This is a genomic window from Thalassiella azotivora, from assembly GCF_054781695.1.
On the sequence record NZ_BAAGTX010000017.1, the window covers coordinates 56,686 to 104,218 of the forward strand.

A 47,533-nucleotide genomic window follows, 5' to 3' on the forward strand; every position below is an offset into this window, starting at 1 on the left:
CGGTGCTGCGGGCGTCGGCGAGCACCTGCGCCGCCTCGGCGTCGGCGGCCGCACGCCGGTCCTGCGCGTACCGGTCGGCCTCCTCGCGCACCCGCGCGGCCGCCTGCTCCGCCAGGCCGCGGTGGCTGTCGGCCTCCGTCTGCGCGCTCGCCCGCAGCTCGTCGGCCTCCTCGGTCGCCAGGGCGAGGATCTGCCCGATCCGGGCCCCCAGCAGCTCGAAGGTCGGCTCCTGCGGGGGTGCCGCCTGGGCCGGCTCGGCGGGTTCGGCCGGGCCGGCCTCCTCGTGCGCCCGGCGCACCTGCTCCTCGGTGTCCTGACGCGCCTGCTCGAGAGCCTCCTCCAGGGCGGCCACGCGGCGACGGAGCTGGTCGGTCTGCTCCTGCCCGGTCCGGGCCGCCTCGCTCAGCTCGCGGATGCGGCGGTCCACCTGCGCCGGCTCGTAGCCGCGCAGGACGGTCCGGAACGTGCTCGTGTCACTCATGGCTCAGTGCTCACCTCGGGGGAAGGAGCCGTCAGGCTCGGTACGGGGTTCGGTGGTCGGGGTCCGCGCCCCGGCGGGGACCGTGGCGCGCGGGTCGGCGTGCTGGTCGGCGTGCTGGTCGGCGTGCGGGGCGTCGTGGTCGTGCCGGGGGTCGTGGTCGTGAGGGCCATCGTCCCGCAGGTCCGACTCGTGCGGTCCGCCCGGGTCGCTCCGGCCGGTGCCCGGCCCCCCGGGACGCCCACCGGGGACGGCGAGCGCCTCGATGACGCCCGACAGCTGACCGAGCTCGGCGGCGATCTCGTCGCGGCGGCGGGCCAGCACGGCGACCCGCTCCTGGGCCTCCGCGAGCTGGGCGCGGGCCTGGGTGCGCATCCGGTCGGACTCCTCGCGCGCGGAGTTCAGCAGCGCCGCCGCCTCCTGCCGTGAGGTCCGCAGGAGGTCCTGGGCCTCGCGCTGGGCCGCGCCGAGGTCCTCCGCGGCGCGCTCGCGCAGCGTCCTCGCGGCGCTCTCGGCCTCGGTGGTGCGCCGGCTCGCGCGGTTCTGGACCGCCTCGGCGCGTGCCTCGGCGTCCTGGAGCACCTCCGCCGCCTGCTGGCGGGCGCGCTCGCGCTCGTCGTCCGCCTGGGCCCGGGCCCGCTCGAGCGCCGCGCGGGCCACCGCGTGCAGCTCGGCGACCTCCGCCTCGGCGGCGCTGCGCTGGTCGCGCAGCCGGCGGGTCGCGGTGCCCAGGGCGGCGCCGAGCCGGCCCCGGCGTGCCCGGACCACCGCGGCCGCCTGCTGGTGACCGCGCAGCCGGGTCCGCTCGGCCTCCGCCTCGGCGGTGGCGAGCAGGGCGTCCACGGTCTGGCGGGTCCACTCCGTCTGCTGCGCCGCGGCGGCCAGCTCCGCCTCGGCCGCGTCGCGGGCCTCGTCGAGCAGCCGCTCGGCCTCGGCGGCAGCCTCGTCACGCAGCTGCTGGGCCTGGGACCGTGCGGACGCCAGCTCGGCGGCGGCCGTGCTGCGGTCGCGCTGCGCGTCGTCGGTCGCGGCCAGGCGCTCGGCCTGCGCGGCCTCCCGCGCCCGGGTGGTGACCGTCTCGGCCGCCTCGGCCGCCTCGCGGGTGAGGCGCTGGGCCTCCTCCCGGGCCTGCTCGAGCTCGGTCCGGGCGGTGCGGTGGGCGGCCTCGAGGAGCTGCTCGACCTCAGCGCGGGTCGTGCGGCGCAGCGCGTCGGACTGCTCGCGCGCCGCCCGCGCGTCCTCCTCGGCCGCGGCGCGCAGCTCGGCCGCCTCGGACTCGGCCTGCGCGGTGAGCTGCTGGGCGGTGCGACCCGCGGACTGCACCACGAGGGTCGCCTGCTCGCCGGCGTCCTGGACGAGCTCGCGGGCCTCCTCGCGGGCGGACTCGAGCTCGGCCTCGGCGGCACGCTGGGCGCGGGCGGCGACCCCGTGCAGGCGCTCGGCCTCGGCGCGCAGCCGCTCGGCCTCGGCGGTGACGGAGTCGGCGTGCTCCTGCGCACGGGCCAGGATCCCCATGGCCTGCTGCGCCTGGTCGAGCGCCCCGTCGCTGTCCGCGGCAGGACCCTGCGGGGGGCGGTCGGGCGCAGGGTCGGCTGCCGCCACCGGCAGGTCGTCCGCGTCCTCTGGGGACGTCCCCGGACCGGTGGCGACGGAGGTGGGGGCAAGACGCTGGGCGTCCATGTGCAGATCGTCGCAGATGTTCGGCGTGCTATCGACCGCGCACGCACAGTGACTGCAGATCGCCCGGGTGGACGGGGGACGTCAGCCAGGCAGCGACGGTGTCGGACCGGGCAGGAGCCGGTTCCCCGGGTCGTCGCCCGGCGGCCCCGTCGGCCCCGGCGTCGGCTCGTCCCGGCCGTCGCCCGAGGGCCCCGACGGGCCGGGCGTCGGCTGCTCCGGTGACGGGAACGGCAGGGTGCGGGTCGGGTACGGCCGGGGCCCGGGGCCTGCCCCGCCCTGGTCCTGCGCAGGCAGCAGCCACCACAGCAGCAGCAGCATCAGCAGGACCGCCAGCAGGACGGCGGCGAGGGACCACAGCACGGTGCGGTCCCGTCTCGTGGGCGGCCCCATCGTCGCCGTGTCCGCCGGGCGTGGACGCCACCGGCCGTCGGACCAGTAGGGCGCGAACCGCGGGCCGCGCGGGGCCCCGTCCACCGGGTCCGGCCCGGCCGGCAGCACGCTCGAGAGCAGCAGCGCGGCGGCCCGCGCCGAGGGAGCGGCCGCTGTCCGGTCGGACCCCGAGCCCGCCGCGTCGCCCGCCGGTGGCTCGGCCGGCCCTGTCGACGGGTCCGGCCCTGCCGGCTCGGCTGCCAGGGCCGCCCACGGTCGCTCGCCCGCCAGGTCGGCGGCGACGACGCGGGCCGCGTCGACGCGTCCGCCCTGCACGACCGTCGCGAACCGGCCGCGGCACGCGGGGTCGCCGGCCGGGCCGGCGGCGAGGCGGACGACGAGGTGGACGAGCCCGTCGGGACCGGCCGCCCTCAGGACCTCGCCGGCCTCGGTGCGTCGCTGCACGGACTCGACCCGGAACGGGCCCACCCGACCGCCGTCCGGCGTGGGGTCGCTCACCGCGTCATCAGACCACAGCGCCGGTGGCCGCCCTGCGCCCCGGTGGTCCGCCCGCCACCCGGGCGGGCCAGGGTCCGGCCGGGCCGCGGCGGGTGGTGGAATGGCCGACGACGGCAGCCGGACGACGCCGGCGGCCGACGGGTGCCCCGCGGTCGCCGGGGCGGAGGGGCGGGCGGATGAGCACGGTCGGGACCGAGGACCTGCACGACCTGCGTCGCGCCGCCGACGGCATCCGCCGCGTCGTCGTCGGCCAGGAGGAGATGGTCGAGCAGCTCCTCGTCGCCCTGCTCGCCCGCGGCCACTGCCTGCTCGAAGGCGTCCCCGGTGTCGCCAAGACCCTCGCCGTGCGGACCTTCGCGACGGTGGTGGGCGGGTCCTTCGCCCGGCTGCAGTTCACCCCCGACCTCGTGCCCTCCGACATCGTCGGCACGCGCATCTACCGGCCCGGCAGCGAGCGGTTCGACACCGAGCTCGGCCCGGTCTTCGTCAACGTGGTCCTCGCCGACGAGGTGAACCGGGCACCGGCCAAGGTGCAGGCGGCGATGCTCGAGCTGATGGCCGAGCGCCAGGTGTCGCTCGGTGGCCGGTCCTACCCGCTGCCGGACCCCTTCGTCGTCGTCGCCACGCAGAACCCGATCGAGTCCGAGGGCGTCTACCCGCTGCCCGAGGCGCAGCGCGACAGGTTCCTGCTCAAGATCACCGTGCCGCTGCCGCGGGCGCACGAGGAGGCGGAGATCCTGCGGCGGATGAGCGTGGACCCGCCGACCGCCACCAGCGTCCTCGACCCGGCGCGCGTGCTGCGCCTGCAGCGGGCGGCCGACCACCTGTACGTCCACCCGCTCGTCGCCGACTACGTCGTGCGGCTCGTCATGGCCACCCGCCAGCCGCGCGACTACGGCGTGGACGACCTCGACGGCGTCCTGGACGTCGGCGCGAGCCCCCGCGCCACCCTCGGCCTGCTCGCGGCCGCCCGCGCGCTGGCGCTGCTGCGCGGGCGCGACCACGTGCTGCCGCAGGACGTGCAGGCCCTGGCCGTCGACGTCATCGCCCACCGGCTCGTCCTGGGGTTCGACGCCGTCGCGGACGGCGTCCAGGCGGCCTCCGTGGTGCACCGGGTGCTCGCCGCCGTCCCACCCCCGGTCCCCGTCACCGGGCCGGGGTCGGGGCCCGCGGCCCAGGACCCCTGGCCCCCGCGGGCCCCCGACGCGCACGCGGGCCACCGGCCGGGACCGGCGCCCGCGCCGTACGGACCGTGACCGGGCCCCGGGGCGGCCGGGTCCCGCCCAGCCGGCTGCTCGCCGACCTGGCGCCCGAGGACGCCCTGCGGCGGCTCGAGCTGACCGTCGTCCGCCGCCTCGAGGGGTACCTACGCGGCGAGCACCTCGGGCTGCTGCCCGGTCCCGGCACCGAGCTGGCCGAGGCCCGCCAGTACCGCCCCGGCGAGGACGACGTGCGGCACATGGACTGGGCGGTGACGGCCCGCACCACGCACGCCCACGTGCGCGACGTCGTCGCCGACCGGGAGCTGGAGACCTGGGCGCTGGTCGACCTGTCGGCGTCCATGGACTTCGGGACGGCCGACCGCACCAAGCGGGAGCTCGCGGTGGCCGCGGTGGCGACCGTCGGCGTCCTCACGCAGCGGGTCGGCGACCGGTTCGGCGGCGTGGCCGCCTCACCCGCCGGGCTGCGCCGCTGGCCCGCCCGCTCGGGCCGCACCGCCCTGTACGGGCTGCTGCGCTCGCTGCTCGACGAGCCCGTGCACCCCGGCGGGCACGGCTCGCCGCAGCGGTCGGCGGCCGAGCTCGCGGACGCGGTGACCGCGCTCGCGCGGGCGCAGCAGCGCCGGGGGCTGCGCGTCGTCGTCTCCGACTTCATCGACCCGCAGGTGCGGCGCGGCGTCACCCAGACCCTCGCCGGCCGTCGTCCCGGCGCCGAGCCGCCCGCCTGGGAGCGGGCGATGCGCCGGCTGGGCGCGCGCCACCAGGTGCTGGCGGTGGAGGTGCGCGACCCGCGCGAGCACGAGCTGCCGGACGTCGGGGTGGTCGAGCTCGTCGATCCCGAGACCGGCGACGTGCTGGAGGTCGACACCTCCCGACCCGCGACCCGGCGGGCGTTCGCCGACGCCGCCCGGGCGCACGCCGACGAGGTGGCGGCGGCGCTGCGACGGGCCGGGTGCGCGCACCTGGTCCTGCGGACCGACTCGGACTGGGTCGCGGACACCGCCCGCTTCGTCCTGGGTCACCGGCGCACCGCGCACGCCCTGCACGCGCCGCGGCGGGGGGCCGCCGGGTGATCCCCCAGGACTTCGTCGCCCCCGAGCGCCTCTGGCTGCTGCTCGCGGTGCCGCTGCTCGCCGGGCTCTACGCCTGGTCGCAGCGCCGCCGCCGCGGGTACGCCGTCCGGTTCACCAACCTGGCGCTGCTCGGGCAGGTCGCCCCCCGCCGCCCCGGGTGGCGACGGCACGTCGTCGCGGTCGGGCTGCTCGTCACCGTGGCCGTCATGGTCGTCACGTTCGCCCGCCCGGCCGGTGAGGTCAGGGTGCCCCGTGAGCGGGCCACGATCGTCCTGGCCGTGGACGTCTCGCTGTCGATGGCGGCGGAGGACGTCGAGCCCACCCGGCTGGACGCCGCGCAGGCCGCCGCCACCGAGTTCGTCCGCTCGCTGCCACCGCGGCTCAACGTGGGCCTGGTGTCCTTCGCCGGCACGGCGTCCGTGCTGGTGCCGCCGACGACCGACCGGGCCCGGGTCGAGCAGGCGGTGGACCAGCTCCGGCTGGCCGAGTACACGGCGATCGGGGAGGGGGTGTTCACCGCGCTGGAGGCGGTGCAGCAGGTCCCGGTCGACCCCGCCGCCCCCGACGAGGAGGTCCCGGCCCGGATCGTCCTGCTCTCGGACGGCGAGACGACCGTCGGCCGCAGCAACGAGTCCGCCGCCGCCGCGGCCCGTGAGGCGGGGGTGCCGGTGTCCGCGATCGCGTTCGGCACGCCGGACGGCGTCGTCGAGCTCGAGGGCCAGCTCGAGCCGGTGCCGGTGGGGGAGGAGGACCTGCGCGCCATCGCCGACGCGACCGGCGGCCGGTTCTACCAGGCGGAGACGGCGGGGGAGCTGCGGGACGTGTACGCCGACATCGGCTCGTCCGTCGGCTACGAGACCGTGCTGGAGGAGGTCACCGGGCGCTGGGCGGGGCTCGGCCTGCTGAGCCTGCTGCTGACCGCCGCCGGCTCGCTGGTCTGGTTCGGCCGCCTGCCCTGACCGCCGGCCTGGGTGGGCTCTCAGTCCAGCGGGAGCGGCAGCGGGCGCTTGGCCGCCCGGCCGTCACCCGAGGAGCGGCCGCGCAGGCGCCGCTGCACCCACGGCGTCAGGTGGCCGCGCACCCACGCGACCTCCTCGCGCAGCGCCTCGCCGCGCACCCGTGCCGGCAGGGCCGGCAGCGGGTCGGACCACGTGCTGTCCGCCGCCGGCAGGCCGAGCGTCGTCGCGGCGAGCTCGGCGACCCGCCGGTGCCCCTCGTCGTTGAGGTGCATCCGGTCGGGCGCCCACATCCGCCAGTCCCGCAGCGCGCGGGTGCCCCACTGGTCCATGACGTACGCGCCGTGGCGGCGGGCGATCGACCAGATGTGCCCGTTGTAGGTGGCGACGCGGCCGCGGGTCATCCGGATCAGCGGGGCGTCCCGGGGGTCGACACCGGTGGCGAGCAGGACGTCGGCGCCGGCGGCACGCAGCCGCGCGACGCCGTCCTCGAGCCGCTCGGCGAGGGCGTCGACGTCCGAGCCCGGGCGCAGCACGTCGTTGCCGCCGCCGACCAGGCTGACGAGGTCCGGGCGGGCGTCGAGGGCGACGGGCAGCTGCTCGTCGAGGATCTGCCCGAGCAGCCGGCCGCGGATGGCGAGGTTGGCGTACTCCAGGCCGCGCCCGCCGGCGTCGCGGTGCAGGGCGTGCAGGCGCTCGGCGAGCCGGTCCGCCCAGCCCCGGTACACCTCGCCTGCACCGCTGGCCGCACGGTCGGCTGCACGGTCGGCTGCACCGTCGGCTGCACCGTCGCCGGGGTGGACGGAGGGGTCGCACATGCCCTCGGTGAAGGAGTCGCCGATCGCGACGTAACGGGTCCAGCGGGGTGCGTCGGTCACGTCCCCATCGTGGCGGACGGCCCGGTCACCGTCAGCGCGGGGTGTGGGCCGGTGCCGGGGTGCCTGCGTGCGGCGTCAGTCCCGGGCCCCGGCCGTCGAGCGCCGCAGCGCCCGCCGCTGCCAGCGGTCGAGCTCGCTGCGCAGCGGTCGGCCGATGAACGCGCCGAGGCTCACGCCGGCGGCCAGCCCCATCCCGATCCCCGCGGCACCCAGCAGGATCGTGAGGCCCGGCACCATGCCGCCCTCGCCCTGCTCGATCATCGTGAAGAGCCCCCGGTACACGCGCATCCCCGGCAGCAGCGGGACGATCGCCGCGGTCGTCAGGGCCAGGGCCGGCATCCGCCACCGCTCCGCGACCACCTGGGCCATCAGCCCGATCAGGGCCGCCGCGAACGCCGCGGAGGTGGCCGGGCCGGCGCCGAGGGCCGACGCCAGGCCGTTGGCGACCCAGCCCACGCCGCCCATCACGGCGCCGACGAGGGCCGCGCGGGGCTGGGCGTAGGCGGACAGCGCGAACGTCCAGGACACCAGGACGGCGGCCACGAGCGTCGCCACGGGGTTCGGGTTCAGCCCCGTCTCGGTCGAGATCGTCAGCGGAACCCCGAGCTGCCCGGCGACCGCCAGCACCGCCGCCACGCCCACGACGATGCCGAGCGTCAGCATGAGCACCTCGAGCCCGCGGGCACCCGCCGTCAGGTAGTACCCGTCGACGGCGTCCTGCGCCGCGCCGAGCACCGACAGGCCGGCGAGCAGCACGATGATCCCGGTGGCGACCACGAGCGACGGGGGCAGGTCGGCGACGTCCAGGTCCGTGTTCGCGATGAGCAGGAACATGCCGACCGCCACGCTCGCGGGGATCGCCGCGCCCACCGCCTGGGTGAAGAAGGCGGGCAGCCCGCTGCGGGTCAGCCGCCGCTGGGCCCGGTCCACCACGGCCGTCGTGACCGCCGTCAGCAGGAGCAGCCGGACGCCGCCACCGAACAGGGCGGCGATGGACGCCCCCATCGCCGCCAGGGAGGCCGTCACCAGCCACCGGCGGTACGGGTGCGGGGACCGCACCGCGTCGTCGAGGCGGGCGCGGGCCTCCTCGACCGCCAGGTCACCGGTCGAGGCGTCCCGGACCACGTCGTACAGGTGCTGCAGGCGCGTGTAGTCCTGGCTGCGCACCCGCACCACCCGCATCAGGGTCATCGGGTCGTCGTCGTCGCCGCGGTGCACGGACACCGTCACCGACGTGAAGGTGACGTCGACGTGCACCGACCGCAGCCCGTACGCGTCGACCAGCCGCAGCACCGTGGCCGTCACGTCGGACGCCGACGCCCCGGTCGACAGCAGCGCCTCGCCGAGGCGCAGCGCGAGGTCGACGACGGCGCGCGCGGTGGCGTCCGGGACGCCGTCCGCCCCGCCGTGCAGGGAGATCGGCTGGGTCGGAGGGGCCGAGGAGCGGACGACGCGTGCCGCTGCGCTGCGCAGCGCGCGGTGCGGGGGTCGGGGCCCGGCGGTCCCGGGCCTGGGGTCGGGGCGGTCGGGGGTCGTGCGGGCCACGTCCCCACTGTGTCACCGGCCGGTCGGCCGTCGCACGTCGCGGTCCGCCGGAGCGTCTCCTCCACTGCGCGCGGGCGCGGCCGGTTGGCGCTCGTCGCCGGCGGGGACTACGAAAGGGGGGCGCCCCGGTGCCCACCCGGTGCCACCGCGTCCCTTCCGAAGTCCCTGCCGAACCCCTTCCACGAGGAGCCCCAGCATGCCGAGGAAGCAGCCCAGCGAGGTCGTCGCCGTCACCGGCGGGTACGTCGTCCCCGTCGTCGGGGAGCCCGTGCAGGGCGGCACGGTCCTGCTCGAGGACGGCAAGGTTTCCGCGGTCGGCGCGAAGGTCAAGGTGCCGTCCGGCGCCAGGGTCGTCGACGCCACCGGGTCGTGGGTGCTGCCCGGCTTCGTCGAGGCCCACGCCCACATGGGCGTCCACGAGGAGGCCGAGGGGTGGGCCGGGCAGGACACCAACGAGATGACCGACCCCAACGGCGCGCGGATGCGGGCACTGGACGCCATCAACCCCGCCGACGAGGGCTTCCGGGACGCGCTCGCCGGCGGTGTCACCACCGCGGTCGTCAAGCCCGGGTCCGGCAACCCGATCGGGGGGCAGACCGTCGCCCTGAAGACGTGGGGCCGGATCGTCGACGAGATGCTGCTCAAGCAGCCGGTGTCGGTGAAGAGCGCCCTGGGGGAGAACCCGAAGCGGGTCTACGGCGACCAGAAGAAGCTGCCGTCGACCCGGCAGGGCGTCGCGGCCGTGATCCGCGACGCGCTGACCAAGGCGCAGGACTACAAGGCCCGACGCGACGCCGCGGCCCGCAAGAAGGAGCCGTTCGACCGCGACCCCAGCTGCGAGGTGCTGGTGCGGGTCCTGGACGGCGAGCTGCCGTGGTCGCAGCACTCCCACCGGGCCGACGACATCGCCACGGCGATCCGGCTGGCGGAGGAGTTCGGCTACCGGTTGATCGTGAACCACGGGACGGAGGGGCACCTGCTCGCCGACGTCCTCGCCGACAAGGGCATCCCCGTCGTCATCGGCCCGCTGTTCACGACCCGCAGCAAGGTCGAGCTGCGCAACCGGCACCTGCGCAACCCGGGCCTGCTGGCCGCGGCGGGCGTGCAGATCGCGATCACGACCGACCACCCCGTGGTGCCGATCAACTTCCTCGTCCACCAGGCCACGCTGGCGGTCAAGGAGGGCCTCGACCCCGCGGAGGCGCTGCGGGCGCTGACCATCAACCCGGCCCGGATCATGGGTCTGGACGACAGGGTCGGTTCGCTGGAGGTCGGCAAGGACGGGGACGTCGTCGTCTGGTCCGGCGACCCGCTCGACGTGATGTCCCGGGCGCAGCGGGTGCTCGTCGGCGGTCGCGAGGTCTACGTCTGGGACGACGAGGCCGGCGAGGGCGTCGTCACCGACCCGTACGCGGCCCGCGGCCGCTGACCGCGCGCTCCCGGGCGCACCTTTCCACCGGCGTGCGCCTGGCCGGGCCCGCCGGGCCGCACCTTTCCACCGAGGTGCGCCTGGCCGGGCCTGCCGGGCCGCACCTTTCCACCGAGGTGCGCCTGGCCGGGCCCTCCCGGCCGCACCTTTCCACCAAGGTGCGCCTGGCCGGGCCCTCCCGGCCGCACCTTTCCACCAAGGTGCGCCTGGCAGGGCCCTCCGGGCTCAGGGCAGGCGCCAGTCGACGGGGTCGGCGCCCTGCTCGCGCAGCAGCCGGTCGACCTGGCTGAACGGTCGCGAGCCGAGGAACCCCCGGGAGGCGGACAGCGGGCTGGGGTGGGCACTGGCCACCACGGGCGTGGACCCCAGCAGCGGCCGCAGCTGCTGGGCGTCCCGCCCCCACAGCACGGCGACGAGCGGGCGGCGGCGGGCCACCAGGGCGCGGACCGCCTGGTCGGTGACGGACTCCCACCCGCGCCCCCGGTGCGATCCGGGCTCGCTGGGACGCACCGTCAGCACCCGGTTCAGCAGCATGACGCCCTGCGCCGCCCACGGCGACAGGTCGCCCGTGCTGGGGGCGGGCACCCCGACGTCCTCGACGAGCTCGCGGAAGACGTTCTGCAGGCTGCGCGGCAGCGGGCGCACGGCGGGGTCGACCGAGAAGGACAGGCCGACCGCGTGGCCGGGCGTGGGGTAGGGGTCCTGTCCCACGAGCAGCACCCGCACGTCGTCCAGCGGCTGCTCGAAGGCTCGCAGCACCCGGTCGCCGGCCGGGAGGAACCGGTGGCCGGCGGCGACCTCGGCGCGCAGGCCGTCGCCGATGGTGGCGATCGTGCCCGCGACCGGCGCCAGGGCCTGCGCCCACCCGGGGCCGACCAGCTCGTGCAGGGGACGGCGCGTCACGGGCGGCGACCTTACTGCGCCGGGCCGCAGGGCCCGCGACGCAGGACCCGGGGAACCGCCGGGCGGGCGAATGACACCGCTGTCGTTCGGCCCGTACAGTGGCCCTGCCAGCCGTCGGCGAGACCGGGGGGCGGTCGTCGCCGACGCACGACAGAGGGGACCACATGGACGCGGCTAGGGTTCAGCAGGTGCAGGTCGACACGCAGCTGTCCACCAGGGACCAGGAGATCCTCGCCTTCGAGCGCCAGTGGTGGAAGTACGCCGGCTCGAAGGAGCAGGCCATCCGCGAGCTCTTCGACATGTCGGCGACGCGGTACTACCAGGTGCTCAACAGCCTGCTCGACTCGCCCGAGGCCCTGGCGTACGACCCGATGCTCGTCAAGCGCCTGCGCCGGATGCGCGCCACCCGGCAGCGGGCGCGCTCGGCCCGCCGCCTCGGCGTCCAGGTCTGACCCGCGCCCCTTGCGCGGACCCGTACCCTGCCGGGCGTGACCGAACGCCGCACCTACCCGCCCGACGAGTTCGACCGCGTCCAGGGCCCGCCCGCTCGTCGCGGCGCGCACCGCGGTCGGCCGAGCCCGGTGCTGGCCGCGCTGCCCGTCGTCGCCGTGCTCGCGGTCGTCGGCGGGGTGGCCTGGGGCTTCTCCACCCTGCTCGGCGACGGCCGGGTCGAGTCGGCGATCTCGGCCCCGGCGGGTGACGAGACGGTCGCACCGGCACCGCAGGACCCCGCCACCGAGCCCGCGCCGGGGACGGACCCCGGGACCGTCGCCCCTGAGCCCACGGTCGAGCCCACGCCGACCGCCACGGTCGACCGCGACGTCACGTTCCGGGTGCTCAACAGCACCACGGTCGGGGGGCTGGCCGCCCGCGGGGCGCAGGCGCTCGAGGACGCCGGCTGGACGGTCTCGGGGACCGACAACTACCGCGCCGGCGAGATGGACACGACCGTCTTCTACAACGACCCCGGGCTCGAGGCCACCGCCGCCGCGATCGCCGAGGACCTCGGCGGCGCGCTGACCACGCTGGACCCGAACCTCGAGGACGACCTGTCGGTCATCCTCGGCGCGGACTTCGACTGACCACCCGGGGACGGCGCCGCGGCGGTGGGGTCCCGCCCTCCGTCCGGTACCCGCCGTCGGCGAGCCCGGCCCGCACCTCGAACGGGTTGGCCCGCGCGGCGTCCCCGACGCGCAGCACCGACCACAGGCTGGCCAGGCCGTAGGCGGGCAGGAACCCGACCGGTCCCAGCCAGCACGCCCACTGGGCCGCGTGGCGTCGCTCGTGGGCGAGCAGCCTCGGGCGCGAGCGAGCCGACCCGACGTCCATCCGGAGCAGGACGACGTCCCCGACGGTCACGGCGCGGGCGCGCGGAGCGGGGAAGCGGGCCGCGTACTCGCAGGCGAGCAGCAGCCCGTCCGGTCCGGGCTCGACGCGGGCGCGGCCGAGGCGGGCCAGGAGCAGGCCGCCGGCGGTCGCCCCGGTGAGCAGGTTGACCGTCGAGCGCCACCGGACGAGGCGCGGTGACGGTCCGGTCGAGGGGTGCGCCGGCCGGTGAGACGGCCTGCGGTCGGTGCCCATCGGCGCCCTCCTCCACCCGGTGACTGCGCGTCACCCCGTCGTGTCGTCGCGTGCTCAACGACCCTCGCCACCAGCATGATCGCCCGCTAGGGTGGCGCGCGGTCGAACAGTTCGATGAGCACGTCCTACCTGCACCACCTGCACGGAAGGCCCGCACGTTGGACCATCGCGGACCACGCGAGCGTGAGACCCGGTCCGTCGCAGGGCCGCACCGCAGCAAGTGACACAGGAGTGGGAATGGCTCAGGGAACCGTCAAGTGGTTCAACGCCGAGAAGGGCTACGGCTTCATCACCGTCGACGGCGGTGGTCCGGACGTGTTCGTCCACTGGTCCGCGATCCAGGCGGACGGCTACCGCTCGCTCGACGAGGGGCAGCAGGTCGAGTTCGAGGTCGGCCAGGGTCAGAAGGGCCCCCAGGCCGAGTCGGTCCGCGCCCTGTGACCACGGGCTGGTCGGCCTGACCAGCAGACGACCGGCGACGGGTCGCCCCCCGACCCGTCGCCGAGGCGGCCACCGGTGTCGGTGGCAGCGCGGCGAGAGCGCCGTCGGCTCCGGCCGGCGGCGCTCTCGCTTGCACTCGCCACTCCCGAGTGCTAATCATTGACCTGGCACTCCCCTGTGGAGAGTGCCAAAGGTCGGCCGGCGAGGGCCGGTGCCGGGCGCGCAAGGGTCGCCCGGTCGCCGTCCCGTCCGTCGCGGGCGCTGGGCTGACCCCGACAGCCACCACCCGTCACCGGGAGGAACCACCCGCATGGCCAAGATCATCTCCTTCAACGAGGAGGCCCGGCGCGGTCTCGAGCGCGGTATGAACCAGCTCGCGGACGCCGTCAAGGTCACCCTCGGTCCGAAGGGCCGCAACGTCGTCCTCGAGAAGAAGTGGGGCGCCCCCACCATCACCAACGATGGTGTGAGCATCGCCAAGGAGATCGAGCTCGAGGACCCCTACGAGAAGATCGGCGCCGAGCTCGTCAAGGAGGTCGCCAAGAAGACGGACGACGTCGCTGGCGACGGCACCACCACCGCCACCGTGCTCGCCCAGGCGATGGTCCGCGAGGGTCTGCGCAACGTGGCCGCGGGTGCGAACCCGATGGCGCTCAAGCGCGGCATCGAGCAGGCCGTCGAGGCCGTCTCGGGCCAGCTGCTCTCCTCCGCCAAGGAGGTCGAGACCAAGGAGCAGATCGCGCAGACCGCCGGCATCTCCGCCGGTGACGCGTCCATCGGCGAGCTGATCGCCGAGGCGATGGACAAGGTCGGCAAGGAAGGCGTCATCACCGTCGAGGAGAGCAACACCTTCGGGCTCGAGCTCGAGCTCACCGAGGGCATGCGCTTCGACAAGGGCTACTCCTCGCCGTACTTCGTCACGGACGCCGAGCGCATGGAGGCCGTCCTCGAGGACCCGTACATCCTCTTCGCCGAGTCCAAGATCTCCTCGATCAAGGACCTGCTGCCGCTGCTGGAGAAGGTCACCCAGTCCGGCAAGCCGCTGCTGATCATCTCCGAGGACGTCGAGGGCGAGGCCATGGCCACGCTCGTCGTCAACAAGATCCGCGGCATCTTCAAGTCGGCCGCCGTCAAGGCCCCCGGCTTCGGCGACCGCCGCAAGGCGATGCTGCAGGACATGGCCATCCTCACCGGTGGCCAGGTCATCTCCGAGACCGTCGGTCTCAAGCTGGAGAACACGACCCTCGACCTGCTCGGCCAGGCCCGCAAGGTCGTCATCACCAAGGACGAGACGACGATCGTCGAGGGCGCCGGCGACGCCGACCAGATCGCCGGCCGGGTGAACCAGATCCGCGCCGAGATCGAGAAGTCGGACTCCGACTACGACCGCGAGAAGCTCCAGGAGCGCCTCGCCAAGCTGGCCGGCGGCGTCGCCGTCATCAAGGCCGGCGCGGCGACCGAGGTCGAGCTCAAGGAGCGCAAGCACCGTATCGAGGACGCGGTGCGCAACGCCAAGGCCGCCGTCGAGGAGGGCATCGTCGCCGGTGGTGGCGTCGCCCTCATCCAGGCCGGTGCCGCGACGTTCGACAAGCTCGAGCTGACCGGTGACGAGGCGACCGGCGCCAACATCGTCAGGCTGGCGATCGAGGCCCCGCTCAAGCAGATCGCGGTCAACGCCGGCCTCGAGGGCGGCGTCGTGGCGGAGAAGGTGCGCAACCTCGAGGTCGGCCACGGCCTCAACGCCGCCACCGGCGAGTACGTCGACATGCTCGCTGCCGGGATCAACGACCCGGTGAAGGTGACGCGCTCGGCGCTGCAGAACGCGGCCAGCATCGCGGCCCTGTTCCTCACCACCGAGGCGGTCATCGCCGACAAGCCCGAGAAGGCCGCTGCGGCCGCCCCGGGCGCCGGCGACATGGGCGGCATGGACTTCTGATCCAGCCCGCTCACGCCTGAGCACGTCCGGAGGGCGGCACCCCGCGCGGGGTGCCGCCCTCCGTCGCGTCATGGGACCCGCGGCACCGTCGCCCTCCCCGCTGCGTCCCCCGTCAGATCCCCTGTACCCACTGATCGTCAGACCGTGATGGTGGCTATCACCACCACTCCGGTCTGACGATCAGCTGCGTCCCGGGGGCTCGAGCCGCGGGTCTCGTCAGTGGGTCGGGGCCGGGGCTGGGGCATCATCGAGGGGTGGCCCTGCTCATCGACCCACCTGCCTGGCCGGCGCACGGCCGGTTGTGGTCGCACCTGGTGAGCGACGTGTCCCTGGAGGAGCTGCACGGGTTCGCCGTGTGGGTGGGCATCCCGCGCCGGGCGTTCGACCTCGACCACTACGACGTGCCGGACGTCCGCTACGACGACCTGGTGGCCGCCGGGGCCCTGCCGGTCGGCACGAAGGACCTGCTCCGGCGTCTCGTGGACAGCGGGTTGCGGGTCCCCGGGCACGCCCGCCGCGTCGGGCGTCCGTGAGCGGCGACCAGCTCGCGCCGGCGTCGGTGCCGGTGGCTGGGCGTGACCCCGCTCCAGCACGTGCGGCCGGCCTGCTGCTGGCGGCGGGGGAGGGCCGCCGCCTCGGGGCCCCCAAGGGGCTGGTCCGCGGCCCGGACGGCGTGCCCTGGGTGGCCGGGCGGTCCGCCGCGCTGGCCGCTGGCGGATGCGCACCCGTCGTGGTCGTCCTCGGGGCGGCCGCGGACGACGTCCGCCCGCTCCTGCCTGCGGGCACGACCTCCGTCGTGGCAGCGGACTGGTCGCAGGGCATGGGTGCCTCCCTGCGCGCGGGGCTGCGTGCTCTCGCGGCGCTCGAGCCGCAGCCGGAGGCGTGCGTGGTGGCTCTGGTCGACACCCCGGGCCTGACGCCGACGGCGGTGCGGCGGCTCGTCGCCGCGGCCGGCCCGTCGTCCCTCGCCCAGGCCGCGTACGGGGGGCGGCGCGGGCACCCGGTCGTCCTCGGACGGGAGCACTGGGCGGGGGTGTCGCAGGTCGCGCACGGCGACCGGGGCGCCCGTGACTACCTGCGGGAGCGCGACGTCCGGCTCGTCGAGTGCGGGGACGTCGCGGACGGCGCGGACGTCGACACCGGTGAGGACGCCGCGCGCCACGGCGCCACCTGGTGACCGCGGGGCCGGCTGGCGACGGTCAGTCGGTGAAGACGCAGAACTCGTTGCCCTCGGGGTCGGCGAGGACGTCCCACTCGATGTCGGCGTCACGTCGTCGGACGACGGTGGCCCCCAGCGCGACCAGCGCGTCGACGTCGCCGACGACGTCCCAGTGCACGCGGTTCTTCACGACCTTGCCCTCGGGTACCGGCACCACCCAGAACAGCGGGCCGCGGCCGGTGGGGTCGACGATCGGCACCGGCCAGCCGTCAGGGCGGGACCAGCCGTCGCCCGGGGGCTCGACCTCGTCCTTGCGCCGGTAGCCCATCGCCCGGCACCACCAGTCGGCCAAGGCGTGGTGGTCGGCCGCGTCGAGGCACAGGTCCTTGAACCGGGCCGGAGCCGGGGGCTGGTCGGTGGGGTCGCTCACGGCCGGGAGCCTATGGTGGGGAGGTGGCCCAGGACACCCAGCACGACACCTCCCGCGTGAGCGAGCCGGCCCGGCGCGTGGTCCGAGCCGTCGTCACCGACCAGCCCGTGGACGTCGCCGAGCACGCGGCGCTCGTCGCGGACGCCGCCGCCGGCGCGGTCGTGACCTTCGCGGGTGTCGTCCGCGACCACGACCACGGCCAGGTGGTGGACTCGATCGAGTACGTCGGCCACCCCACCGCCGAGCGGGTCGTGGCCGAGTGCGCCCGGGACGTCGCCGAGCGCTTCCCCGTGGACGCCGTCGCGGTCTCGCACCGCCTCGGGCCGCTCGGCGTCGGCGAGTGCGCCCTCGCGGTCGCGGTCTCCGCGGCCCACCGCAGGGAGGCGTTCGACGCGGCGTCCGAGGTCGTCGAGGAGGTCAAGCGGCGGCTCCCGGTGTGGAAGCGCCAGGTCTTCCCCGACGGCACCGACGAGTGGGTCAACTGCCCCTGACCTCCGACGGGCCCTCCCGACACCCGCAGGTTGGTGGAAGGGTGCGGTCACCCGGGCCCCGGCGGCCGCAGGTTGGTGGAAAGGTGCGGTCACCCGGGCCCGGAGACCCGCAGGTCGGTGGAAAGGTGCGGTCGTCGGGGGGCGAGGAGGTGGTCGGCGTGGGACGCGGACCGAGCGAGTGGTGGCGGCGTCGGGTCACCGTCTACGACGTCGTCTCCCCGACCGAGGCGGAGGCGCGCGACGCTGACATCGCCCGGCGGCGGCGCCGCTACCTGCTGGTGATGGGCGCCGTGGTCCTGCTGTTCGTCTCGTTCGGGTACCTGCTGCCCGTCCCGACGTGGGTCCGGGTGGCCGTGCTGGTGCCGGTGGCGCTGGTTCCGCCGGTCGCGGCCTTCCTCGCCAACCGGCACCGGACCTGAGGCCGCGCTCTCTGCGGCGCTGTCACCGCGCCGGCGGTCTGCGCGGACATGGCCAGGCGCTCAGGTGACGGGGGCTTAGGATCCGCGGCGGCTCTGCCGAACGAACGGAGTCAGCTCGGGGTCGGCCCGACGCGCGGCCCGCCCGGGGTGGTGATGGAGTTCTTGATCTGGGGCGTCGTCCCCGTCCTCGTCGTCGTCGCCGGCCCCGCGGTGGTCCCACCGCTGCGGGACGCGCGGGCGAAGTGGATGGCGCGACGCGCTGGTGCGGGTTGCTCTGTCGTCGTCCCGGCGCAGCTCGGCCTGCGTAGCAGGCGTCTGGCCCCCCGCGGGGCGCTGGTCCGTGACGGCGCCGACGTGCTGTGGATCTCTCGCAGGCCCCTGGGACGCGCGGTGCGCCTGGATCCCGCGACGATCGACGACCACGGACGGCTCGTCGACAAGACCGGTCGCTCGATCATCGAGTGGACGTACCGCGACCTCGAGGTCCGGGCATCCGACACGGCGGTGCTCCGCGTGGCCGAGTGGTACACGCCGGTGGTCGCCGTCGCGCGGCGCACGTACGCGCAGGCCCCCCGCCGGACGATCATCGCCGCCGCGGTGCCGCGGTGGGTTCTCCTGCTGCCGCTGAGCGCGGCGATCGGCTTCGCGCCGCTGCTGCTGGCATGGGCCAACGGCAGCGAGGTCGGCACGGTCGTCACCGGGCACGACCTCGAGTACGAACGGTGCGAGGTCCGCTGGGAGACGGTCGACGGCCCCGAGAGCGCGGGGATCGACTGCGACCTGGAGCCCGTCGGCTCGTCCCTCAACGTGCGTGCGCTCGGCTTCCCCCTGAGGGGCGAGGCGGCGGACCTGTGGACGCTGGAGACGGTCGGCGTCTTGATCGGCATCGCCGTGGGTGCCTCCGTGCTCACGCTGGCTGTGCACCTTCCCGTGACGCTGTGGCTGCCCGCACTCGACCCCGGACGGCCCGCCGGCACCGGAGAGGGTCGCCGACCGCAGCCGCCACGGCAACGGCCGACCACTGAGCACGCGGATGGTTCGCCCTGGCAGCGTCGCGCGCTGGAACGCGCCGCCGTCGACGGCTTCCGTCGACGGCGTCCTCGCCGTCACCTGCGTCCTCGCCTCGCGCGGTGGCTGCGGATGGGCGACGATGCGCGCGCCGCCGCGGCCGGCTATGCGGGCGGTGCCGTCCTGTGCGCCGTCGTGGCGCTCCCAGGGCTGGTCGCGGCGACGGACCTGTGGGTGCTGTCTCGCAGTCCGACCACCCTCGTCCGCGTCGAGGTCGTCGAGTCCGGTGACGTGCAGCTGCCGTTCCTGACTCGTACGTCAGTGGTGCGGGCGGACGCTGACGAGGAGCTGTGGCTCACGACCAGGCGGCACCTGGAGGATGGCGCGACCCTCACGGTGGTCCGAGCAGGCGACGTCCTGGCGTTACCTGGCGACCCGGGGCACCGGATCGACCTCGCCCAGGGGGCGCTCGCCCTCGGTCCCGGGTGCGTCCTCGGGGTGGTTGCCTGGAGACGCGCTCGGACGGCGTTGGCGTCGGTCCCTGGTCTCGCGCGGGGCGACCACGAGGACGTGCAGTACGCCGCTTTCCGCCGCGCCGACGGGACCAGCCTGGTCGCCCTGCTGGAGTCGGACGGCAGGCTCGGACTCGTCGTCCCCGTCAGGACCGCGCTGCCACCGGTCGGCGTCGCCACCGTCCCCGAGTCCCGACAGGAAGGGGACGAGCTCGCCCCCTTGGTCGGCGGGCGGTGGGCCGTTCCCGACGGCCCCGCCGTAGCGATGACGGACCAGGAGCTCCTGGACCGCCTCGACGGGTGATCTTCCTCAGCCGCCGGCGAAGGGCGGCAGGACGTCGACGGTGCGCGCGCCGGCGAGGGTGGCCGCGGGGTCGCTGACCGCGACCTCGTCGACGAGCAGGCTCGCCGAGGCCAGGACGGGCACCAGCCGCGGGTGCCGGTCGGCGAGCAGCGCCCGCAGCGCCGCGACGTCCAGGCCGGGGGAGACCTGCACCGACTCCGACGGCACGCCGGCCGCGGCGGCCGCGCCCGCGAAGTAGCGCACCTGCAGCTCCTGCACGCTCATCCTCCGATCGCGCTCATCGGCCGGGTCGGCTGGAGGAAGCCCTCGTCGTCGATGCCGTGCCCGGGCTTCTTGGCCCACATCGTGCCCCGCCAGGCCGCGGCGACGGTCTCGTCGTCCGCACCGCCCCGCAGCAGGCCCCGCAGGTCGGTCTCCGTGCGGGAGAACAGGCAGCTGCGGACCTGGCCGTCGGCGGTCAGGCGGGTCCGGTCGCAGTCGCCGCAGAACGGGCGGGTCACCGACGCGACGACCCCGACGCGGCCGAGCACGTCCGCGCGCCCGGGCCGGCGCACCCACCACGTCTCGGCGGGGGAGGCGCCTCGCGTCGCCGGGTCGGTGTGGTCGAGGTCGAACCGGGCCTCCAGGCGGGCGAGGATCTCGGTCGCGGTGACCATCTCGTCGCGGTCCCACCCGCCCTGGGCGTCCAGCGGCATCTGCTCGATGAAGCGCAGCTCGTACCCCTCGTCGAGCGCCCAGTCGAGCAGGTCGGCGGCCTCGGCGTCGTTGACGCCGCGCAGCAGGACGGCGTTGACCTTCACCGGGGCCAGGCCGGCGTCGGCGGCGGCCCGGGCACCGCGGAGCACGTCGTCGAGGCGGTCACGGTGGGTGATGCGCGCGAAGACCTCGGGGCGCAGCGTGTCCAGGGAGACGTTCACCCGGGTGAGGCCGGCCTCGACGAGCGCGGCGGCGCGGCGCTCCAGGCCGAGAGCGTTGGTGGTCAGCGAGGTCTCGACCGGGGCGCCGGCGGCGGTGCGCAGGGCGGCGGTCGCGGCGACGATCGTCTCCAGGCCCCGCCGCAGCAGCGGCTCGCCACCGGTGAACCGGACCTCCTCGACCCCCAGCAGCTCCACCGCGACCCGGACCAGCCGGACCACCTCGTCGTCGGTGAGCGCCTGCTCGGTGGGCATCCAGTCCAGGCCCTCGGGCGGCATGCAGTACGAGCAGCGCAGGTTGCAGCGGTCGGTGAGCGACACCCGCAGGTCCGTCGCCACCCGCCCGTACCGGTCGACCAGGCGCGGGTCGGCGGGCCGGGCCGGGTCCGGCGCGTCACCCGCGCTGCGGACCCCCGGCATCCCGAGCGCGACGGAGGTCATCACGCCACTGTAGGCGAGCGCGCGGCACCCGTCGTGCCCGCCCGTGACGCCGTGACGGCGTACCCGCGGACGGGTGAGGACCTCCGGCCCTGGTGCCCGCGGGACGCCTCGGATCAGGCGGGACGCCAGGTCCAGGTGGTCGTCAGCCGGTGCGGCCGGCCAGGGCGGACGACGTGCTCCTCGCCCAGCGCCGCGGCGTCCGGCGGCGCGGTCTGCGGCTCCGCGGCGACGGCCCCCTCCCGCTCGGTCATCACGACGGCGTACCGGCAGTCGCCCCGGACCTCGAGCCGCAGGACCCCGGGCCAGGTGAGCGTCAGCGGCCAGTCGACGTCCACGAAGCAGTCGTCCACGGGGACGGCGTTCGCTGCGCCGACGGGGACGCGCACCTCCCGCTCGGTGGCGATCCCGGCGTCGTCCCGGGCCAGCATCGCCCGCGCGTGCAGCCCGACGGTCACGGGCACGTCCGCGCCGTCCGGGCCGGGCAGGTGCCGGGGGAACCACGGGTGGATGCCGGTCCAGGCCGGCATCTCGGACCCGTCAGGACCGTCGCAGTGCACCTCGAGGTGCGTGGTCAGCCGGTCGGGTGCGAGCTCGTAGCGGACCACCGCGTGCCCGGGCCACGGCCAGTCGTCGCCGAGGTCGCGGCGCAGGGCGGCCGAGGCGTCGCCGTGCTCGACGACCTCCCAGGGCACCCGCGCCACGGTGCCGTGCAGGGCGTGCGGGGGCTTGGGGGTGGGCAGGCGGTGGGTGCGCCCCCGCCAGGTCAGGGCGCCGTCACGCACCCGGCCGGCCCAGGGGGCCATCGGGAACGCGCCCCAGCCGTGCGGGCTGTCGCTGCCGCGGCCGACGACGTCGACGGCGTCGCCACCCGGACGGGGGACGCGCAGGGACGCGATCCGGGCGCCGTGGCCGACGGCGACCACCGCCGTCACGGTTCCGTCGGGGCCGTCCGCGGTCAGGTCGAGGGACTCCATCTGGCGCATGCTGCCACCGACCGCGGCGAGGCGCGTGCGCGAGGTCGTCCCCTGCACGTCGGCGCTCGGTGCCACCGCCGCGCGGGCCCGGTCGGCAGGACGTGCCGTACCCGCTCGTCGGGCCGAGGGGTGAGGATGAGCCGGTGACGACCGAACCCGAGGCCGCGACGGCGCCGGCCGCGCCCCCCGCCGCGCAGGCACCCGTGCGCGTGATGCACCTGACCGTCGACTGCGCCGACGCGTCCGCGCTCGCGCGCTTCTGGTCGCAGGTCCTCGGGTACCGGGTCGCGCAGGCGGCCGGGGTGGACTTCGCGATGCTCGAGCCGCCGGTCGGCACCCCGTCGCACGGCTGGCTGTTCTTCCGCGTCCCGGAGCCCAAGACCGCGAAGAACCGGTTCCACGTCGACCTCGACGCGGACGACCTCGACGCCGAGGTGCGCCGGCTGGTCGGGCTCGGCGCCGCGGTCGTGCACGAGAAGGACCAGTGGCAGACGCGCTGGGTCACCCTCACCGACCCCGAGGGCAACGAGTTCTGCGTCGTGCAGCGCCGGGCGCCCGACCGGCCGGGCGGGGACGGATGATGGATGCTGGCCCGATGGACGGCCCGATGCAGGACGGCCCGATGCAGGACGGCACCGTGTCGGCGGACGCACTCGGCTCGCCGCAGGCGCTCGAGGACGCCCTGCGCACCACCGGCTACCTGGCCGAGCCGGGGCTGTCGACGGTGGCGTGGCTGGCGCTGCGGATGCGCCGTCCCGTGCTCCTGGAGGGGGAGCCGGGCACCGGCAAGACGGCGCTGGCCGAGTCGATGGCCCGACTGCTGGGCGCCGAGCTGGTCCGGCTGCAGTGCTACGAGGGCATCGACGCCTCGCAGGCGCTGTACGACTGGGACTTCCCCCGCCAGGTCCTGCACCTGCGGGCGGTCGAGGCCACCGCGGGCGGCGAGCGCGTCGACGTGGAGTCGGTGGAGCACGACCTGTTCGACGAGCGGTTCCTGCTGGCGCGGCCGGTGCTGCGGGCGCTGCGCACGTCCCCCTCGGTGCTGCTCGTCGACGAGGTGGACCGGGCGGACGACGAGTTCGAGGCCTTCCTGCTGGAGGTCCTGTCGACGTGGTCGGTGACGATCCCCGAGCTGGGCACGGTCCGGGCGAGCGAGCCGCCGCTGGTGGTCCTGACGTCGAACCGCACCCGTGAGGTGCACGACGCGCTCAAGCGCCGCTGCCTCTACCACTGGGTGGAGCACCCGGGCCTGGAGCGGGAGGTGCAGATCCTGCGGACCCGGCTCCCGGAGCTGTCGGAGGACCTCGCCGGGCAGGTCGCCCACGCGGTGCACGCCCTGCGCGGCGAGGGCCTGCTCAAGCCGCCGGGTGTGGCCGAGAGCCTGGACTGGGCGGCGGCCCTGCAGGCGCTCGGCGCGACGTCCCTGGACGTGCAGACCGCCTCGGCGACCCTCGGGGCGGTGCTGAAGTACCGCGAGGACTCCCAGCGCGTGGCGGGGGAGCTCGACCGGCTGCTGGCGGTCTGACGTGCCCGCACCACCGACCAGGGTCCCCGCCGCGGACGCCGTCGCGCCGGAGGAGCTGCTGGTCGGCTTCGGCCGGGCGCTGCGGGCCGCCGGGCTCGCGGTCACCGCCGACCGCACCGCCGCGTTCTGCGAGGCCGCGTCCGCCGTGGGCGCCGCCGACCCCCACGGCCTGTACTGGGCCGGGCGCGCCACCCTGTGCGCCGACCCGCAGGACGGCCCGGTGTACGACCGGGTCTTCGCCGCCTGGTTCGCCGGCCGGCTCGCGGGGACGGCGGCACCCGCGCGTCCCGTCGCGACCCGTAGCGTCGCCCCGCTGGCGGACGACGGCGCCCACCCCGGTGCGGACGCCGACCCCGACGTGCTGCGGGCCGCGGCCAGCGACGTGGAGGTCCTGCGGCACCGCGACGTCGCGGAGCTGTCGGCTGCCGAGCGCGAGGAGCTGGCCCGCCTGCTCGGCGGGCTCCGGGTGCGGCTGCCCCGCCGGCCGGCGTCCCGACGCCGATCCGCCGCGCGCGGCGAGGTGGACGCCCGCCGCACCGTCCGGGAGCAGCTGCGGCGGGCCGGTGAGGTCGGCCCGGTCCAGTGGCGCCGGCGCACGACCCGGCCGCGCCGCGTCGTCCTGCTCGTCGACGTCTCCGGGTCGATGGCCCCCTACAGCGAGGCGCTGCTGCGGCTGGGCCACCGGCTGGTGCGTGCCGCCGTCCGCACCGGGGGGCGGGTCGAGGTGTTCTCGGTGGGCACCCGGCTGACCCGGCTCACCCCCGCGCTGCGGCGCAGCCGGGACGCCGACGCGGCGCTCGCCGCGGCCGGTGAGGCGGTGCCGGACTGGTCCGGGGGTACCCGGCTCGGTGAGGGACTCAAGGCGTTCGTGGACCGCTGGGGCCAGCGCGGCCTGGCCCGCGGCGCGGTGGTCGTCGTGTGCTCGGACGGCTGGGAGCGCGGCGGGGCCGAGCTGCTCGGTGAGCAGGCGGCGCGGCTGTCGCGGCTGGCGCACCGGCTGGTGTGGGTGAACCCGCACCGCGGCAAACCGGGCTACCAGCCGGTGCAGTCGGGGATCACCGCGGTCCTGCCGCACCTGGACGCCCTGCTGGCTGGCCACTCGCTGGCGACGTTCGAGGAGGTCCTGGAGGTGGTGGCGCGTGCGTGACGTGGCCGAGGAGCTGCTGGCCTGGTGGCGGCAGGGCCACCCCGTGGGGATGGGCACCGTCGTGGCGACGTGGAGCAGCGCGCCACGCGGGCCGGGGGCGGCGATGCTCGTGGGCCCCGGCGGCGAGGCGGTCGGCAGCGTGTCCGGTGGCTGCGTCGAGGGCGCGGTCTACGAGCTCGCGGAGCAGGTGGTCGCCGACGGCACACCGGTGCTGCAGCGGTACGGCGTCAGCGACGACGACGCGTTCGCCGTCGGCCTGACCTGCGGGGGGATCCTCGACGTGTTCGTCGAGCGGGTGGACCGCGCGTCCTTCCCCGAGCTGGAGGACGTCGTCACCGACGTGCGCGAGGGCCGGCCGGTGGCCGTGTGCACGGTCGTGGAGCACCCCGACCCGTCCTGGCTGGGACGCCGGCTGGTGGTGCGGCCCGAGGACGCCGACGTGCCCGTGGTCGGCGAGCTGGGCTCGCGGCGCGCGCACGACGCGGTGACCGACGACGCACGGGGGCTGCTGGCGACCGGCCGCAGCGAGACCCTGTCCTACGGCCCGGACGGCGAGCGCCGCGGCGAGGGGATGCGGGTCTTCGTGTCCTCGTACGCGCCGCGCCCGCGGATGCTGGTGTTCGGGGCGATCGACTTCGCCTCGGCGCTGGCGCGGCTCGGGGCGTTCCTCGGGTACCGGGTGACGGTGTGCGACGCCCGGCCCGTGTTCGCCACGACGAGCCGGTTCCCCGAGGCGGACGAGGTGGTCGTCGAGTGGCCGCACCGGTACCTGGCCGAGCAGGTCGAGCGGGGCCTCGTCGACGGCCGCACCGTCGTCGCGGTCCTGACCCACGACCCGAAGTTCGACGTCCCGGTGCTGGAGGTGGCGCTGCGGCTGCCTCAGCTGGCGTACGTGGGGGCGATGGGGTCGCGACGCACGCACGAGGACCGGTTGGCGCGACTGCGGGAGGCCGGGCTGACGGGGGACGAGATCGCCCGGCTGTCCTCGCCGATCGGCCTGGACCTGGGGGCGCGGACGCCGGAGGAGACGGCGGTGTCGATGGCCGCGGAGATCATCCAGCTGCAGTGGGGCGGGACGGGGCACCGGCTGACGGACGTCGACGGGCCCGTGCACCACGACCGCCGGGCCGCCCGCCGGGCCGCCCGGCGGTCCGCACCGGCCGAACCGGGCACGTGATTCGCCGAACCCCTTGCGGATGTGACCTGCGCCACGTTGGATCGGCCCACCGGAGTTCCCGCGCACCCCGGGGGAGTCGTGCCCGTGGTGCGCCCCACGACGAGGTGGAGGCCGCATGTCCCGGATCACGGTGGAGGTCGACGGCGTCTCGTACGTCGACGACGTCGAGCCCCGCACGCTGCTCGTGCACTACCTGAGGGAGACGCTCGGCCGGACGGGCACGGTCGTCGGCTGCGACACCAGCAACTGCGGCGCCTGCACGGTGCTGCTCGACGGGCGCAGCGTGAAGTCCTGCTCGGTGCTGGCCGTCCAGGCCGACGGGCGCTCCGTGACCACGATCGAGGGACTGGCGCAGGACGGTGAGCTGCACCCGGTGCAGAAGGCCTTCACCACCCACCACGCCCTGCAGTGCGGCTACTGCACCCCCGGCATGATCATGTCGACCTGCTCGCTGCTCGCCGAGAACCCCGACCCGACCGAGGAGGAGGTCCGCGACGGGCTCGAGGGCAACCTCTGCCGCTGCACCGGCTACCAGAACATCGTCAAGGCCGTGCTCGCCGCGGCCGCCGACGGCGCGGGGACGGCGCAGCGAGCGGCCGACGCGCAGACCACCGTCGGGAGCGACCGGTGACCGCCGTCGACGAGCGGGCGAGCGCCGGCGGTGAGCTGGGTCGCTCCCGCACCCGCAAGGAGGACGCCCGGCTCATCACCGGCCGCACCCGGTGGACGGACAACATCGTCCTGCCCGGGATGCTGCACCTGGCCTTCGTCCGCAGTCCCTACGCGCACGCCCGGATCACGTCGGTCGAGACCACCGCCGCGAAGGGCTCGCCCGGGGTCGTCGCCGTCCTCACCGGCGCCGACCTGGACGACGAGCAGGGGTCGCTGCCCTGCGCGTGGCCGATCACCGAGGACATGAGGACACCCCGGCACCCCGCCGTGGCCGCCGACCGGGTGGCGTTCGCCGGTGAGGCTGTCGCCGTCGTCGTCGCCCGGACGGCAGCCGCTGCGCGTGACGCCGTCGAGCTCGTCGACGTCGAGTACGACGAGCTGCCCGCCGTCCTGGACATCGAGGCGGCGCTCGCCGAGGGCGCCGACCTGGCCCACCCCGACCTGGGCACCAACCGCTGCGCGCAGTGGGTGTTCGACTCGGCCGAGGCGGGCACCGGCGGGGACGTCGAGGACGCCATCCGCCGGGCCCGCGAGGACGGCGTCGTCGTCGAGCGACGCTTCCGCCAGCAGCGTCTCGTCCCGGCGTTCATGGAGCCCCGGTCGGTCGTCGTCGACCCCACCGGCGAGCAGACGACGATGTGGTCGGCCACGCAGGTGCCGCACATCCTGCGGGTGATGCTCGCGCTGACCACCGGCGTCCCGGAGTCGAAGGTGCGCGTCGTCGCCCCGGACGTCGGCGGCGGCTTCGGCGGCAAGCTCCAGGTCACCCCCGAGGAGGTCGCGACGTTCCTCGTCGCGCGCCGCCTCGGCAAGCCGTGCAAGTTCACCGAGACCCGCACCGAGGCGATGACCACCGGCCACCACGGCCGCGACCAGGTGCAGCGGCTGACCCTCGCCGCCACGAAGAACGGGAAGGTCACCGGCCTGAAGGTCGAGCTGCTCGCCGACATGGGCGCCTACCTCGGCCTCGTCACCCCGGGGGTGCCGATCCTCGGGGCCTTCATGTTCAACTCCATCTACACGTTCGGCGCGTACCGGTTCGACTGCACGAACGTGTTCACCAACAAGACGTGGACGGACGCCTACCGCGGCGCCGGCCGCCCCGAGGCGACGTTCGCGATCGAGCGGATGATGGACGAGCTGGCCGTCGAGCTCGGCCAGGACCCGCTCGAGGTCCGGCGCCGCAACTGGATCCGGCACGACCAGTTCCCCTTCACCACGGTCGCCGGGCTGGAGTACGACTCCGGCAACTACGAGGCCGCCACCGACAAGGCGCTCGGACTGCTCGGGTACGACGAGCTGCGCCGCGATCAGGCCGAGCGCCGCGAGCGCGGGGACGCCGTCCAGCTCGGCATCGGGATCTCCACGTTCACCGAGATGTGCGGGCTCGCGCCGTCGCGGGTGCTCGGCGCGCTCAGCTACGCCGCCGGCGGCTGGGAGAGCGCGTCCATCCGGATGCTGCCCACCGGCAAGGTCGAGGTCGTCACCGGCGCGAGCGCCCACGGCCAGGGGCACGAGACGGCGTGGAGCCAGATCGTCGCCGACCGGCTCGGGGTCCCGTTCGAGGACGTCGAGGTCCTGCACGGCGACACCCAGGTCGCGCCCAAGGGCATGGACACCTACGGCTCGCGGTCGCTGGTCGTCGGCGGCATCGCCGCGGTGATGGCCGCCGACAAGGTCGTCGAGAAGGCCCGGGTCGTCGCCGCCCACCTGATGGAGGCCGACCCCTCCGACGTGGAGTTCGAGCGGGGCCGGTTCACGGTCCGCGGCACCGACAAGGGCACGGGCATGGCCGACGTCGCGTTCGCCGTGTTCGCCGCCCACGACCTGCCCGAGGGGGTCGAGCCGTCCCTGGACTCCGACGCCACGTTCGACCCCGAGTCGTTCTCCTACCCGCACGGCACCCACCTGTGCGCGGCGGAGGTCGACACCGAGACCGGTGCCGTCAGGATCCGCAAGTACGTCTGCGTCGACGACGTCGGCGAGGTGGTCAACCCGCTCCTCGTCGAGGGGCAGGTGCACGGAGGGCTCGCCCAGGGCATCGCCCAGGCCCTCTACGAGGAGGCCGTCCACGACGACCAGGGGACGCTGACGACCGCGACGTTCGTCGACTACCTCGTCCCCGGCGCGCCGGACCTGCCGCACTTCACCACCGACCGCACCGTGACCCCGTCCACGACGAACCCGCTGGGCGTCAAGGGCGTCGGCGAGGCCGGGACCATCGCGTCCACGCCCGCCGTGGTCAACGCCGTCCTGGACGCCGTCCGGCACCGGGGCGTGCGCGACATCGAGATGCCGCTCGCCCCGCACCGGGTGTGGACGGCGCTGCAGCAGGCGTCCCGTGGGGACGGCGAGGCGGTGGTGGGCGCCGAGCAGGACGTCGCCACGGCCGCCCCCCACTGGGAGCAACCCGTCCAGTCCGGCGGCGTCGACGCCGCCACCACCCGCTCCGAGGAGGAGGGCCGATGATCCCCGCGGCGTTCGACCACCAGGCCCCCACCACCGTCGAGGACGCCCTGCGGGTCCTCGGCGAGGCCGCGTCCGCCGGCCGGGACGTCAAGGTCCTCGGCGGCGGCCAGTCCCTGCTGCCGGTCATGCGGCTGCGGCTGGCCGCCCCCGAGCTCGTCGTCGACCTCGACAGGGTCGACGGGTTGCGCGGCGTGCGCGAGGACGGCGACCACCTCGTCGTCGGTGCGATGACGACGCACGACGAGGTGTCCCGTGACCCGCTGCTGCGCCGGCACGCGCTGCTGCTGCCGCTGGCCGCGCAGACCGTCGCCGACCCCCAGGTCCGGCACCGGGGCACCTTCGGCGGCGCGCTGGTGCACGCCGACCCGGCCGGGGACCTGCCCGCCCCCGCGCTCGCCCTCGGCGCCGAGATGGTCGTCGCCGGTCAGGACGGCACCCGCCGCACGGTCCCCGCGGACGAGTTCTTCACCGACCTGTTCACCACCGCGGTCGGGGAGGACGAGCTGCTCGTCGAGGTGACAGTCCCGAAGCGGACCGGCTGGGGCGCGCACTACGAGAAGTTCACCCGCGTCGCGCAGGCCTGGTCGATCGTCGGCATCGGGGTCGCGGTGCGCGTCGACGGCGGCACGATCGCCGAGGCCCGCGTCGGCCTGACCAACATGGGCCCGACGCCGGTCCGCGCCCGCGCCACCGAGGCGGCTCTCGCGGGCTGCGCGGTCACCGAGGACGCCGTGCGCGACGCCGTCCGCGACGTCGCCGAGGGCACCGACCCGCCGTCCGACGCCAACGGGGACGCCGGCTACCGGCGCCACCTCGCGGCCGTCCTGACCCGCCGCGCCGTACTCGCCGCGGCCGCGGCCCACGGCTGAGGCGGCCGCGTGGACCTGCAGCACACGTTCAGCGTGCCCGTCCCCGTCGACCGGGCGTGGGAGACGTTCAACGACCTCGAGCGGATCGCCCCCTGCTTCCCGGGGGCGCAGATCACCTCCGTCGACGGCGACGACTTCACGGGGACGGCCAAGGTCAGGCTCGGGCCGATCTCCCTGCAGTACAGCGGCACCGGCCACTGGCGCGAGCGCGACCGGGACCGCTACCGGGCGGTGATCGAGGCCAACGGCAAGGACAAGCGGGGCAACGGCACCGCGGCCGCCGTCATCACCGCCCACCTCGAGGAGCAGGACGGCGGCACGAAGGTCGTCGTCGACACGGACCTGCGGATCACCGGCCGGCCCGCGCAGTTCGGTCGCGGCGTCGTCCAGGACGTCGGCGCCAAGCTGCTCGACCAGTTCGCCGCCTGCCTGGTGACCCGCCTGGCGGAGGAGAGCCACCCGGAGCACCCGCAGGCCGCGGCGCAGCCCCCGGGCGAGGCCGACCGTGCGTCCGCCGAGCAGGCTGCCCGGGACGCCCGCCGGGACGTCGGCCGTGACGTCGGGGAGGTCGAGCCCGCCCCCGCCGACGACGACCGGCAGGACGAGGCGTCGAACGTGGCGGAGCAGGCCGCCGTCGCCGCCCAGGCGCCGCGGGCCGCCCAGGACCAGCAGCCGCCGCGGCCGACCCCCGCCGCGGCGTCCCCGCGGCGGTCCGGGTCCGACGAGCTCGACCTGGGCGGCGTCGTCGGGCCGCTGCTGCTGCGCCGTTACGGCGGCACCCTCGCCGCGATGGCGGCGACCGCCCTCGTCACCTGGTGGCTCGCCCGGCGCCGGCGCTGAGCGGGTCACGCGACCCCGGCACCGGCGGCGCGCCCTGGGTACCGTGACGGGGTGAGCGACCCCACCACGCCCGTCCGGGTCGAGCTGCTGACCCGCGTGGGCTGCCACCTGTGCGACGACGCACGGGCCGTCGTCCGGGACGTGTGCGCCGAGGCGGGTGCCCGCTGGGTCGAGCGCGACGTCGACGCCGACCCGGACCTGCTGGCCCGCTACAGCGAGGAGGTGCCCGTCGTCCTCGTCGACGGCGCCCAGCACGCGTACTGGAAGGTCGACGCCCAGGCGCTGCGGGACGCGCTCGCCGACCCCGGCGCCCGCGGGCCGCTGCGCTGGCTGCGCCGCGGCCGCTGACCCCCTCCCTCCCCGCGTGATCTTGCAGAACTGAGCAGCCTCCCCGCCGACGGAGCCCCCCGCCGTGATCTTGCAGAACTGGTCGGTGACGCCGTCCTGGTGCAGGAACCGCGCGCACTCCTGCGAGGTCACAGGGGAGGGGAAAGTTCTGCAAGATCACGGGAGGGGTGGGGCTATAGCACGTCCTCGGCAAACGTGCAGGCACCCCGTGACATGACTCACCTGAGGGCTCCTGTACCCTCCCGCGACTTTGTGCCCGCGTTCACAAGTGACCTACGCTGAGGAGTCGCCCCGTCCGACGTCCGAGGAGTCGGGTCCACCGTGTCATCCGCCAGGTCCACCGGCGAGCCCCGCGCAGCAGCGCGGGCCGCGTCCCGGGGGATCCCCGAGGCCACCGTCGCCCGGTTGCCGGTGTACCTGCGTGCCCTGGTCGGGCTGTCCGAGCGCGGGGTCGCGACCGTCTCCAGCGAGACGCTGGCGGTCACCGCCGGGGTGACCTCGGCCAAGCTCCGCAAGGACCTGTCGCACCTCGGCTCGTACGGGACCCGTGGGGTCGGGTACGAGGTGGAGTACCTCGTCCACCAGATCTCCCGCGAGCTGGGCCTGACCCAGGACTGGCGCGTGGCCATCGTGGGAATCGGCAACCTCGGGCACGCGCTGGCCAACTACAGCGGCTTCGCCTCGCGCGGGTTCACCGTGGTGGCCCTGCTCGACGCGGGCGAGGTCGTCGGGGAGCAGGTCGCCGGGCTCACGGTCCGCCCGGCCACCCAGCTGGAGGAGGTCGTCCTGGAGGAGCGCGTGTCCATCGGTGTCATCGCCACCCCCGGCGCCGCGGCGCAGGAGGTCTGCGACCGCTTCGTCGCGTCCGGTGTCACGAGCATCCTCAGCTTCGCCCCCGTCGTCCTGCAGGTGCCCGACGGCGTGGACGTCCGCAAGGTCGACCTGTCCACCGAGCTGCAGATCCTCGCCTTCCACGAGCAGCGCAAGGCGGCCGCCGAGCTGGGCCTCGACGAGTCGCAGGTCCAGGCGCTGGCGGAGGCGACGTCGTGAGCGTCCTCGTCGTGGGCCTGTCCCACCACACCGCGCCGCTCGACCTGCTCGAGCGGGCCGCGCTGGACGCCGTCCGCGCCCGCGAGCTGACCTCGCGCCTGGTCGACGCCGGCCACGTCGACGAGGCCGTCGTGCTGGCCACCTGCAACCGGCTCGAGGTGTACACGCAGGTCACCGCCTTCCACGGCGGTGTCGCGGACGTCAGCGACGCCCTGGCGCGCACCACCGGGCTGTCGCGCGACGAGCTCACCGACCACCTCTACGTGCGGTACGCCGACCACGCCGTGGCCCACCTCTTCTCCGTCGCCAGCGGCCTGGACTCGATGGCGATCGGCGAGTCGCAGGTGCTGGGCCAGGTCCGCTCCGCCCTGCGGCGCGCGCAGGAGGACGGCACGGTCGGCCGGGTCCTGGACCACCTGCTCCAGCGCTCCCTGCGCGTCGGCAAGCGCGCCCACAGCGAGACGGGGCTGGACCGGGCCGGGCACAGCCTCGTCGAGGCGGGTCTGGAGCACGCCCCCCGCGCGGTGGGCCCGCTGGCTGACGCCCACGCCCTGGTCGTCGGGGCCGGCGCGATGAGCGCGCTGGCCGCCACCACGCTGCACCGGCTGGGTACCCGGTCCATCACCGTGGCCAACCGCACCGCGCAGCGCGCCCAGCGGCTGGCCGAGTCGGTCGACGGCACGTGGCTGACCCTCGACGACGGCGACGCCCTGCGCGACGCCGTCGCCGCCGCCGACGTCGTGCTGTCCTGCACCGGCGCCGTGGGGCACGTCCTGGACGTCGCGCTGGTCTCGGCCGCACGCACCCGCCGCGGAGGCGCCCCGCAGCTCGTCGTGGACCTCGCGCTGCCGCGGGACGTCGCCCCCGGCGTCAGCGAGCTGGACGGCGTCACCGTCGTCGGGCTGGCCGAGCTCGGCGAGCAGCTCGCACACGTCGAGGTCGGCGCCGACCTCGCCGACGCGCGCGCGATCGTCGCCGAGGAGGTCGCCGCCTACCTGGCCGACCAGCGGGCCGAGGAGGTCGCGCCGACCGTCGTGGCGCTGCGCGGCCGCGCCCGCGAGGTCGTCGACGCCGAGCTCGGCCGGCTGCGCCAGCGGCTCGGTGACCGGCTCGACGAGGCGGTCGAGGCCGAGGTCGTGCAGGCCGTCAACCGCGTCGTCGACAAGCTGCTGCACACGCCCACCGTCCGGGTGAAGAGCCTGGCCGCCCGGGGCGAGGACGGCACGTCCTACGCGGCGGTGCTGCGTGAGCTGTTCGACCTCGACACCGAGGCGGTGTCACGCGTGTCCGACGTCCTGCGCGCCGTCGGCGCCGAGCGGCTGCCCGCCGACACACGGGGCCCGGCGGACACCCTCGTGCCCGCCGACACCCTGCCCGAGGTCCCGCGAGGGGGTGCGCGATGAGCACGGCACCCGTCCGCGAGATCGGGACCCGGCCCGGCCCGGACGCCGCGGCCCTGCCACCGCTGCGCCTGGGCACCCGCCGCAGCCGGCTGGCCACGTCGCAGTCCCAGGCCGTCGCCGACGCGATCGCCGCCGCCACCGGCCGGGTCGTCGAGCTGGTCACGGTCACGACCACCGGCGACGTCGACCGTCGTTCGCTGAGCCAGATCGGGGGCACCGGGGTCTTCGTCTCCGCGCTGCGGGACGCCTTGCTGCGCGGCGACGTCGACCTCGCCGTGCACTCGCTGAAGGACATCCCGACGGCCCCCGAGCCCGGCCTGGTGCTGGCGGCCGTACCGGAGCGCGAGGACCCGCGGGACGCGCTCGTCGCCCGGGACGGCCTGACGCTCGGCGAGCTGCCCGAGGGCGCGGTCGTCGGCACCGGTTCACCGCGCCGCGCCGCCCAGCTGCGGGCCCTCGGGCTCGGGCTGCAGGTGCAGGACCTGCGGGGCAACGTCGAGACCCGGCTGGCGACCGTCACCGACGGGAAGGTCGACGCCGTCGTCCTGGCCAGGGCGGGGCTCAACCGGCTCGGGCTCGCGGACGTCGTCACCGAGGACCTCGACCCGCTGCAGGTGCTGCCCGCACCGGGGCAGGGCGCCCTGGCCGTGGAGTGCCGCGCCGACGACGAGACCACCCGGGCGGCCTGCGCCGTCCTGGACGACCCGGTCACGCGGGCCTGCGTGGACGCCGAGCGCGCCCTGCTGCGCGAGCTGGAGGCCGGCTGCACCGCGCCCGTGGGTGCCCTGGCCGTCGTCGCCGAGGGCGAGGACGGCGACGAGGTGTACCTGCGCGGCGTCGTCGCCTCACCCGACGGCGTCGACCTGCGGCGCTCGGCCACCGGCCCCGTCGCCGGCGCCGCCGACCTCGGCCGGCGACTCGCCCGGCTCATGCTCGAGGACGGTGCCGCCGACCTGATGTCGGCCGCTGCCGCCGCCCCACCCGGCCCGGCCGGGCCGCCGGGCGCCAACGGTGCCGAGCCCGCCGAGCCGGGTGAGCGACCACCGGCGGGCGCGCCCGCCCCCCACGACGCAGGACAGGACCTCCCGAACGCCCCGACAGGCGGCCACCCGGCCGCCCAGGAGAGTGAGCAGTGACCGCCCGCACGAAGAACAAGACCACCGGCAGCGTCGCGTTCGTCGGCGCCGGACCGGGGGACGCCGGCCTGCTGACGGTGCGCGCGACCGAGCTGCTCGCCGCCGCTGACGTCGTCGTCATCGACCGCGGTGCCCGCGCGGACCTGCTGAGCCGCTGGTGCCGCGAGGACGTCGAGGTGCTCGACGCCGGCTTCGGCGAGAGCGGCCAGCCGCTCACCCACGCCGGCCGGGCCAAGGTCGTCACCAAGGCCGCCAAGGCGGGCAGCACCGTCGTGCGCCTGCTCGACGGAGACGGGGCCACGTTCGTCGGCCTCGCCGAGGAGCTGCTCGCCTGCCGCAAGGCGGAGGTGCCCTTCGAGGTGGTCCCGGGGGTGTCCACGGCCACGGCGGTGCCGCTGTTCGCCGGGGTGCCGACCACCACCGCCGGGTGCGGCGCCGTGCACGTCGTCGAGGCCGCGTCGTCGAAGGTGGACTACGCCGCGCTGGCGGACGAGCGCGCCACCGTCGTCGTCGTCGGGACCCGTGAGGACGTCGCCGCGGCCGTCGGCGCCCTGGTCGACGGGGGCCGCTCGGGCGACGCCGGCGCCGTCCTGACCGCGCGGGGCAGCACGACCGACCAGCACAGCGTCCAGACGACCCTGGCGGACGCCGCGGACCTGCTGGCGGCGCAGGACGACACCACCTGGGCCGAGCCCGTGGTCGCCGTGACCGGCCCCGGCGTGGGGCTGCGCGAGCGCGCGTCGTGGTTCGAGACCAAGCCGCTGTTCGGGTGGCGCGTGCTGGTGCCCCGCACCCAGCAGCAGGCCGGCCCGATGTGCGCGCGGCTGGCCCACCACGGCGCCGTCAGCGACGTCGTCCCGACCATCTCGGTCGAGCCGCCCCGCACGCCGCACCAGATGGAGAAGGCCGTCAAGGGCCTGGTCACCGGTCGCTACGAGTGGATCGGCTTCACCTCGGTGAACGCGGTGCGCGCCATCCGCGAGAAGTTCGACGAGTACGGCCTGGACGCCCGGGCGTTCGCCGGGCTGAAGGTCGCCGCCGTCGGCGGGGTGACCGCCCAGGCGCTGCGCGAGTGGGGCATCGAGCCCGACCTCGTGCCCTCCGGCGAGCAGTCGGCGCAGGGCCTGCTGGCCGAGTGGCCGCCGTTCGACGAGGTCCTCGACCCCATCAACCGCGTCTTCCTCCCGCGGGCCGACATCGCCACCGACACCCTCGTGGCGGGGCTGCAGGACATCGGCTGGGAGGTCGACGACGTGACCGCCTACCGGACCGTGCGGGCCGCGCCCCCGGCCGCGCCGGTACGGGACGCGATCAAGAACGGCAGCTTCGACGCGGTGGTGTTCACGTCGTCCTCCACGGTGCGCAACCTCGTGGGGATCGCCGGCAAGCCGCACGCGGCGACCGTCGTCGCCTGCATCGGCCCGGCGACCGCCAAGACCGCCGAGGAGCACGGCCTGCGGGTCGACGTGCTGGCGCCGGAGCCGAGCGCCGACGCCGTCGTCGACGCGCTCGCCGAGTTCGGGCGCGGTCTGCGGTCCGCGGCCGTCGAGGCGGGCGAGCCGGTGCTGCGGCCCAGCCAGAAGCGGCCGGCGGCCCGCCGCCGGGCCCGCTGAGGCGGGTCGTGCCCTTCCCCGTCGAGCGGCCGCGGCGGCTGCGCGCGAGCGCGCCGCTGCGCTCGCTCGTCGCCGAGCACCGGCTGCACCCCGGTGAGCTGGTCCTGCCGCTGTTCGTCCGCGAGGGCCTCGGCGAGCCGGCCCCGGTCAGCAGCATGCCGGGCGTCGTCCAGCACACCCGCGACTCGCTGCTCGCCGCGTGCGAGGAGGCCGTGGAGGCGGGGGTCGGTGGGCTCATGCTGTTCGGCGTCCCGGCGCTGCGTGACGCCCGCGGCTGCGGGGCGGACGACCCGGACGGCGTCCTGAACGCGGCGCTGCGAGACGTCACCGCCGCCGTCGGGGACGCCACGGTCGTCATGGCCGACCTGTGCCTGGACGAGTTCACCGACCACGGCCACTGCGGGGTGCTGGACGGCGAGGGGCGGGTCGACAACGACGCCACCCTCGCCCGGTACGCCGCGACGGCGCTCGCCCAGGCCGAGGCCGGGGCGCACGTGCTCGGTCTCAGCGGGATGATGGACGGGCAGGTCGCGCACGTGCGGCAGGCGCTGGACTCCGTCGGCCGCCAGGACGTCGTCCTGCTGGCCTACGCGGCGAAGTACGCGTCGGCGTTCTACGGCCCGTTCCGCGAGGCCGTCGACTCCCAGCTGACGGGCGACCGGCGCACCTACCAGCAGGACACCGCCAACGCGGTGGAGTCGCTGCGCGAGGTGCGGCTGGACGTCGCCGAGGGCGCCGACGTCGTCATGGTCAAGCCGGCGCTGCCGTACCTGGACGTGCTCGCCCGTGTCGCCGCCGCCGTGGACGTCCCCGTGTGGGCCTACCAGGTGTCCGGTGAGTACGCGATGGTCGAGGCCGCCGCCGCGCAGGGGTGGGTCGATCGGGACCGGTTGGTCCTGGAGACGCTGCTGTCGATCAAGCGCGCCGGGGCGGGTGCGGTGCTGACGTACTGGGCCGTGGAGGCCGCTCGCCTGCTGCGGGGCTGACCCGGTCGGCGCGCCGCCGCCCCCCTCGCACGACGGAGCCGCCGCACCCCGTGGGGTGCGGCGGCTCCGTCGTCGCGTCAGGCGCGGGTCACGGGACCTGCCACGCGGCCGGCCCCTCGTCGAAGGCGAACATCGGGTCGACCTGCACGGTGCCGCCCGAGACGACCTCCGCCGGGGTGTCGAAGCAGACCTGGACCTGCGCGGTGCTGCCCGGGGTCATGGTGTCGACGTCGAGCAGCTCGGCCTGGGTCAGGGCCATGCACTCGTGCGAGGAGTACGCCGTCCCGTCCGTGCCGGCCAGGTCGACCGACAGCTCGATCCACGGGGTGCCCGAGTCGGTGCCGTCGTAGGTCAGCACGAGGTCGGCCACCGTGTAGGAGCCGGTCGCCTCGGGGTTGAAGTCGTTCACCGCGGCGAGCTCGGCGTCCGCGGCGGGCTGGATGCGGGTCACCTGGACCGTGTAGTCGCCGACGCTCACGGTCTCGCCCACCGCGACGACGTCCGAGGGGTCGACCTCCTGCGCGCTGCCGAGACCGTCCTCGAGCTCGCTGAGGTCGTCCTGCAGGCTCTCCAGGTCGCCGACCTGGCTCTCGACCTGGTTGCTGACGTCCTGGATGAACAGGACGGTGACCACCAGCACGGCGATGCTGGCCACGACGGCCAGGACGGAGGTGACGACCCCGGCGAGGGCCATCCCCTTGCCGCGGGCGGTGCCCTTGCGCACCTTGGCCAGGGCCACGATCCCGAGCACCAGGCCGACGAGGCCCAGCAGGATCGAGGCGATGTTGACGAAGGGGATCCAGCACATCAGCAGGGCGAGGACGCCCACCACCAGGGCGCCGATCGCCAGCCCCTGGCCGGGACCGCCGGGACCACCCGGACCGGCCTGGGCCGGCGGGTACCCGCCGGCGGGCTGGGTCGCGTAGGGGTTCTCGCCGGCGACCGCGGTCGCGGCGGGGGCGTACTGCGGGCCGGGCGCGGCGGGCTGGGCGCCGTACGGCGGCTCCTGCGGGGGCGCGCCGTACGGGGCGGGCTGACCGTACGAGGGCGCCGGCGGGGCCTGGCCGTACTGGGGCGCCTGCGGGGGCTGCCCACCGGCCTGGGGGGCCTGGCCGTGCTGGGGCGCCTGCGGCGGCTGCTCACCGGCCGGCGGCGCCTGCGGGTCGGTGGCGCCCTGGGGCGCCTGCGGCTGGTTCGGGTTCACGTCGGACACGACGGTCATTGTGGCGGGAGCGGGAGGGTCCGCGTGGCCGTCGCGACCGGACCGTGACCCACGGCATGCCCGTTGGTGCACCGGGGTCGCTCACGGTGGCCCCCGGGTCACCGGCTGTCCTCACCTGGACGGGCCACGGCGGCCGGGAGCCGCCCGTCCCGGCCCAGGGAGGGTCGGCGCGCCACCCCGCGGGGGCGCCTCAACGCAGCGGGACGAAGCGGTAGCTGCCGTGCCGGGTCACCTCGTCGGCGCCGCCGGAGCGGGAGCGCACCAGCCGGGTCATCCTCCCCGCGACCGGCGCGACGAGGACGCCGCCCGGTGCGAGCTGCTCGACCAGCGCCGCCGGCAGCTCCCGGGCCATCGCCGACACGAGCACCCGGTCGAACGGGGCCTGCTCCGGCCACCCGAGCGCGCCCGGACGCGCCGCGTGCACGGCAGCCCACGGCCCGCTGCCGTGGGCGGTGAGGTTGCGGGCGGCCCAGGCGGCGAGGTCCGGCTCGAGCTCGACGCCCACGACCCGGCCCACGGGGCCGACGAGCTCGGCCAGCAGGGCCGTGGTCCACCCCGACCCGGCGCCGACGTCCAGCACCCGGTGGCCCGGCCGCACGTCGAGGAGCCGGAGCATGGCCGCCACGGTCGACGGCTGCGAGCTGGTCTGGCCGTGGCCGATGTCCAGCGGGACGTCGCGGTCGGCCGCCCGCCGCTGCGCGGCCGGCAGGAAGTGCCGGCGGGGGACGGCCGAGAACGCCCGCGAGACGGGGTCCGGGCCGCCGGCCCCGTCCCCTGCGGTGTCACGGCTCGACGCGGCGGCCACGGGCGGTCCTCAGGCGGGCTCGGCCTCGGTGGGGCCCGCGGCGGTGCCGCCCGCCTCGCCGTCCATGCTGCCGACGTCCTGGCCCGACGGGCCGTCCTCGTCGCCGGGCTCGCCGAGCCCTGGCCCGGCCGTCCCGACCAGCTCCTCGGGCGGGGTGCTCCGCTGCTGGCGCGCGGCCCGCTCCGGGTGGCCGCCCCGTCGCGGGTCGGCGTCGGGGTGCGGGGTGTCCCACTCCCCACGGTCCACGCGGGCCGACCCGAGGTCGGAGTCGAACTCCTCGACCAGGCCGTGGCGCGGTCGGCTCTCGGCGCCGTCCGCGCCGTCACCGGCGCGCAGCTCCTCCTCGACCGGGGTCCCGGGGGCCGTGCCCTCGCCGGGGCGAGGCGCCCCGTCCGTGCGTCGTGCGTCGCTGGGGGTCGTCACCTCGTCAGGCTAGGCACGCGTCCCGGCGTGCGCGACCGGACGCGGGGTCGCACGGGCACGGCCCGGGACGCTCCGCGGGGAGCGCTCCCGGGCCGGTGCGGGCCGGTGGTCGTCCGGAAGGTCGTCCGGTCGTCGTCCGGTGGTCGTCCGGAGGTCTCAGCCCTGCTTGATGGCCGAGACGTCGAGCACGAGCTTGATCTTCTTGCTGACGAGGACGCCGCCGGTCTCGAGCGCGGCGTTCCAGGTCAGGCCCCAGTCCTCGCGGTCGACGTCGGCCTCGGCCGAGAAGCCCACCCGGCTGTTGCCGAACGGGTCGGTGGCCACGCCGCCGAACTCGACCTCGAGGGTGACCGGCTTGGTGACGCCCTTGATCGTCAGCTCGCCGTCGAGGAGGTAGTCGTCGCCGTCGGCGCGCACGCCGGTGGAGCGGAAGGTGATCGTGGGGTGGTTCTCGACGTCGAAGAAGTCGGCGCTGCGCAGGTGGCCGTCGCGGTCGGCGCTGCCGGTGTCGACCGACGCGACCTGGACGGTGGCCTCGGCGGTGGAGGCGGCCACGTCGTCGCCGAAGGTCAGGGTGCCCTGGACGTCGCCGAAGCGGCCGCGCACCTTCGTCACCATCGCGTGCCGGGCGACGAAGCCGACCTCGGAGTGGGACGCGTCGATGGTGTAGGTGCCGGCGACCAGGCCGGTGGGCAGGGCGGTGGTGGTGGTCATGGGGGTCTCCCTCTCGTCGGTCACGCTCTGGGGTCGCTCTCTGGGTACTGCCCGGGCACCGGCGGTGCCTCGGGGTCGTGCGGCCAGTCTGACAGAAAGAACTTCAACGCTCAACTAACTATTCCGCTGACTATGATCACGTCGTGCCTCGACACCGCTGGCTGACCCCGGACGAGCAGCAGGTCTGGCGTGCCTACCTGCACGTGACCCAGCGCCTGTGGGAGAGACTCGGCGGTGACCTGGAGCGCAGCGCCGGGATGCCGATGCCCGAGTACGAGATCCTCGTCCGGCTGTCCGAGGCGCCCGACCGCTGCCTGCGGATGAGCGAGCTGGCCGAGCAGGTCGCCCAGTCGCGCAGCCGGCTCACGCACACCGTCGCCCGGATGGAGCTGCGCGACCTGGTGACGCGACGCCGGTGCGAGGACGACGGCCGCGGCGTCCTCGCCGAGCTCACCGACACCGGTTACGACGTCCTCGTCGAGGCCGCTCCGGTGCACGTCGAGAGCGTCCGCACCCGACTGTTCGGACCACTGGACCCCGAGGAGGTGGCGACGCTCGGCCGGCTGCTCGACAAGCTGCGGCAGGGGATCGAGCGCCAGCCCGGGACGGCCGGGGACGACGGCCTCGTGGCCGGGGTCCTGACGCGCTCGCTCGACGCCGGCTCCGCACCGGCCTGACGACCGCGGCCCACCACCTCGCGGCGGACGCCCCGCCGGGTGCGGGTGCACCGTCGGACGGCAGGATGGCCCGGTGAGCTACCCCTACGAGGCCCCCGCGTCCGAGGTCCTGTTCGACCGCGCCCAGCGCGTCACCCCCGGGGGCGTCAACTCCCCGGTGCGCGCCTTCCGCGCAGTCGGCGGCACGCCCCGCTTCACGACCCGCGCGCGGGGGGCGTACCTCTGGGACGCCGACGGGCGCCAGTACGTCGACCTCATCTGCTCCTGGGGCCCGATGATCCTGGGCCACGCCCACCCCGACGTCCTCGCCGCCGTCCGCGAGGCGGCCGAGCAGGGGTTCTCGTTCGGCACCCCGTCGCAGAACGAGGTGCTGCTGGCGGAGGAGATCGTCGCGCGGGTCCCGGCGGTCGAGCAGGTCCGCCTGGTCAGCTCGGGCACCGAGGCGACGATGAGCGCGATCCGGCTGGCCCGCGGGTTCACCGGCCGCAGCGTCGTGGTGAAGTTCGCCGGGCACTACCACGGGCACGTCGACGCGCTGCTCGCCTCGGCCGGCTCGGGGGTGGCCACCTTCGCCCTGCCCGACACCCCAGGTGTCACCGGGGCCAGCGCCGCCGACACGCTCGTGCTGCCGTACAACGACCCCGACGCGGTGCGGGCCGTCTTCGCCGAGCACGGCGACCGGATCGCCTGCGTCGTCACCGAGGCGGCGGCCGGCAACATGGGCGTCGTGGCGCCCGCGCCCGGGTTCACCGCGCTCCTGCGCGAGGTCACCCGCGCCCACGGGGCGCTCCTGGTCAGCGACGAGGTGATGACCGGCTTCCGCGTCTCGCGCGCGGGCTGGCTCGGGCACGAGGGCGAGCAGGGTGGCGGGGCGCCCGACCTCATCACGTTCGGCAAGGTGATGGGCGGCGGGTTCCCGGCCGCGGCCTTCGGGGGCCGCGCCGAGGTGATGCGCCACCTCGCGCCCGTGGGCCCCGTCTACCAGGCGGGCACGCTCAGCGGTAACCCCGTCGCCACCGCGGCCGGGCTCGCCACCCTGCGCGGCTGCACCCCGGAGGTCTACGCGCACCTCGAGCGCGTGGCGGCGACCCTGTCGCGCGAGGCCTCCGCCGCGCTCGCCGAGGCGGGGGTGGCCCACACCGTCAACCACGCCGGCTCGATGTTCAGCGTCTTCTTCGGGCCGGACCCGGTCACCGACTACGCCGGGGCCCAGCGGCAGGACCTCACCGCCCACCGCGCCTTCTTCCACAGCATGCTGGCCCAGGGCGTGCACCTGCCCCCCAGCGCCTTCGAGGCGTGGTTCGTCTCCGCCGCGCACGACGACGAGGCGGTGGCGCGGGTCGTCTCGGCGCTGCCAGCGGCGGCGCGCGCAGCGGCGGCCGCCGGCACCTGACCGCTCGGCCGAGCGCATGACGACGTAGCGGACACCGTCCGTCCCTCGGGACGGTCGGTTTCCGCCTGCTGGGAAAGCCACCCGTTTCCACCCCGTCGTTACGCGACAGGGGCCGACAAATCAAGACTGGGCGTCACAGGTAACTTCGGTCACGCTCTCGGTGAACGGTTACCAGCCGGTAACCCGACACCGGAGGTCCCTGGATGCGCCACCGCCCCGCCTTCCGCCCGCTCCGTCACCGTCCCGCCCTCGCCCTCGTCGCCACCGGCGTCGCCGTCGCCGTCGCCGGCTCGGCCGCGCCGGCCTCGGCCGCCGACACCGCCGACGTCCCCCACGGCGTCACCACGGAGGTCGCGCAGACCGCCCCTGCCGTCGACGAGGACTTCTACGCCCCGCCCGCGGCCCTCACCGGCGCGCCCGGGGACGTGGTGCGCTCCGAGCCGATGCCGTTCTACGTCGACCCCCTGCGGCTCGTCCGCGCGGACGCCACCGCCCACCGGGTCATGTACGTCTCCACCGACCGCACCGGCGAGCGGATCGCCGTGACCGGCACCGTGCTGACCCCGAACCGGGCCTGGACCGGCCCGGGTGAGCGGCCCGTCATCGGGTACGGCGTCGGCACCCAGGGACTGGGCGACCACTGCGCGCCGTCCCGGCTGTTCGCCGCCGGCAGCGACTACGAGGGCGTCTTCGTCAAGGGCCTCCTCGACCGCGGCTGGGGTGTGGCCGTCACCGACTACCAGGGGCTGGGGACCCCCGGCCTGCACACCTACGTCAGCCGCGAGGTCACCGGCAACGCGCTGCTCGACGTGGTCCGCGCCGCCCAGCGCCTGCCCGAGGCGAGCCTGCCGGACGCCGGCCCCGTCGGCCTGACGGGGTACTCCCAGGGGGGTGCCGCGGCGGCGTCGGCGGTCGAGCTCGCGCCGACCTACGCCCCCGAGCTGGCGCTGAAGGGAGCCGTCGCGGGCGCCCCGCCGGCGGACCTCGGACCCGTCGGCCGCAACCTCGACGGCAGCCTCTACTTCGGCTTCCTCGGGTACGCGCTCGCCGGGCTGGCCGAGAGCTACGACGTCGACACCGACCCCTACCTCAACGACCGCGGCCGCCGGGTGCTCGACGAGCTGCGGGAGTCCTGCGTCGGGGACGCCGTCCTCGGCTACGGCTTCACCCGGTCCAGCACCCTGACGGCCGACGGGCGGCCGGTCACGCAGGTCATGGAGGAGGAGCCGTTCGCCTCCGTCATGGCCGACAACGTCATCGGCGAGCGCCGGCCCACCGCGCCGGTGCTGGTCACGCACAGCGTCCTGGACGACGTCATCCCCTACGAGGTCGGCCGCGGCCTGGCCCAGCGGTGGTGCCGGCAGGGCGCCACGGTGCGCCTCGGGACCAACGCGGCCCCCGGCCACGTCGGCGGCATGCTGCGCTCCTACCCCGAGGCGTTCGCCTTCCTCGAGGCCCGCTTCGCCGGCCACCGCGCCCTGTCCAGCTGCTGGCGGCTCTGACCCCGCCCGGCGCGGTCCCCAGCACGCCGACGCCCCCGTCCCCGGCCCGCCGGCCGGGGACGGGGGCGTCGGTCCACCCACCCGCCCCCGTTTGCGAGAATCGCCCCATGACGCGCACCACGGTCCACCTGCTGCGGCACGGTGAGGTCCACAACCCCGAGGGCGTCCTGTACGGGCGCCTGCCCGGGTACAACCTCTCCGAGCTCGGCCGGCAGATGGCCCAGCGCGTCGCCGACCACCTGCGCGAGCGCGGCCACGACGTCGTGCACGTCGTCGCCTCGCCGCTGGAGCGGGCCCAGCAGACCGCGGCGCCCGTGGCCGCCGCCTACGGCCTGGACGTCGCGACCGACGAACGGGTCATCGAGGCCGGCAACCACTTCCAGGGTCTGACCTTCGGGGTGGGGGACGGGTCGCTGCGCCACCCCCGGCACTGGTGGCACCTGCGCAACCCGCTGCGGCCGTCCTGGGGGGAGCCCTACCGGGTCATCGCCGCCCGGATGCACGCCGCGGCCGCGGACGCCCGGGACGCCGCCCGCGGTCACGAGGCCGTCGTGGTCAGCCACCAGCTCCCGGTGTGGATCGCCCGGCTGGCGGCCGAGCGGCGCCGCTTCGTCCACGACCCGCGCCGCCGCGAGTGCACCCTGGCGTCCCTGACCTCCCTGGACTACGAGGACGACCACCTCGTCGGCGTCCGGTACAGCGAGCCCGCCGGTGACCTGCTGCCCGGCGCCAACCCCGTGGCGGGCGCCTGATGCGCGGGCCCCGCTCCGCCCGTCAGCCGGGGGCTCGCCGCCGGCGCGCCGCGACCGGGCTGCTCCTCGGCGCCGCGCTCGCCCTGGCCGGGTGCGGCACCACCGACCTGCAGGACCAGGCGCGCTCGGGCGACGGCAGGGGCTACGTCGCCGGTGACGGGACGGTCACCGAGCTGGCGGTGTCCGAGCGGGGCGAGCCGGTCGAGCTGACCGGCACCAGCGCCGAGGGCGACCCCGTCTCCCTGGCCGAGTGGCGCGGCGACGTCGTCGTGCTCAACGTCTGGTACGCCGCGTGCGGGCCGTGCCGAGCCGAGGCACCCGACCTGCGCGAGGCGGCCGCCGAGTACGCCGACGACGGCGTGCGCTTCGTCGGCGTCAACACCCGTGACGACCCGCCGACCGCGCAGGCCTTCCAGCGGACCTTCGAGATCACCTACCCCTCGATCATCGACACCGACGGCGCGGCGATCTCCGCCCTGCGTGGGTCGGTCAGCCCCCAGGCGGTGCCCACGACGCTCGTCATCGACCGCGAGGGCCGTGTCGCCGCGCGGGTGCTCGGGGTGGTCGACCCGTCGGTGCTGCGCACGCTCGTGGACGACGCGCTGGCGGAGGCGTGAGCGCCCTGGACGTGGGGGAGGCCCTCGCCGACACGGTCCTGGACGGACCGCTGCTGCTCGCCGTCCCGGTCGCGGCGCTCGCGGGCCTGGTCTCGTTCGCCTCGCCGTGCGTGCTGCCGCTCGTCCCCGGCTACCTGGGGTACGTCACCGGCCTGAGCGGGGTCGACCTGGACCGCCAGTCCCGCGGCCGCGTGGTCGGGGGCGCGGCCCTGTTCGTTCTCGGGTTCACGGCCGTGTTCATGGCGATCGGCGTGCTGGCCGGCGGCCTGGGCGCGGCGCTGCAGCGGTGGGACGACACCATCTCGCGGGTGATGGGCGTCGTCGTGATCCTCATGGGCCTGGTGTTCCTCGGCGCCTTCCCGGCGCTGCAGCGCGAGCGCCGGCTGCCCGTGCGCCCGGCCGCCGGCCTGGCCGGGGCGCCGCTGCTGGGCGTGGTGTTCGGGCTCGGCTGGGCGCCGTGCATCGGCCCGGTGTTCAGCGCCGTCATCGCCCTGACGCTGGACGCCGCGTCCGGGCCGGGGCGCGGGGCGTTCCTCGCCTTCGTCTACTGCCTGGGGCTGGGGCTGCCGTTCGTGCTGGTCGCCCTCGGCTTCTCCCGCGGGATGCGTGCCCTGGACGTGCTGCGCCGCCACCGGGTCGGCATCGCCCGGTTCGGCGGGGCGATGCTCGTGCTCGTGGGGGTCCTGCTCGTCACCGGCGTGTGGACGCAGTGGGTCGACCTGCTGCGCGTGCCCGTCTCCTCGTTCGAGACGGTGATCTGACGTGGCCGACGACGCCCGCGGCACGACGACCGCACCGCCCGCGCCCTCTCGCGGGCCGGACGAGGACCCCGTCCTGCCCCAGCTCGGTGCCGTCGGGCTGGCGCGCTTCGCCTGGCGGCAGCTGACGAGCATGCGCACCGCGCTGTTCCTGCTGCTCATGCTGTCGATCGCGGCGCTGCCCGGGTCGGTGTTCCCCCAGCGCGGGATCGACGCGGCCGCCGTCGCGCAGTACCTGCAGGACAACCCCACCTCCGGCCCGTGGCTCGACCGGCTCGGGTTCTTCGACGTCTACGCCTCGCCGTGGTTCTCGGCCGTCTACCTCCTGCTGTTCGTCTCGCTGGTCGGGTGCGTCCTGCCCAGGGCCCGGGTGCACTGGGCGGCGGTGCGGGCCCGGCCGGTGCGCACGCCGCGCCGCCTGGAGCGGATGCCCGCGCACGAGACGCTCGAGGTGGACGGCGACCCCGCGGCGGTGCTGACCGCTGCCCGTGGCGTGCTGCGCCGCCGCCGGTACCGGGCCGACGTGCGCGAGGACGACGGGCAGCCGTCGGTGTCGGCCGAGCGCGGCTACCTGCGCGAGACGGGCAACGTCCTGTTCCACCTGTCGCTCGTCGGTCTGCTCGTCGCCGTCGCCGCCGGGTCGCTCTACGGCTACCGGGGGGAGGCCCTCGTGACGACCGGCGGGACGTTCACGAACACGCTCGTCGACTACGACTCGATCGACCCGGGCACCCTCTTCGAGCCGGAGGAGCTGCCGCCGTTCCAGGTGACCCTGGACGACCTGGAGGTGTCCTTCGAGGAGCAGGCGGGCGGCAACCAGTTCGCCGCGCCGCGGGACTTCACCGCCCGGGTCACCGTCGTCGACGAGCCCGGCGCCGAGCCGCGCCGGGAGACGATCCGCGTCAACGAGCCGCTGTCGGTCGGGTCGGCGAACGTGTACCTGTCCGGCAACGGCTACGCCCCGCTGGTCACGGTCCGCGACGGCAACGGGGACGTCGCCTTCAGCGGGGCGGTCCCGTTCCTGCCGGTGGACGCCTTCTACTCCTCGACCGGGGTGGTCAAGGCCCCGGACGCGCGGCCGGAGCAGGTCGGCGTGCAGGCGCTGCTGCTGCCGACCTTCGTGCTGGACGAGCAGGGGCCGCGGTCGGTGTTCCCGGACGCGCGGGACCCGCGGATGGTGCTCACGGCGTGGGTCGGGGACCTCGGTCTGGACGACGGGGTGCCGCAGTCCGTGTTCCGGCTCGACACCGAGGGCCTGACGCAGCTGACCGCGGACGACGGCGACCTGTTCCGGGTGGTCCTGGCGCCGGGGCAGACCGTGGAGCTGCCCGACGGGCACGGCAGCATCACGTTCGAGGACCTCACCCGGTTCGCAGCCGTGGACGTCCGCCACGACCCCGGCAAGGTGCCGGCCCTCGTCTTCGCGGTGCTCGCGATGGTGGGGCTGGTGGCGTCGCTGTTCGTCCGCCGTCGCCGCCTCTGGGTCCGGGTGCTCCCGGCCTCAGGGCCCGGGCGTACCGTGGTCCAGGTCGCCGGCCTCGCGCGGGGCGACGACCCGGGGCTCGCCGACGAGGTCCGCGACGTCGCCCGCGCGCTGGGTGAGGCCGCGGACCCGCGGCTCACCGTCTAGCCGCTCCACGAGGAGGACACGTTGTCGGTCGACCAGACCCTCGCCGAGACGTCGCGCTGGCGGCGCTGACGGCCTGCTCGGACGGGGGTGGTGGCACCGGCGGCCTGCCCGAGTACGACCCGGACGCGACGCCCTCGGCCGCCGC

General features: G+C 75.8%; 49 protein-coding genes (1 of these 49 cut by a window edge). 34 read left to right on the forward strand and 15 right to left on the reverse strand.

Translation table 11 applies throughout. From position 1 onward, the window contains the following. The 3 genes from ACYVQV_RS12870 to ACYVQV_RS12880 all read right to left on the reverse strand — a co-directional run. On the reverse strand, nucleotides 1-481 hold the start of the coding sequence (locus tag ACYVQV_RS12870) for a DivIVA domain-containing protein (RefSeq protein WP_461023699.1). Its footprint begins 761 nt before the window's first position; only the first 481 of its 1,242 coding nucleotides appear in the window; the start codon lies at nucleotides 479-481; its stop codon lies off the left edge, out of view. 3 nt (nucleotides 482-484) lie between these two features. Then, nucleotides 485-2,158, reverse strand: a complete 1,674-nt coding sequence (locus ACYVQV_RS12875) for a coiled-coil domain-containing protein (protein WP_461023700.1) — start codon at nucleotides 2,156-2,158, stop codon at nucleotides 485-487. Between the two features lie 81 nt (nucleotides 2,159-2,239). Beyond that, entirely contained in the window at nucleotides 2,240-3,046 is an 807-nt protein-coding gene (locus ACYVQV_RS12880) for a hypothetical protein (protein WP_461023701.1), read from the reverse strand. 176 nt (nucleotides 3,047-3,222) lie between these two features. Here ACYVQV_RS12880 and ACYVQV_RS12885 point away from each other — a divergent pair, with 176 nt between their 5' ends. Genes ACYVQV_RS12885 through ACYVQV_RS12895 form a run of 3 tightly spaced genes read left to right on the forward strand, consistent with a single transcriptional unit; the run spans nucleotide 3,223 to nucleotide 6,298 of the window. Continuing rightward, entirely contained in the window at nucleotides 3,223-4,302 is a 1,080-nt protein-coding gene (locus ACYVQV_RS12885) for an AAA family ATPase (RefSeq protein ID WP_461023702.1), read from the forward strand. After that, a complete protein-coding gene (locus tag ACYVQV_RS12890) occupies nucleotides 4,299-5,339 on the forward strand; it encodes a DUF58 domain-containing protein (protein ID WP_461023703.1) in 1,041 nt (346 codons plus the stop codon). The genes ACYVQV_RS12885 and ACYVQV_RS12890 overlap by 4 nt, the downstream gene beginning before the upstream one ends. Beyond that, nucleotides 5,336-6,298, forward strand: a complete 963-nt coding sequence (locus ACYVQV_RS12895; protein WP_461023704.1) for a VWA domain-containing protein — start codon at nucleotides 5,336-5,338, stop codon at nucleotides 6,296-6,298. The genes ACYVQV_RS12890 and ACYVQV_RS12895 overlap by 4 nt, the downstream gene beginning before the upstream one ends. A 20-nt stretch (nucleotides 6,299-6,318) precedes the next feature. On the opposite strand, the gene ACYVQV_RS12900 is transcribed toward ACYVQV_RS12895, so the two are convergent. Together ACYVQV_RS12900 and ACYVQV_RS12905 are read right to left on the reverse strand one after the other, a co-directional pair. Continuing rightward, entirely contained in the window at nucleotides 6,319-7,173 is an 855-nt protein-coding gene (locus ACYVQV_RS12900; protein ID WP_461023705.1) for an SGNH/GDSL hydrolase family protein, read from the reverse strand. 75 nt (nucleotides 7,174-7,248) lie between these two features. Then, nucleotides 7,249-8,718, reverse strand: a complete 1,470-nt coding sequence (locus tag ACYVQV_RS12905; RefSeq protein ID WP_461023706.1) for a threonine/serine exporter family protein — start codon at nucleotides 8,716-8,718, stop codon at nucleotides 7,249-7,251. A 196-nt stretch (nucleotides 8,719-8,914) separates the two neighbouring features. On the opposite strand from ACYVQV_RS12905, the gene ACYVQV_RS12910 reads away from it, so the two are divergent. Continuing rightward, the gene (locus tag ACYVQV_RS12910; protein ID WP_461023707.1) at nucleotides 8,915-10,147 is read left to right on the forward strand and encodes an amidohydrolase; all 1,233 of its coding nucleotides are present in this window, start codon (nucleotides 8,915-8,917) and stop codon (nucleotides 10,145-10,147) included. A gap of 225 nt (nucleotides 10,148-10,372) precedes the next feature. Here the strand turns inward: ACYVQV_RS12910 and ACYVQV_RS12915 are convergent, their stop codons facing one another. Continuing rightward, nucleotides 10,373-11,050, reverse strand: coding sequence for a uracil-DNA glycosylase (locus tag ACYVQV_RS12915; protein WP_461023708.1), 678 nt, complete (start codon nucleotides 11,048-11,050; stop codon nucleotides 10,373-10,375). Between the two features lie 164 nt (nucleotides 11,051-11,214). Between ACYVQV_RS12915 and ACYVQV_RS12920 the strand changes: the two genes are divergently transcribed. Further along, on the forward strand, nucleotides 11,215-11,502 hold the full coding sequence (locus tag ACYVQV_RS12920; RefSeq protein ID WP_461023709.1) for a DUF3263 domain-containing protein: 288 nt from the start codon (nucleotides 11,215-11,217) through the stop codon (nucleotides 11,500-11,502). A gap of 36 nt (nucleotides 11,503-11,538) precedes the next feature. Beyond that, entirely contained in the window at nucleotides 11,539-12,132 is a 594-nt protein-coding gene (locus ACYVQV_RS12925; protein ID WP_461023710.1) for a LytR C-terminal domain-containing protein, read from the forward strand. Here ACYVQV_RS12925 and ACYVQV_RS12930 read toward each other — a convergent pair. Beyond that, entirely contained in the window at nucleotides 12,107-12,631 is a 525-nt protein-coding gene (locus ACYVQV_RS12930; RefSeq protein WP_461023711.1) for an eCIS core domain-containing protein, read from the reverse strand. The two genes, ACYVQV_RS12925 and ACYVQV_RS12930, sit on opposite strands and share 26 nt — an antisense overlap. Before the next feature lie 237 nt (nucleotides 12,632-12,868). On the opposite strand from ACYVQV_RS12930, the gene ACYVQV_RS12935 reads away from it, so the two are divergent. From ACYVQV_RS12935 to ACYVQV_RS12950, 4 genes are all read left to right on the forward strand, one after another. Beyond that, on the forward strand, nucleotides 12,869-13,072 hold the full coding sequence (locus tag ACYVQV_RS12935) for a cold-shock protein (protein ID WP_461023712.1): 204 nt from the start codon (nucleotides 12,869-12,871) through the stop codon (nucleotides 13,070-13,072). Nucleotides 13,073-13,382: 310 nt separating this feature from the next. Beyond that, nucleotides 13,383-15,008 (forward strand): chaperonin GroEL, encoded by a 1,626-nt coding sequence (gene groL, locus ACYVQV_RS12940; protein ID WP_461023713.1) that lies wholly within the window; start codon nucleotides 13,383-13,385, stop codon nucleotides 15,006-15,008. 254 nt (nucleotides 15,009-15,262) lie between these two features. Then, the gene (locus ACYVQV_RS12945) at nucleotides 15,263-15,541 is read left to right on the forward strand and encodes a DUF4031 domain-containing protein (protein ID WP_461023714.1); all 279 of its coding nucleotides are present in this window, start codon (nucleotides 15,263-15,265) and stop codon (nucleotides 15,539-15,541) included. Beyond that, entirely contained in the window at nucleotides 15,538-16,185 is a 648-nt protein-coding gene (locus ACYVQV_RS12950; protein ID WP_461023715.1) for a nucleotidyltransferase family protein, read from the forward strand. The genes ACYVQV_RS12945 and ACYVQV_RS12950 overlap by 4 nt, the downstream gene beginning before the upstream one ends. A gap of 22 nt (nucleotides 16,186-16,207) precedes the next feature. Here the strand turns inward: ACYVQV_RS12950 and ACYVQV_RS12955 are convergent, their stop codons facing one another. Further along, nucleotides 16,208-16,597, reverse strand: coding sequence for a VOC family protein (locus ACYVQV_RS12955; protein ID WP_461023716.1), 390 nt, complete (start codon nucleotides 16,595-16,597; stop codon nucleotides 16,208-16,210). Nucleotides 16,598-16,620: 23 nt separating this feature from the next. Here ACYVQV_RS12955 and ACYVQV_RS12960 point away from each other — a divergent pair, with 23 nt between their 5' ends. The 3 genes from ACYVQV_RS12960 (at nucleotide 16,621) to ACYVQV_RS12970 (ending at nucleotide 19,331) form a co-directional block, all read left to right on the forward strand. Beyond that, nucleotides 16,621-17,088 (forward strand): molybdenum cofactor biosynthesis protein MoaE, encoded by a 468-nt coding sequence (locus ACYVQV_RS12960; RefSeq protein ID WP_461023717.1) that lies wholly within the window; start codon nucleotides 16,621-16,623, stop codon nucleotides 17,086-17,088. Between the two features lie 158 nt (nucleotides 17,089-17,246). After that, on the forward strand, nucleotides 17,247-17,507 hold the full coding sequence (locus ACYVQV_RS12965) for a DUF3099 domain-containing protein (RefSeq protein WP_461023718.1): 261 nt from the start codon (nucleotides 17,247-17,249) through the stop codon (nucleotides 17,505-17,507). A 153-nt stretch (nucleotides 17,508-17,660) separates the two neighbouring features. After that, nucleotides 17,661-19,331, forward strand: coding sequence for a hypothetical protein (locus ACYVQV_RS12970; protein ID WP_461023719.1), 1,671 nt, complete (start codon nucleotides 17,661-17,663; stop codon nucleotides 19,329-19,331). Nucleotides 19,332-19,337: 6 nt separating this feature from the next. Here ACYVQV_RS12970 and ACYVQV_RS12975 read toward each other — a convergent pair whose 3' ends face one another. The 3 genes from ACYVQV_RS12975 to ACYVQV_RS12985 all read right to left on the reverse strand — a co-directional run bounded on the left by ACYVQV_RS12975 (nucleotide 19,338) and on the right by ACYVQV_RS12985 (nucleotide 21,660). Then, entirely contained in the window at nucleotides 19,338-19,595 is a 258-nt protein-coding gene (locus tag ACYVQV_RS12975; RefSeq protein ID WP_461023720.1) for a MoaD/ThiS family protein, read from the reverse strand. Next, on the reverse strand, nucleotides 19,592-20,686 hold the full coding sequence (gene moaA / locus ACYVQV_RS12980; RefSeq protein WP_461023721.1) for a GTP 3',8-cyclase MoaA: 1,095 nt from the start codon (nucleotides 20,684-20,686) through the stop codon (nucleotides 19,592-19,594). Before moaA ends, ACYVQV_RS12975 begins: the two co-directional genes overlap by 4 nt. A 113-nt stretch (nucleotides 20,687-20,799) precedes the next feature. Then, entirely contained in the window at nucleotides 20,800-21,660 is an 861-nt protein-coding gene (locus ACYVQV_RS12985) for an aldose epimerase family protein (protein WP_461023722.1), read from the reverse strand. Between the two features lie 143 nt (nucleotides 21,661-21,803). Between ACYVQV_RS12985 and ACYVQV_RS12990 the strand changes: the two genes are divergently transcribed. The 14 genes from ACYVQV_RS12990 (at nucleotide 21,804) to hemB (ending at nucleotide 36,895) form a co-directional block, all read left to right on the forward strand. Next, nucleotides 21,804-22,241 (forward strand): VOC family protein, encoded by a 438-nt coding sequence (locus tag ACYVQV_RS12990; RefSeq protein WP_461023723.1) that lies wholly within the window; start codon nucleotides 21,804-21,806, stop codon nucleotides 22,239-22,241. Nucleotides 22,242-22,282: 41 nt separating this feature from the next. Further along, on the forward strand, nucleotides 22,283-23,185 hold the full coding sequence (locus ACYVQV_RS12995; RefSeq protein ID WP_461023749.1) for an AAA family ATPase: 903 nt from the start codon (nucleotides 22,283-22,285) through the stop codon (nucleotides 23,183-23,185). A gap of 1 nt (nucleotide 23,186) precedes the next feature. Next, entirely contained in the window at nucleotides 23,187-24,332 is a 1,146-nt protein-coding gene (locus tag ACYVQV_RS13000) for a vWA domain-containing protein (protein WP_461023724.1), read from the forward strand. Beyond that, entirely contained in the window at nucleotides 24,325-25,509 is a 1,185-nt protein-coding gene (locus ACYVQV_RS13005; protein WP_461023725.1) for an XdhC family protein, read from the forward strand. Before ACYVQV_RS13000 ends, ACYVQV_RS13005 begins: the two co-directional genes overlap by 8 nt. Before the next feature lie 115 nt (nucleotides 25,510-25,624). Then, the gene (locus ACYVQV_RS13010) at nucleotides 25,625-26,140 is read left to right on the forward strand and encodes a (2Fe-2S)-binding protein (RefSeq protein ID WP_461023726.1); all 516 of its coding nucleotides are present in this window, start codon (nucleotides 25,625-25,627) and stop codon (nucleotides 26,138-26,140) included. Next, nucleotides 26,137-28,650: a xanthine dehydrogenase family protein molybdopterin-binding subunit gene (locus tag ACYVQV_RS13015; RefSeq protein WP_461023727.1), complete on the forward strand. Its 2,514-nt coding sequence runs from the start codon at nucleotides 26,137-26,139 to the stop codon at nucleotides 28,648-28,650. Before ACYVQV_RS13010 ends, ACYVQV_RS13015 begins: the two co-directional genes overlap by 4 nt. Next, entirely contained in the window at nucleotides 28,647-29,519 is an 873-nt protein-coding gene (locus tag ACYVQV_RS13020; protein WP_461023728.1) for an FAD binding domain-containing protein, read from the forward strand. The genes ACYVQV_RS13015 and ACYVQV_RS13020 overlap by 4 nt, the downstream gene beginning before the upstream one ends. A gap of 9 nt (nucleotides 29,520-29,528) precedes the next feature. Beyond that, nucleotides 29,529-30,359: an SRPBCC family protein gene (locus tag ACYVQV_RS13025; RefSeq protein ID WP_461023729.1), complete on the forward strand. Its 831-nt coding sequence runs from the start codon at nucleotides 29,529-29,531 to the stop codon at nucleotides 30,357-30,359. 51 nt (nucleotides 30,360-30,410) lie between these two features. Further along, a complete protein-coding gene (locus ACYVQV_RS13030) occupies nucleotides 30,411-30,707 on the forward strand; it encodes a glutaredoxin family protein (protein WP_461023730.1) in 297 nt (98 codons plus the stop codon). 321 nt (nucleotides 30,708-31,028) lie between these two features. Continuing rightward, nucleotides 31,029-31,757: a redox-sensing transcriptional repressor Rex gene (locus tag ACYVQV_RS13035; protein ID WP_461023731.1), complete on the forward strand. Its 729-nt coding sequence runs from the start codon at nucleotides 31,029-31,031 to the stop codon at nucleotides 31,755-31,757. Next, a complete protein-coding gene (locus ACYVQV_RS13040; RefSeq protein WP_461023732.1) occupies nucleotides 31,754-33,160 on the forward strand; it encodes a glutamyl-tRNA reductase in 1,407 nt (468 codons plus the stop codon). Before ACYVQV_RS13035 ends, ACYVQV_RS13040 begins: the two co-directional genes overlap by 4 nt. Then, nucleotides 33,157-34,296 (forward strand): hydroxymethylbilane synthase, encoded by a 1,140-nt coding sequence (gene hemC / locus ACYVQV_RS13045; protein WP_461023733.1) that lies wholly within the window; start codon nucleotides 33,157-33,159, stop codon nucleotides 34,294-34,296. The genes ACYVQV_RS13040 and hemC overlap by 4 nt, the downstream gene beginning before the upstream one ends. Then, the gene (locus ACYVQV_RS13050) at nucleotides 34,293-35,909 is read left to right on the forward strand and encodes a bifunctional uroporphyrinogen-III C-methyltransferase/uroporphyrinogen-III synthase (RefSeq protein ID WP_461023734.1); all 1,617 of its coding nucleotides are present in this window, start codon (nucleotides 34,293-34,295) and stop codon (nucleotides 35,907-35,909) included. Before hemC ends, ACYVQV_RS13050 begins: the two co-directional genes overlap by 4 nt. An 8-nt stretch (nucleotides 35,910-35,917) precedes the next feature. Continuing rightward, nucleotides 35,918-36,895: a porphobilinogen synthase gene (hemB, locus tag ACYVQV_RS13055; protein ID WP_461023735.1), complete on the forward strand. Its 978-nt coding sequence runs from the start codon at nucleotides 35,918-35,920 to the stop codon at nucleotides 36,893-36,895. Nucleotides 36,896-36,983: 88 nt separating this feature from the next. On the opposite strand, the gene ACYVQV_RS13060 is transcribed toward hemB, so the two are convergent. The 4 genes from ACYVQV_RS13060 to ACYVQV_RS13075 all read right to left on the reverse strand — a co-directional run bounded on the left by ACYVQV_RS13060 (nucleotide 36,984) and on the right by ACYVQV_RS13075 (nucleotide 40,059). Continuing rightward, nucleotides 36,984-38,108 carry a DUF4190 domain-containing protein gene (locus ACYVQV_RS13060; RefSeq protein ID WP_461023736.1) on the reverse strand — a complete coding sequence of 375 codons (1,125 nt, stop codon included), beginning with the start codon at nucleotides 38,106-38,108 and terminating at the stop codon, nucleotides 36,984-36,986. Between the two features lie 199 nt (nucleotides 38,109-38,307). Beyond that, nucleotides 38,308-38,922, reverse strand: coding sequence for a protein-L-isoaspartate O-methyltransferase family protein (locus ACYVQV_RS13065; protein WP_461023737.1), 615 nt, complete (start codon nucleotides 38,920-38,922; stop codon nucleotides 38,308-38,310). A gap of 9 nt (nucleotides 38,923-38,931) precedes the next feature. Continuing rightward, nucleotides 38,932-39,345, reverse strand: coding sequence for a hypothetical protein (locus ACYVQV_RS13070; protein WP_461023738.1), 414 nt, complete (start codon nucleotides 39,343-39,345; stop codon nucleotides 38,932-38,934). Nucleotides 39,346-39,501: 156 nt separating this feature from the next. Then, nucleotides 39,502-40,059, reverse strand: coding sequence for a YceI family protein (locus tag ACYVQV_RS13075; RefSeq protein WP_461023739.1), 558 nt, complete (start codon nucleotides 40,057-40,059; stop codon nucleotides 39,502-39,504). Nucleotides 40,060-40,202: 143 nt separating this feature from the next. On the opposite strand from ACYVQV_RS13075, the gene ACYVQV_RS13080 reads away from it, so the two are divergent. The 7 genes from ACYVQV_RS13080 to resB all read left to right on the forward strand — a co-directional run bounded on the left by ACYVQV_RS13080 (nucleotide 40,203) and on the right by resB (nucleotide 47,388). Continuing rightward, entirely contained in the window at nucleotides 40,203-40,736 is a 534-nt protein-coding gene (locus ACYVQV_RS13080; protein ID WP_461023740.1) for a MarR family winged helix-turn-helix transcriptional regulator, read from the forward strand. A gap of 73 nt (nucleotides 40,737-40,809) precedes the next feature. Further along, nucleotides 40,810-42,129, forward strand: a complete 1,320-nt coding sequence (gene hemL / locus ACYVQV_RS13085) for a glutamate-1-semialdehyde 2,1-aminomutase (protein ID WP_461023741.1) — start codon at nucleotides 40,810-40,812, stop codon at nucleotides 42,127-42,129. A gap of 203 nt (nucleotides 42,130-42,332) precedes the next feature. Further along, nucleotides 42,333-43,631, forward strand: coding sequence for a lipase family protein (locus tag ACYVQV_RS13090; RefSeq protein ID WP_461023742.1), 1,299 nt, complete (start codon nucleotides 42,333-42,335; stop codon nucleotides 43,629-43,631). 107 nt (nucleotides 43,632-43,738) lie between these two features. After that, nucleotides 43,739-44,383, forward strand: coding sequence for a histidine phosphatase family protein (locus tag ACYVQV_RS13095; protein ID WP_461023743.1), 645 nt, complete (start codon nucleotides 43,739-43,741; stop codon nucleotides 44,381-44,383). Beyond that, complete coding sequence (locus tag ACYVQV_RS13100; protein ID WP_461023744.1) at nucleotides 44,383-45,000, forward strand: TlpA family protein disulfide reductase; 618 nt, start codon at nucleotides 44,383-44,385, stop codon at nucleotides 44,998-45,000. Before ACYVQV_RS13095 ends, ACYVQV_RS13100 begins: the two co-directional genes overlap by 1 nt. Further along, nucleotides 44,997-45,761 (forward strand): cytochrome c biogenesis CcdA family protein, encoded by a 765-nt coding sequence (locus ACYVQV_RS13105; RefSeq protein WP_461023745.1) that lies wholly within the window; start codon nucleotides 44,997-44,999, stop codon nucleotides 45,759-45,761. The genes ACYVQV_RS13100 and ACYVQV_RS13105 overlap by 4 nt, the downstream gene beginning before the upstream one ends. Before the next feature lies 1 nt (nucleotide 45,762). Beyond that, on the forward strand, nucleotides 45,763-47,388 hold the full coding sequence (gene resB, locus ACYVQV_RS13110) for a cytochrome c biogenesis protein ResB (RefSeq protein WP_461023746.1): 1,626 nt from the start codon (nucleotides 45,763-45,765) through the stop codon (nucleotides 47,386-47,388). Nucleotides 47,389-47,533: the final 145 nt, after the last annotated feature.

Excerpts from the sequence above, each read along its gene's own strand:
- ACYVQV_RS13020 (WP_461023728.1), top strand. The coding sequence starts at position 28,647 with ATGATCCCCGCGGCGTTCGACCACCAGGCCCCCACCACCGTCGAGGAC.
- ACYVQV_RS13095 (WP_461023743.1), top strand. The coding sequence starts at position 43,739 with ATGACGCGCACCACGGTCCACCTGCTGCGGCACGGTGAGGTCCACAAC.
- ACYVQV_RS12985 (WP_461023722.1), bottom strand. The coding sequence starts at position 21,660 with ATGGAGTCCCTCGACCTGACCGCGGACGGCCCCGACGGAACCGTGACG.
- groL (WP_461023713.1), top strand. The coding sequence starts at position 13,383 with ATGGCCAAGATCATCTCCTTCAACGAGGAGGCCCGGCGCGGTCTCGAG.
- ACYVQV_RS12885 (WP_461023702.1), top strand. The coding sequence starts at position 3,223 with ATGAGCACGGTCGGGACCGAGGACCTGCACGACCTGCGTCGCGCCGCC.
- ACYVQV_RS13100 (WP_461023744.1), top strand. The coding sequence starts at position 44,383 with ATGCGCGGGCCCCGCTCCGCCCGTCAGCCGGGGGCTCGCCGCCGGCGC.
- moaA (WP_461023721.1), bottom strand. The coding sequence starts at position 20,686 with ATGACCTCCGTCGCGCTCGGGATGCCGGGGGTCCGCAGCGCGGGTGAC.
- ACYVQV_RS12975 (WP_461023720.1), bottom strand. The coding sequence starts at position 19,595 with ATGAGCGTGCAGGAGCTGCAGGTGCGCTACTTCGCGGGCGCGGCCGCC.
- ACYVQV_RS12910 (WP_461023707.1), top strand. The coding sequence starts at position 8,915 with ATGCCGAGGAAGCAGCCCAGCGAGGTCGTCGCCGTCACCGGCGGGTAC.
- ACYVQV_RS13075 (WP_461023739.1), bottom strand. The coding sequence starts at position 40,059 with ATGACCACCACCACCGCCCTGCCCACCGGCCTGGTCGCCGGCACCTAC.
- ACYVQV_RS12935 (WP_461023712.1), top strand. The coding sequence starts at position 12,869 with ATGGCTCAGGGAACCGTCAAGTGGTTCAACGCCGAGAAGGGCTACGGC.
- ACYVQV_RS12995 (WP_461023749.1), top strand. The coding sequence starts at position 22,283 with ATGCAGGACGGCACCGTGTCGGCGGACGCACTCGGCTCGCCGCAGGCG.
- ACYVQV_RS12970 (WP_461023719.1), top strand. The coding sequence starts at position 17,661 with ATGGAGTTCTTGATCTGGGGCGTCGTCCCCGTCCTCGTCGTCGTCGCC.
- ACYVQV_RS13010 (WP_461023726.1), top strand. The coding sequence starts at position 25,625 with ATGTCCCGGATCACGGTGGAGGTCGACGGCGTCTCGTACGTCGACGAC.
- ACYVQV_RS12875 (WP_461023700.1), bottom strand. The coding sequence starts at position 2,158 with ATGGACGCCCAGCGTCTTGCCCCCACCTCCGTCGCCACCGGTCCGGGG.
- ACYVQV_RS13090 (WP_461023742.1), top strand. The coding sequence starts at position 42,333 with ATGCGCCACCGCCCCGCCTTCCGCCCGCTCCGTCACCGTCCCGCCCTC.
- ACYVQV_RS12930 (WP_461023711.1), bottom strand. The coding sequence starts at position 12,631 with ATGGGCACCGACCGCAGGCCGTCTCACCGGCCGGCGCACCCCTCGACC.
- ACYVQV_RS12920 (WP_461023709.1), top strand. The coding sequence starts at position 11,215 with ATGGACGCGGCTAGGGTTCAGCAGGTGCAGGTCGACACGCAGCTGTCC.
- hemC (WP_461023733.1), top strand. The coding sequence starts at position 33,157 with ATGAGCACGGCACCCGTCCGCGAGATCGGGACCCGGCCCGGCCCGGAC.